Source organism: Desulforamulus profundi (assembly GCF_002607855.1).
In genome coordinates this window covers 1-56,538 of the sequence record NZ_AWQQ01000020.1, presented here as the reverse complement: position 1 = coordinate 56,538, position 56,538 = coordinate 1, and the positions used below count along the sequence as shown (strand labels likewise).

At 47.7% G+C, this 56,538-nt stretch carries 63 protein-coding genes and 6 pseudogenes (1 of these 69 only partly in view); 24 read left to right on the top strand and 45 right to left on the bottom strand.

Annotated features, from left to right (window positions below):
• The 5 genes from nifH to P378_RS20000 form a co-directional block, all read right to left on the bottom strand.
• Positions 1 to 487, bottom strand: the 5' portion of a protein-coding gene (nifH, locus tag P378_RS03000; protein WP_099082225.1) for a nitrogenase iron protein. Its footprint begins 332 nt before the window's first position; only the first 487 of its 819 coding nucleotides appear in the window; the start codon lies at positions 485 to 487; its stop codon lies beyond the left edge, outside the window.
• A 695-nt stretch (positions 488 to 1,182) separates the two neighbouring features.
• Complete coding sequence (locus P378_RS20755; protein WP_238472808.1) at positions 1,183 to 1,506, bottom strand: hypothetical protein; 324 nt, start codon at positions 1,504 to 1,506, stop codon at positions 1,183 to 1,185.
• A gap of 97 nt (positions 1,507 to 1,603) precedes the next feature.
• Positions 1,604 to 1,852: an MFS transporter gene (locus tag P378_RS20750; RefSeq protein WP_238472807.1), complete on the bottom strand. Its 249-nt coding sequence runs from the start codon at positions 1,850 to 1,852 to the stop codon at positions 1,604 to 1,606.
• A gap of 19 nt (positions 1,853 to 1,871) precedes the next feature.
• Positions 1,872 to 2,078: a hypothetical protein gene (locus P378_RS02990; protein WP_099082224.1), complete on the bottom strand. Its 207-nt coding sequence runs from the start codon at positions 2,076 to 2,078 to the stop codon at positions 1,872 to 1,874.
• A 125-nt stretch (positions 2,079 to 2,203) separates the two neighbouring features.
• The gene (locus P378_RS20000) at positions 2,204 to 2,383 is read right to left on the bottom strand and encodes a hypothetical protein (RefSeq protein ID WP_099082223.1); all 180 of its coding nucleotides are present in this window, start codon (positions 2,381 to 2,383) and stop codon (positions 2,204 to 2,206) included.
• A gap of 261 nt (positions 2,384 to 2,644) precedes the next feature.
• Here P378_RS20000 and P378_RS02980 point away from each other — a divergent pair, with 261 nt between their 5' ends.
• Entirely contained in the window at positions 2,645 to 3,100 is a 456-nt protein-coding gene (locus P378_RS02980; protein ID WP_099082222.1) for an RDD family protein, read from the top strand.
• Between the two features lie 14 nt (positions 3,101 to 3,114).
• Here P378_RS02980 and P378_RS02975 read toward each other — a convergent pair whose 3' ends face one another.
• The 5 genes from P378_RS02975 to P378_RS02960 form a co-directional block, all read right to left on the bottom strand.
• Complete coding sequence (locus P378_RS02975; RefSeq protein ID WP_099082221.1) at positions 3,115 to 3,960, bottom strand: aminotransferase class IV; 846 nt, start codon at positions 3,958 to 3,960, stop codon at positions 3,115 to 3,117.
• Positions 3,941 to 5,380: an aminodeoxychorismate synthase component I gene (gene pabB, locus P378_RS02970; RefSeq protein ID WP_099082220.1), complete on the bottom strand. Its 1,440-nt coding sequence runs from the start codon at positions 5,378 to 5,380 to the stop codon at positions 3,941 to 3,943. Before pabB ends, P378_RS02975 begins: the two co-directional genes overlap by 20 nt.
• Entirely contained in the window at positions 5,373 to 5,816 is a 444-nt protein-coding gene (locus P378_RS02965; protein WP_338013810.1) for an anthranilate synthase component II, read from the bottom strand. Before P378_RS02965 ends, pabB begins: the two co-directional genes overlap by 8 nt.
• Positions 5,813 to 5,956 carry a glutamine amidotransferase-related protein gene (locus tag P378_RS24440; RefSeq protein WP_338013809.1) on the bottom strand — a complete coding sequence of 48 codons (144 nt, stop codon included), beginning with the start codon at positions 5,954 to 5,956 and terminating at the stop codon, positions 5,813 to 5,815. Before P378_RS24440 ends, P378_RS02965 begins: the two co-directional genes overlap by 4 nt.
• A gap of 71 nt (positions 5,957 to 6,027) precedes the next feature.
• Positions 6,028 to 6,471, bottom strand: coding sequence for a YaaR family protein (locus tag P378_RS02960; RefSeq protein ID WP_238472806.1), 444 nt, complete (start codon positions 6,469 to 6,471; stop codon positions 6,028 to 6,030).
• A 244-nt stretch (positions 6,472 to 6,715) separates the two neighbouring features.
• On the opposite strand from P378_RS02960, the gene P378_RS02955 reads away from it, so the two are divergent.
• A complete protein-coding gene (locus P378_RS02955; protein ID WP_099082218.1) occupies positions 6,716 to 7,279 on the top strand; it encodes a carbonic anhydrase in 564 nt (187 codons plus the stop codon).
• A 176-nt stretch (positions 7,280 to 7,455) separates the two neighbouring features.
• Positions 7,456 to 7,890: a CBS domain-containing protein gene (locus P378_RS02950; RefSeq protein WP_099082217.1), complete on the top strand. Its 435-nt coding sequence runs from the start codon at positions 7,456 to 7,458 to the stop codon at positions 7,888 to 7,890.
• Positions 7,891 to 7,944: 54 nt separating this feature from the next.
• Here P378_RS02950 and P378_RS02945 read toward each other — a convergent pair whose 3' ends face one another.
• Positions 7,945 to 8,247: a zinc-ribbon domain containing protein gene (locus P378_RS02945; protein ID WP_099082216.1), complete on the bottom strand. Its 303-nt coding sequence runs from the start codon at positions 8,245 to 8,247 to the stop codon at positions 7,945 to 7,947.
• A gap of 190 nt (positions 8,248 to 8,437) precedes the next feature.
• Positions 8,438 to 8,899, bottom strand: a complete 462-nt coding sequence (locus P378_RS02940) for an MgtC/SapB family protein (RefSeq protein ID WP_099082215.1) — start codon at positions 8,897 to 8,899, stop codon at positions 8,438 to 8,440.
• Positions 8,900 to 9,301: 402 nt separating this feature from the next.
• Between P378_RS02940 and P378_RS02935 the strand changes: the two genes are divergently transcribed.
• Entirely contained in the window at positions 9,302 to 9,832 is a 531-nt protein-coding gene (locus tag P378_RS02935) for a phosphatidylserine decarboxylase (RefSeq protein ID WP_238472805.1), read from the top strand.
• 42 nt (positions 9,833 to 9,874) lie between these two features.
• Here P378_RS02935 and P378_RS02930 read toward each other — a convergent pair whose 3' ends face one another.
• The 4 genes from P378_RS02930 to P378_RS02915 form a co-directional block, all read right to left on the bottom strand.
• Positions 9,875 to 10,216, bottom strand: a complete 342-nt coding sequence (locus tag P378_RS02930) for a hypothetical protein (protein WP_099082214.1) — start codon at positions 10,214 to 10,216, stop codon at positions 9,875 to 9,877.
• A 188-nt stretch (positions 10,217 to 10,404) separates the two neighbouring features.
• The gene (locus P378_RS02925; protein WP_099082213.1) at positions 10,405 to 11,817 is read right to left on the bottom strand and encodes a branched-chain amino acid transporter BcaP; all 1,413 of its coding nucleotides are present in this window, start codon (positions 11,815 to 11,817) and stop codon (positions 10,405 to 10,407) included.
• 188 nt (positions 11,818 to 12,005) lie between these two features.
• Positions 12,006 to 12,782, bottom strand: coding sequence for a formate dehydrogenase subunit gamma (locus P378_RS02920; RefSeq protein WP_099082212.1), 777 nt, complete (start codon positions 12,780 to 12,782; stop codon positions 12,006 to 12,008).
• A gap of 15 nt (positions 12,783 to 12,797) precedes the next feature.
• The gene (locus P378_RS02915) at positions 12,798 to 13,802 is read right to left on the bottom strand and encodes a 4Fe-4S dicluster domain-containing protein (RefSeq protein WP_238472804.1); all 1,005 of its coding nucleotides are present in this window, start codon (positions 13,800 to 13,802) and stop codon (positions 12,798 to 12,800) included.
• Between the two features lie 193 nt (positions 13,803 to 13,995).
• On the opposite strand from P378_RS02915, the gene P378_RS02910 reads away from it, so the two are divergent.
• Positions 13,996 to 14,280, top strand: coding sequence for a metal-sensitive transcriptional regulator (locus P378_RS02910; protein WP_099082211.1), 285 nt, complete (start codon positions 13,996 to 13,998; stop codon positions 14,278 to 14,280).
• A gap of 45 nt (positions 14,281 to 14,325) precedes the next feature.
• On the opposite strand, the pseudogene glgP reads toward P378_RS02910, so the two are convergent.
• The 5 genes and pseudogenes from glgP to P378_RS02885 form a co-directional block, all read right to left on the bottom strand.
• Positions 14,326 to 16,868: pseudogene (gene glgP / locus P378_RS02905) on the bottom strand (alpha-glucan family phosphorylase).
• A 104-nt stretch (positions 16,869 to 16,972) separates the two neighbouring features.
• Positions 16,973 to 17,113 carry a hypothetical protein gene (locus P378_RS02900; RefSeq protein WP_207653985.1) on the bottom strand — a complete coding sequence of 47 codons (141 nt, stop codon included), beginning with the start codon at positions 17,111 to 17,113 and terminating at the stop codon, positions 16,973 to 16,975.
• A gap of 286 nt (positions 17,114 to 17,399) precedes the next feature.
• Complete coding sequence (locus P378_RS02895) at positions 17,400 to 17,627, bottom strand: DUF3006 domain-containing protein (RefSeq protein WP_099082210.1); 228 nt, start codon at positions 17,625 to 17,627, stop codon at positions 17,400 to 17,402.
• Positions 17,628 to 17,971: 344 nt separating this feature from the next.
• Complete coding sequence (locus P378_RS02890; RefSeq protein WP_099082209.1) at positions 17,972 to 18,889, bottom strand: DMT family transporter; 918 nt, start codon at positions 18,887 to 18,889, stop codon at positions 17,972 to 17,974.
• Positions 18,890 to 18,919: 30 nt separating this feature from the next.
• Complete coding sequence (locus P378_RS02885) at positions 18,920 to 19,384, bottom strand: YbaK/EbsC family protein (RefSeq protein WP_099082208.1); 465 nt, start codon at positions 19,382 to 19,384, stop codon at positions 18,920 to 18,922.
• A gap of 321 nt (positions 19,385 to 19,705) precedes the next feature.
• On the opposite strand from P378_RS02885, the gene P378_RS02880 reads away from it, so the two are divergent.
• The gene (locus P378_RS02880) at positions 19,706 to 20,194 is read left to right on the top strand and encodes a hypothetical protein (protein WP_099082207.1); all 489 of its coding nucleotides are present in this window, start codon (positions 19,706 to 19,708) and stop codon (positions 20,192 to 20,194) included.
• Positions 20,195 to 20,495: 301 nt separating this feature from the next.
• Positions 20,496 to 23,099 carry a bifunctional acetaldehyde-CoA/alcohol dehydrogenase gene (gene adhE / locus P378_RS02875; protein WP_099082206.1) on the top strand — a complete coding sequence of 868 codons (2,604 nt, stop codon included), beginning with the start codon at positions 20,496 to 20,498 and terminating at the stop codon, positions 23,097 to 23,099.
• Between the two features lie 427 nt (positions 23,100 to 23,526).
• On the opposite strand, the gene P378_RS02870 is transcribed toward adhE, so the two are convergent.
• The 5 genes and pseudogenes from P378_RS02870 to P378_RS02850 form a co-directional block, all read right to left on the bottom strand.
• Complete coding sequence (locus P378_RS02870) at positions 23,527 to 24,840, bottom strand: HAMP domain-containing sensor histidine kinase (protein ID WP_099082205.1); 1,314 nt, start codon at positions 24,838 to 24,840, stop codon at positions 23,527 to 23,529.
• Positions 24,837 to 25,513 (bottom strand): annotated as a pseudogene (locus tag P378_RS02865) (response regulator transcription factor). The gene P378_RS02870 and the pseudogene P378_RS02865 overlap by 4 nt, the downstream one beginning before the upstream one ends.
• A gap of 78 nt (positions 25,514 to 25,591) precedes the next feature.
• Positions 25,592 to 26,290, bottom strand: a complete 699-nt coding sequence (locus P378_RS02860; RefSeq protein WP_238472803.1) for a hypothetical protein — start codon at positions 26,288 to 26,290, stop codon at positions 25,592 to 25,594.
• 180 nt (positions 26,291 to 26,470) lie between these two features.
• A pseudogene (locus P378_RS02855) lies at positions 26,471 to 29,525 on the bottom strand (efflux RND transporter permease subunit).
• A 71-nt stretch (positions 29,526 to 29,596) separates the two neighbouring features.
• Positions 29,597 to 30,730: an efflux RND transporter periplasmic adaptor subunit gene (locus P378_RS02850; protein WP_099082204.1), complete on the bottom strand. Its 1,134-nt coding sequence runs from the start codon at positions 30,728 to 30,730 to the stop codon at positions 29,597 to 29,599.
• A gap of 427 nt (positions 30,731 to 31,157) precedes the next feature.
• Between P378_RS02850 and P378_RS02845 the strand changes: the two genes are divergently transcribed.
• The 4 genes from P378_RS02845 to P378_RS02835 are packed head-to-tail and all read left to right on the top strand — an operon-like array spanning position 31,158 to position 32,271.
• Positions 31,158 to 31,508 (top strand): permease, encoded by a 351-nt coding sequence (locus P378_RS02845; RefSeq protein ID WP_338013808.1) that lies wholly within the window; start codon positions 31,158 to 31,160, stop codon positions 31,506 to 31,508.
• Position 31,509: 1 nt separating this feature from the next.
• Positions 31,510 to 31,698 carry a hypothetical protein gene (locus tag P378_RS02840; protein ID WP_099082203.1) on the top strand — a complete coding sequence of 63 codons (189 nt, stop codon included), beginning with the start codon at positions 31,510 to 31,512 and terminating at the stop codon, positions 31,696 to 31,698.
• A complete protein-coding gene (locus P378_RS19325) occupies positions 31,686 to 31,862 on the top strand; it encodes a hypothetical protein (protein WP_180260951.1) in 177 nt (58 codons plus the stop codon). The genes P378_RS02840 and P378_RS19325 overlap by 13 nt, the downstream gene beginning before the upstream one ends.
• Positions 31,863 to 31,917: 55 nt before the next feature.
• Positions 31,918 to 32,271: a hypothetical protein gene (locus P378_RS02835; RefSeq protein ID WP_099082202.1), complete on the top strand. Its 354-nt coding sequence runs from the start codon at positions 31,918 to 31,920 to the stop codon at positions 32,269 to 32,271.
• An 82-nt stretch (positions 32,272 to 32,353) separates the two neighbouring features.
• Here P378_RS02835 and P378_RS02830 read toward each other — a convergent pair whose 3' ends face one another.
• Together P378_RS02830 and P378_RS02820 are read right to left on the bottom strand one after the other, a co-directional pair.
• The gene (locus tag P378_RS02830) at positions 32,354 to 33,094 is read right to left on the bottom strand and encodes a P-loop NTPase family protein (protein ID WP_143338397.1); all 741 of its coding nucleotides are present in this window, start codon (positions 33,092 to 33,094) and stop codon (positions 32,354 to 32,356) included.
• Between the two features lie 334 nt (positions 33,095 to 33,428).
• Positions 33,429 to 33,791 carry a hypothetical protein gene (locus P378_RS02820; protein WP_099082199.1) on the bottom strand — a complete coding sequence of 121 codons (363 nt, stop codon included), beginning with the start codon at positions 33,789 to 33,791 and terminating at the stop codon, positions 33,429 to 33,431.
• Positions 33,792 to 34,217: 426 nt separating this feature from the next.
• Between P378_RS02820 and P378_RS02815 the strand changes: the two genes are divergently transcribed.
• The gene (locus P378_RS02815; protein WP_099082198.1) at positions 34,218 to 34,934 is read left to right on the top strand and encodes a heparan-alpha-glucosaminide N-acetyltransferase; all 717 of its coding nucleotides are present in this window, start codon (positions 34,218 to 34,220) and stop codon (positions 34,932 to 34,934) included.
• 121 nt (positions 34,935 to 35,055) lie between these two features.
• On the opposite strand, the gene P378_RS02810 is transcribed toward P378_RS02815, so the two are convergent.
• The 4 genes from P378_RS02810 to P378_RS02800 form a co-directional block, all read right to left on the bottom strand.
• Positions 35,056 to 35,439 carry a DUF2325 domain-containing protein gene (locus P378_RS02810; protein ID WP_099082197.1) on the bottom strand — a complete coding sequence of 128 codons (384 nt, stop codon included), beginning with the start codon at positions 35,437 to 35,439 and terminating at the stop codon, positions 35,056 to 35,058.
• 97 nt (positions 35,440 to 35,536) lie between these two features.
• Complete coding sequence (locus tag P378_RS02805; protein ID WP_180260950.1) at positions 35,537 to 35,947, bottom strand: GGDEF domain-containing protein; 411 nt, start codon at positions 35,945 to 35,947, stop codon at positions 35,537 to 35,539.
• Positions 35,913 to 36,158, bottom strand: coding sequence for a hypothetical protein (locus tag P378_RS19320; protein ID WP_180260949.1), 246 nt, complete (start codon positions 36,156 to 36,158; stop codon positions 35,913 to 35,915). Before P378_RS19320 ends, P378_RS02805 begins: the two co-directional genes overlap by 35 nt.
• 50 nt (positions 36,159 to 36,208) lie before the next feature.
• A complete protein-coding gene (locus P378_RS02800) occupies positions 36,209 to 37,417 on the bottom strand; it encodes an HD-GYP domain-containing protein (RefSeq protein ID WP_099082195.1) in 1,209 nt (402 codons plus the stop codon).
• A 248-nt stretch (positions 37,418 to 37,665) separates the two neighbouring features.
• Between P378_RS02800 and P378_RS02795 the strand changes: the two genes are divergently transcribed.
• Both P378_RS02795 and P378_RS02790 read left to right on the top strand, forming a co-directional pair.
• On the top strand, positions 37,666 to 38,265 hold the full coding sequence (locus tag P378_RS02795; protein WP_238472802.1) for a TVP38/TMEM64 family protein: 600 nt from the start codon (positions 37,666 to 37,668) through the stop codon (positions 38,263 to 38,265).
• A 240-nt stretch (positions 38,266 to 38,505) separates the two neighbouring features.
• The gene (locus P378_RS02790) at positions 38,506 to 38,916 is read left to right on the top strand and encodes a putative ABC transporter permease (RefSeq protein WP_099082194.1); all 411 of its coding nucleotides are present in this window, start codon (positions 38,506 to 38,508) and stop codon (positions 38,914 to 38,916) included.
• 72 nt (positions 38,917 to 38,988) lie between these two features.
• Here the strand turns inward: P378_RS02790 and P378_RS02785 are convergent, their stop codons facing one another.
• Positions 38,989 to 39,222: a YkuS family protein gene (locus P378_RS02785; protein WP_099082193.1), complete on the bottom strand. Its 234-nt coding sequence runs from the start codon at positions 39,220 to 39,222 to the stop codon at positions 38,989 to 38,991.
• 87 nt (positions 39,223 to 39,309) lie between these two features.
• Positions 39,310 to 39,453, bottom strand: coding sequence for a hypothetical protein (locus P378_RS19315; protein WP_180260948.1), 144 nt, complete (start codon positions 39,451 to 39,453; stop codon positions 39,310 to 39,312).
• A 72-nt stretch (positions 39,454 to 39,525) separates the two neighbouring features.
• On the opposite strand from P378_RS19315, the gene P378_RS02780 reads away from it, so the two are divergent.
• The 3 genes and pseudogenes from P378_RS02780 (at position 39,526) to P378_RS02770 (ending at position 41,287) form a co-directional block, all read left to right on the top strand.
• On the top strand, positions 39,526 to 39,828 hold the full coding sequence (locus tag P378_RS02780) for a PadR family transcriptional regulator (protein WP_099082192.1): 303 nt from the start codon (positions 39,526 to 39,528) through the stop codon (positions 39,826 to 39,828).
• Positions 39,829 to 39,831: 3 nt separating this feature from the next.
• Positions 39,832 to 40,485 carry an ABC transporter ATP-binding protein gene (locus P378_RS02775; protein WP_099082191.1) on the top strand — a complete coding sequence of 218 codons (654 nt, stop codon included), beginning with the start codon at positions 39,832 to 39,834 and terminating at the stop codon, positions 40,483 to 40,485.
• 2 nt (positions 40,486 to 40,487) lie between these two features.
• A pseudogene (locus P378_RS02770) lies at positions 40,488 to 41,287 on the top strand (ABC transporter permease).
• Between the two features lie 78 nt (positions 41,288 to 41,365).
• On the opposite strand, the gene P378_RS02765 reads toward P378_RS02770, so the two are convergent.
• Together P378_RS02765 and P378_RS19310 are read right to left on the bottom strand one after the other, a co-directional pair.
• On the bottom strand, positions 41,366 to 41,692 hold the full coding sequence (locus P378_RS02765) for an ArsR/SmtB family transcription factor (RefSeq protein WP_099082190.1): 327 nt from the start codon (positions 41,690 to 41,692) through the stop codon (positions 41,366 to 41,368).
• Positions 41,693 to 41,739: 47 nt separating this feature from the next.
• Positions 41,740 to 41,976 (bottom strand): potassium channel family protein, encoded by a 237-nt coding sequence (locus tag P378_RS19310; RefSeq protein WP_180260947.1) that lies wholly within the window; start codon positions 41,974 to 41,976, stop codon positions 41,740 to 41,742.
• Between the two features lie 458 nt (positions 41,977 to 42,434).
• Here P378_RS19310 and P378_RS02755 point away from each other — a divergent pair, with 458 nt between their 5' ends.
• The 4 genes from P378_RS02755 (at position 42,435) to P378_RS02740 (ending at position 45,392) form a co-directional block, all read left to right on the top strand.
• The gene (locus tag P378_RS02755) at positions 42,435 to 43,112 is read left to right on the top strand and encodes a TerC family protein (RefSeq protein ID WP_099082188.1); all 678 of its coding nucleotides are present in this window, start codon (positions 42,435 to 42,437) and stop codon (positions 43,110 to 43,112) included.
• A 283-nt stretch (positions 43,113 to 43,395) separates the two neighbouring features.
• Positions 43,396 to 44,181 (top strand): undecaprenyl-diphosphate phosphatase, encoded by a 786-nt coding sequence (locus tag P378_RS02750; RefSeq protein WP_099082187.1) that lies wholly within the window; start codon positions 43,396 to 43,398, stop codon positions 44,179 to 44,181.
• A gap of 38 nt (positions 44,182 to 44,219) precedes the next feature.
• The gene (locus P378_RS02745; RefSeq protein ID WP_238472801.1) at positions 44,220 to 45,110 is read left to right on the top strand and encodes a L,D-transpeptidase; all 891 of its coding nucleotides are present in this window, start codon (positions 44,220 to 44,222) and stop codon (positions 45,108 to 45,110) included.
• Between the two features lie 69 nt (positions 45,111 to 45,179).
• Positions 45,180 to 45,392: a helix-turn-helix domain-containing protein gene (locus P378_RS02740; protein ID WP_207653984.1), complete on the top strand. Its 213-nt coding sequence runs from the start codon at positions 45,180 to 45,182 to the stop codon at positions 45,390 to 45,392.
• 98 nt (positions 45,393 to 45,490) lie between these two features.
• On the opposite strand, the gene P378_RS02735 is transcribed toward P378_RS02740, so the two are convergent.
• The 5 genes and pseudogenes from P378_RS02735 to P378_RS02720 form a co-directional block, all read right to left on the bottom strand.
• Positions 45,491 to 46,177: a hypothetical protein gene (locus P378_RS02735; RefSeq protein ID WP_338013807.1), complete on the bottom strand. Its 687-nt coding sequence runs from the start codon at positions 46,175 to 46,177 to the stop codon at positions 45,491 to 45,493.
• Positions 46,177 to 47,453 (bottom strand): annotated as a pseudogene (locus P378_RS02730) (sulfite exporter TauE/SafE family protein). Before P378_RS02730 ends, P378_RS02735 begins: the two are co-directional and overlap by 1 nt.
• A gap of 110 nt (positions 47,454 to 47,563) precedes the next feature.
• Positions 47,564 to 48,955, bottom strand: coding sequence for a hypothetical protein (locus P378_RS02725; RefSeq protein WP_099082185.1), 1,392 nt, complete (start codon positions 48,953 to 48,955; stop codon positions 47,564 to 47,566).
• A 352-nt stretch (positions 48,956 to 49,307) separates the two neighbouring features.
• Positions 49,308 to 49,442, bottom strand: a complete 135-nt coding sequence (locus tag P378_RS22720; RefSeq protein ID WP_274378631.1) for a hypothetical protein — start codon at positions 49,440 to 49,442, stop codon at positions 49,308 to 49,310.
• 140 nt (positions 49,443 to 49,582) lie between these two features.
• Positions 49,583 to 51,018: pseudogene (locus P378_RS02720) on the bottom strand (NAD(P)/FAD-dependent oxidoreductase).
• Positions 51,019 to 51,307: 289 nt separating this feature from the next.
• On the opposite strand from P378_RS02720, the gene P378_RS02715 reads away from it, so the two are divergent.
• The 3 genes from P378_RS02715 (at position 51,308) to P378_RS19305 (ending at position 52,837) form a co-directional block, all read left to right on the top strand.
• A complete protein-coding gene (locus P378_RS02715) occupies positions 51,308 to 51,772 on the top strand; it encodes a helix-turn-helix domain-containing protein (RefSeq protein ID WP_099082184.1) in 465 nt (154 codons plus the stop codon).
• Positions 51,773 to 51,972: 200 nt separating this feature from the next.
• Complete coding sequence (locus tag P378_RS02710) at positions 51,973 to 52,668, top strand: ATP-binding protein (RefSeq protein WP_099082183.1); 696 nt, start codon at positions 51,973 to 51,975, stop codon at positions 52,666 to 52,668.
• Positions 52,669 to 52,693: 25 nt separating this feature from the next.
• Complete coding sequence (locus tag P378_RS19305) at positions 52,694 to 52,837, top strand: hypothetical protein (protein WP_180260946.1); 144 nt, start codon at positions 52,694 to 52,696, stop codon at positions 52,835 to 52,837.
• Here the strand turns inward: P378_RS19305 and P378_RS02705 are convergent.
• From P378_RS02705 to P378_RS23955, 4 genes are all read right to left on the bottom strand, one after another.
• The gene (locus P378_RS02705) at positions 52,820 to 53,179 is read right to left on the bottom strand and encodes a Na-translocating system protein MpsC family protein (protein ID WP_099082182.1); all 360 of its coding nucleotides are present in this window, start codon (positions 53,177 to 53,179) and stop codon (positions 52,820 to 52,822) included. The two genes, P378_RS19305 and P378_RS02705, sit on opposite strands and share 18 nt — an antisense overlap.
• A 512-nt stretch (positions 53,180 to 53,691) precedes the next feature.
• Complete coding sequence (locus tag P378_RS19995; RefSeq protein WP_476588309.1) at positions 53,692 to 54,132, bottom strand: alpha-amylase family glycosyl hydrolase; 441 nt, start codon at positions 54,130 to 54,132, stop codon at positions 53,692 to 53,694.
• Positions 54,133 to 54,152: 20 nt separating this feature from the next.
• Entirely contained in the window at positions 54,153 to 55,316 is a 1,164-nt protein-coding gene (locus P378_RS02700) for an alpha-amylase family glycosyl hydrolase (protein ID WP_207653982.1), read from the bottom strand.
• 137 nt (positions 55,317 to 55,453) lie between these two features.
• A complete protein-coding gene (locus tag P378_RS23955; RefSeq protein WP_420795966.1) occupies positions 55,454 to 55,591 on the bottom strand; it encodes a hypothetical protein in 138 nt (45 codons plus the stop codon).
• Between the last annotated feature and the right edge of the window lie 947 nt (positions 55,592 to 56,538).

Here is a 56,538-nt window from a genome sequence, read left to right as displayed (position 1 = left end):
TGGAAATGTTGTTGGCGGCATAAAGGGCCATCATTTCACCGGAGGCCACAATGTAAATTTCCTGTGCTTTGCCTTCCCGGATGGGCATGGCGAAACCACCGCATACAACGTCCCCCAGAACATCGTAAAAGACGTAATCCAGGTCGGGGGTATAGGCCCCCAGGGATTCCAGCAGGTTAATGGAGGTGATGATACCCCGGCCGGCACAGCCGACCCCGGGCTCCGGACCGCCGGATTCCACGCAGCGGCTTCCCCCGAAGCCCTGCAGCAGGATATCCTCCAGTTCGATGTCCTCACCCTCGTCCCGCAGGGTATCCAGAACGGTTTTCTGGTTTAAGCCGTGCAGCAGCAGACGTGTGGAGTCCGCCTTGGGGTCACAGCCCACCACCATAATCTTTTTGCCGGCCTCCGCCAGGGCAGCCACCGTGTTCTGGGTAGTAGTGGACTTGCCGATACCACCTTTTCCGTAAATCGCGATTTGTCTCATGTTCATTCCTCCTGTTCTTACTAATTTTTAAATAAAGAAAAGGCCGCTGGAATCCCGTCAATGGTTTTTCCAGCAGCCTCAACGCCACAAAACAACAATGTATATATAGGGAGGTCGTTAGCATTTTAAAAAAACACAAAGCACCGGTTGTAATAACCGGCGCCCTCGCCCTTTTTGACTTGATACTACGGTGTATCTCTGAAGTTGAGTTGATTATAGCAGATGAATTTCAGCGGTACAATAGGTTCGGCGCATGAATACAGTACACGAAGTATTTTCGCAATATTCGCACCTCTCTAAAACTGTAAAAATTATAGGATGTTCACATTGCAAATAATTAGTGTCCAGTGTAGAACTGTGTGGTAAAATTAAGAAGGGAATACATAATTAAACAAAACGGGCCTCACTCTGCAGAGGATGGATGCCATCCAGGAAAGGAGGGTGAGGTGGCATGATCACTATAAGCGATACCATCCAGATCATTATAGTAATCTTGCCCCTGTTATCCCTCGTGAACCAAATTTACCGAAGTCAGTAGTTAAAAACCCTTAAACTGCGCCAACAGTTTAAGGGTTTAAGATGAAAATCTCGGCAGATCGAGGCGAACGAGCCGTTTTGTTTAGTTACCAGTATTCCCACTTTTATTATGGAATTTTCCAAGGGAATTGTCAAGGCCTGGTTCGCACCACGTCCTTTTACTGCATCATATGAGCGTAGCGGGCTTGTTGTCTTTTTCTTTCCTGTTCTACCCGCTTCTTGCTAAGTAAAAACATCAGGGGCAGCACAAAGGCGATAATCGCCGCGCTGACCACAAAGGTGTCGCTCAGGGCATTCATAAAGGACTGGCGGGCTATCAAACCGGCAATGACGCTATAACTTCCCTGCAAGGCCGCATCGCCGGTGACGCCGCTGCCGGCCAGAAGGCCTTTCATCTGGGTCTGCATCATGGGGACCACCGGAGAGGTTGCGCTGACCCCTTCGTTCAGGATGGCGGTATGATAGGTTTGTCTCTGCAGCATGACGTAGGTTAAATAGCAATGCCCATGGAACCGGATATCTGCCGGACGGTATTGTTGAGAGCCGAGGCCCGGCCCACCAAAAATCTTGGAACGGTATTCATTCCCGCAGTGTCAGGGGCATGGTGGCCAACCCCAGTCCCACGGCCCGGATGGATAAAATGATTTGCAGATGGCGGTAGCTGGTATCCAGGCTCAGGGTGTGCAGGTAATAGGTAACAACCACCACAATGGACATTCCTATGATCCCCAGCCAGAAAGCCCCGAACTTATCAAACAGTTTACCGCTAATGGGCATCATAAACCCGGTGACCAGGGCCATGGGCATCATCATCAGGCCGGTTTCCATGGGGGTATAACCCATTTGGCTATTTATTTAACGGGCACTCCTGCTCTTCCAGGTGCTGCAGCTGCCTGATCTGCCAGTAATGAAGCCTCTGCAGGGTTTTGATACGAATTTTAATGGATTTCCTTTCCAGGGGATCTGTGGTGATTCTGAGTTGGTACATTAACTCAAAAACCTCCAACCTTGTACGAAACATGGCTTCCCTCAGTTCTTCCGATGTTAAGGACATGCTATTCACCTCAAAGGGAATTTGCCGAACACAGTTTATACTATAGTATCCCTCTCTATAATCCGTCAAATGATTATAAAGTAAAGCTCCCAACCATCAGTCAGGAGCTTGTCTGGACAGATTGGTTATTTAAGATCATTGCCAAGATGCCAAACCACGCCTTCCGCCTGGAAACGGGATTGACAGTATTTGTCCTCTTTGCATTCCATCATCCAGTAAGGGCACCGTTCACAGACTTTGTATCTTCCTGCGAAATTTAATTTACCTAAAGCAAATGAAAGAAATCCGCCAAAATCTTGACTCATATTCCTTCCCCCCTTACTTTTGTCACTATTGTATCCCTGATTTCTTACAACAGCCTGACGATAAAGGGAATAAGTTCTTAAAATTTTGTAAAAAATTTTTTTAGCATCTTTCTCTCTAACCAATGACAAAATTTAAATAATCATCCAGAAAAAAATTTGACCGGTGAGAGGGAATTTTTCTTTCAGGGAGTTGCAATCATTAAAACAATTTGTTACTTTTGTAACAACTTTATTCAACTATTTAACTAAGGAGAGAAAGCCATGAGCGAACTTCAATACGCCAGTCCCTTTGAACGCCTGATTGCCCGTATTATTGATAAAGTCGTCATCACTCTGCCCATTTATTTGTGGTTTGGTTTTAATAGCAATCTAAAAACCGTTGACTACATTGCCAACGGTATTTTGCTGGTCGCCATTGTTTTGTTAAATGTGCTGTGGAACGGTCAGACCGTTGGTAAAAAGGTCATGAAAATCCGGATTCAGTCCTACCAGGAGAAAAAATTACACATCGGCCATTACCTGCTGCGGGAATTCGCCTTTACCCTTTACCCCTTTTACCTTTTAACCCAGCCCATTATTAAAACCGGCTGGTTATTCTGGATGCTGTCCACCATTGTCTTAATTCTGATGTACGGCAGAGGGATCCATGATTTTGCCGCCAGGACCGTCGTGGTCAGGACAGAGGCAAAGCCCCTTCCTGAAAGCAAGGAATCCTAAACACCTTTTCCATTCTACAGGTAGCCCCTGGCGGTTAACAGCGCCTTGTAGCGGTCCATGAGGGACCTGGTCAGCGGCCCTGGTTCTCCGTCCCCGATGGTTCGGTCTCCGACACGGGTCACCGGCAGGATGCCAAACAATGAATTGGTTAAAAATACTTCACCGGCCACGGTTAAATCCTTTTCAGGGATCTTTCCCACTCTCACCGGCAGCTTGTTTTTCCTGGCCAGTTTAATAACAATTTCTCTGGTAACCCCCGGCAGCAGACCTTCCCTGATGCCGGGGGTTACGATTGTCTGGTCTTTAACGATAAAAAGATTGCTGACGGTTCCCTCGCATAACCGGCCCTTTGTATTATGAAAGATTCCCTCAAACCAGTTGTTCTGCCAGGCCCGCTCTCTGCCCAACAGGTTTTCCAGATAGTTTACTGTTTTGTGTTTGACCAGGACGGATTTCTCGTTTTTTGTTTGGTTTAATAAACCAATGGCGACCCCAGTTTCATAAAGGGATTCCGGGTACGGCAGTCCGGGTTGAAAAGATAAGACTGTATGGGTGGCAATCTTTTTTTCACCGGGGATTCTTTCCCTGGCCAGCAGGGTGATTTTCAGTTTCCCCGCCGGCACGCTGTTTTCGCGCAGCATGCGCCATGCCCACTCAGTGCAATCATCCTCTTCCGGCATGTCCAATTGCAGGAAGCTCGCCGACAAGCGCATTCTTTCAAGGTGCCTCTCCAGAAACACCGGCCTTTTTCCTAAGACCAGGATGGTTTCAAAAAGACCGTAGCCGTAGGCACAGCCCCAGGTCAGGGGAGAAATGCCGTTCTTGCCCACCGGAACTCCGTCAATCGATATAAGGGCCATGATAGATGCTCCCTTCAAATTGAAGTGCCCTCAGGAGGGCCTTTGCCTTATCCAGGGTTTCATAATACTCCGCCGCAGGGTTTGATTTGGCTGTTATGCCTCCCCCCACCTGGAAGTAATACTTTCCCTTCACTTTCACAATGGTGCGAATGACAATATTAAGGTCCGCCCTGCCGTCAAAACCGATGTATCCCAGGGAACCTGTATAAATTCCCCGGCGGACCGGCTCCAGCCGTTCAATGATTTCCATGGCCTTGATTTTCGGGGCGCCGGTAATGGACCCCCCGGGGAAAGCCGCCTTCAACAGTTCGAAGATCCCCTTGTCCTCCGGCAGTTCACCCACAACGGTGGTGACCAAATGGAATACCGTGGGGAAGGTTTCTATTCTGTAAGGCATCTCAGCCTTCACGGAGCCAATTTTGCAGACTTTGCCCAGGTCGCTTCGTTCCAAGTCCACAATCATGGTTAGTTCCGCCCAATCCTTTTGGCTTTCCAGTAAGGCCCGGTAATTGAGCAAGTCCTCTTCCTTGCCGGTTCCCCTGGGCCTGGTCCCTTTTATGGGACAGGTCTCCACCCTGTTGTTATGATCCAGTTTAAGAAAACGTTCCGGGGAAGAACAGACCACCTCAATTTCCCCAAATTTTAAATAGGCAGACTGGGGGGCGGGGCTGATCTGCTTCAGTTCTTTAAACAAGGGCCAGCTGTCTATGGCAGATTGCACTTCGAAACGCTGGGCAAGGTTCACTTGAAAGATATCCCCGTTTAAGATGTGCTCAACTGCCTGCTTCACATGGTCCTGGTAGGATTGTTTGGTAAAGTTCCCCCGGACGGCGGCCGGCCTCTTTTGAATACCAAGGGCACTGCACTGCCTGTTGCTTTCTAAAAGTTCCTTTAGCCAGCAAGCCCTTTCCCTGGCCCTTTTTTGTGCCTTCCCCTCTTCAGTTTCAGGGTGACCGGTTGATACAATGAATTTTCGTCCAGTAAGGTGATCAACCACCAGTGACACATCATACAAACCAAATAAAAGATCCGGTGTTTGCAAATCGTCAAGGGCGATACCCGGTACTTTCTCCAACTGCCGTCCCAGGTCATACCCCAAAAAACCTACGGCCCCACCTGCAAAAGGAATTTCGGGGATTTTCGCTATCTCCGGGAAACCGGCCAGCCAGCTTTTCATTACATCCAGGGGATTCCCTGTTACAACCTCTTCCAGCTGTTTATCCTTCCTGCGGGCGGTTGTGATGCCGTTTTTGGAACGAATGATCCCGCAGGGATCGGCTCCTAAAATGGAAAACCGTTCTTTCCCTGCCGGCAGGCCGGTATCCAGTAAAAAGCTGTAGGGCAGCGGGTTTATGCAGTCAAACAGTTCATTAACGGTTTTACAGGTTTGAAATTCCAGGATAAGGGGTTCTCTAGCCATGCCACTGCCCGCCCTTTATGTTTAAAAAGTTGGCCAGCAGGCGTTTACCTTCGGGGGTCAGGACAGACTCCGGGTGAAATTGCACGCCTTCCACGGTATAGAACTTGTGCCGCAGCCCCATGATCTCGCCTTGGCGGGTCCAGGCGGAAATTTCCAAAATCCCGGGCAGGCACTGCTCCTCTACGCACAGGGAATGATACCTGCCGGCCCGCAAGGGATTGCTCAAACCTGCATAAACGGTTTTTCCGTCATGCATGACGTGGGAGTCCTGGCCGTGCATGACCCGGGGCGCCCGAACCACCTTGCCGCCAAAGGCCTGCCCGATGGACTGGTGCCCCAGGCAGACCCCCAGCACCGGCACTTTTCCGGCAAAATGCTTTACCACATCTACCGAGATGCCGGCTTCCCCGGGTGAGCAGGGACCGGGGGATATCACAATGTGGGAGGCTGCATGGCTGCCAGTTCACGGCAGGTGACCGCATCGTTGCGAAAAACCAGCACCTCTTCCCCCAGTTCCCGGATGTGCTGGTATAGGTTATAAATAAAAGAATCGTAGTTATCAATAATAATAACCATTTATTCACCGCATTTCTCATTTTACTATAACATTCTACCAGTAAAATAAAAATACCCCGGAAGGGTGTCACTTAATTGTACACATCAATGATCAGGCCGGTAATTCTGTCTACCTCAGCCACAACATCAATATTTCCTTTTTCTTCGGTTAACAACCTGCGGGTTAATTCTTCCGCTTCCTTATTAATAATCTCCACCCGGGTATAAACCGTGCTGTAGTTAATACTCCGGTCGTGTCTAAGTTTATGATAATTTTTTAACACAAACGTCAGGTAATCCTTGATGGAATCTTTATATTGTTTAATATTTTCCTCTGTGGCCGCTGATTTTAGTTTGTTCCCCGCAGCCTTTATTTTTTCTACCATTTCCCAGAGCTGCCTCTCAGCGTGATCCTTTTCTTTATGATCCAGGACGGTTGAAAAGGGCTGGCTGATTTTGACCCCCTCCACACCCCCGGGTGTTAATTTAAGATTGCCGTGGTTTCGTTTATTCCCGGATATTGCAGATATTTTCACTTTATCCCCCACCTTATCCATTATTAAATTCGTTGCAGCGGGTAAAATTCCTTTACGGGTATAAAAAATTCAAGAATTTGAGAAGAATTTTCCGACCTGAGGACTAATTTTTGATTTGTGTCGAAGATAAAACGGCAGAGAAATTCTTTGCAAAAAACCCGTAAATGTAATGACAAAAATGTTGGACATTGATACATTTTTCTGCTAAATTATTAAGAAAGGCTAACAAAGGAGGGGTGACAAAATGGCCCAGATTGTTCCGATTAACACAAGGGAAGATATTTTTCCCCAATACCTGAATACTCCCATCGGCGACCTCATTGAGTATCACAACTTTAACAAGCACTTTTTTGAATCTGACAAGAAGTATGAGCACGCAGAACTCTTAATTGGTATGTGTATGGACAACCGCAAGCGCCTTAACATTCCCGAAAAATTTGCCTACGTGATTAGAACCGGGGCAGGAAATTTACGCACCTCTGAATTCAAAGTCTCCTACGCCATTGCCGTCGGCGGTGTCAGAGCCATCGCTTTAATTGGTCATAACAAATGCGGCATGGCCAACCTGAAGGCCAAAGAGCAGCAATTTATTGACGGGTTAGTTGATATAGGATGGGACAGAAAAACTGCCGAGGATCATTTCAACCATTTTGCTCCTATGTTTGAAATTGGCAATGAGCTGGACTTTGTGCTGGCCGAGGCCAAAAGATTACGCCACAGATACCCCAAAGTTCTGGTTGCCCCTATGATGTACCAGTTGGAAGACAATCGTTTATACTTATTAAAGAGTGACAAGAACGAAAGTTAATTAATTCGTTAAAAAGGACAGGGCTTTCCCCTGTCTTTTGTTTTTTTGCATAGGAAAACCTGCCTTGACGCCTTGTCAAGTTTTTTTGTTTTTACACCTTGCCAGGGGAATGAAACTTGTCAAATATAGAAAACCTATATAGAGACTGTCAATGATTTTAAATTGGGAGGTAAAAAATGAGCCAGAAGCTGCAAGACATTATGACACAAAAGGTTGCCACAGTAAACCCTCAGCAAACTGTGCAGGAAGCCGCACAACTTATGAGTCAACACAATGTTGGATCGATTCCCGTGGTGGAAAACGGTCAATGTGTGGGTATCATAACAGACAGGGACATCGCCCTGCGGGCTGTATCCCAGGGACAGAACCCGGCTACAACCAAAGTACAGTCGGTAATGACCACCGGCATTGTAACCGGTACGCCGCAAATGGATGTGCATGAAGCAGCCAATTTAATGGCCCAGCGTCAGATCCGCCGCCTGCCGGTGGTTGAAAACGGCCGGCTGGCCGGCATTGTGGCCCTGGGGGACCTGGCCACCCAAAACATTTACCAAAATGAGGCCGGACAGGCCCTGACGCAGATTTCCGAGCCCTCTTCTCCTACCATGTAACGTAAAAGGAATAAAAGACTCCTCTGCAAATGTAGAGGAGTCTTCTATTACCTATTAATAACGGCTGTTTCTGCTAAAGCAATCACGGCAGTAGACCGGGCGATCTCCGCTGGGACGGAAAGGTACTTCGGTTTCAACACCGCATGCCGCACAGGTGGCGGGGAACATTTCGCGCTGGGGACGGGAGTTGCGGGCAAAACCGCCGCCGTTGTTTCTTTGTTTGCGGGCTGCTCTGCACTGAGGGCAACGACCGGGGTCGTTGGCAAACCCTTTCTCAGCGTAGAACTCCTGCTCCGAAGCGGTAAAAGCAAAGTCACTACCACAGTCACGACAGGTTAAGGTTTTGTCTTGATACATTGTAAATCCTCCTCAATAAGTTATGGTGCCCGGAATGGTCTTGGGGAAATTCACTTATCTTAGTCCTCCCTTACCATCAGAGCAATTGAGAAGGATAAATGAACCTAGACCTTAGTACCTAGAGCTGATATTATTTTACCCTTTTTCACTGAAAATGTAAAACAATAAATCTCAATTGACACAATATAATCTACTGATTCCGGCGTTTTCTCTCAGTCCTGTCAACGAAGTCATCCAGCCTGCGCCCGGTAAAAATAGCGATAAAGATACAGACCACCACCAGGATGGCCAGGTCATACATGCCTACACCTAGGGCCATGCCCACTGCAGAGGTAACCCATAATTCAGCCGCAGTGGTAACCCCGTGCTTCATGCCGCCGTTTTTGCTGCTCCAAATGACACCGGCCCCCAGAAAACCAATGCCGCTGACGATTTGTGCCGTAATCCGCAAAGGGTCCGAGACACCTGTATAACCCAGCTTTTGGGCTCCGTAAATGGACACCAGCGTAATGAGAGTAGAACCTACACTCACCAGTGCAAAGGTACGGACCCCGGCTGGTTTATTATATAAAGTTCTTTCGATACCAATGAGCAAGCCTGCCACCATGGAAACAAGCACCCTCAAGTAAATTTCAGCATCAAAGCAGAACATGTATATCACCCCCCGGATTTGATATTATAATAATCTAGACCCGATTCGTCAAGAGGTGTTTTATCCCATTATTTCTGTAGAATGGGCGGCGTAAAAAATGCTATAATAAAAGGTAGCTTGCTGCTTTGTATGAATAAAAAATAAAGGACTGTGAGAAGTGAAATTACTAAAAAAAGTAGCCGTACATTCGATATCCAGAAAATCCTTCGTCAAAGTCTTTAACATGGCCTGCCGCAGCCGTTTTAGCAGAGTATTGATAAAACCCTACATCCGACTCTACAAAATAAACCGGGACGAGATCCGGCATCCCAGACATTATAAAAGCCTGACAGACTTTTTTGTGAGGGATATCTGTCCCACCTTGCGTCCTATTGCGCCCGGCGAAGATGTGGCCATCAGCCTGTGGACGGAAAAATTGTCGACCTGGGCTTTGCCAGGGAGAATAAAATCATTCTGGCCAAAAACAACACCTATTCCATCCCCGAACTGCTGTCCCACGAAGGCAGCGATTTTAAGGACGGGTATTATTTAAATATTTATTTAAGCCCCAGGAACTATCACCGCATTCATATGCCTTTTTCAGCCAGGGTCATTCAACACTGCTATGTCCCGGGGAAAGTTTTCCCTGTTAATAAGCTCGGGATTTCCACCATTAAGGACTTGTTTGCCAAAAACAGGCGCACCTGCACCATTTTTGAGACAGCGAAGGGGTATAAATTCGCTTTAGTTAAAGTGGGTGCCCTGGGTGTCGGCAAGATTGTATCCAATTACCAGGTGGGCCAGGAAATAGCCAAGGGGGATGAAATCGGTCGATTTGAGTTTGGTTCCACGGTCATTTTGTTTTTCCAAAAGAATTCTTTTCTGCCAGACAAAGGCCTGACCGCTAACATGGAAATTAAAATGGGGCAGCGAATCGGCACTTTTCAAACTTAAAATGCGGACGGGATGGCAGTAGGCCCATCCCCGTCCTTTTATTTATATCGAATCACTTAGTTCCTTTTCTGCCTGGACAATCTGGTCCTTGGTCAGACCCATTTTCAGTAATCTCAAAGTAATAGCTTCCGCCCACAGGTGGCACTTTTCATAGATTTTTTTGTATTTTTTGGCCAGGGTTTTGTTCCTCTTGGACCGGTCTTCACTGTTTGACATTAAGATGGACAGGATAAATCGACCTTTGATGGCCTCTTCCTGATTGAGGGTCAGATAATCTTTGTTCAAGAAATGGATAACATCCTGGTAATAGGCTTCAAATTCCTCATAGGATATCTCTGTCTCCATGCCCAGGTATTCCTTCATTTTCTCAAAAAACTTTTCCATCGCCATATCCCCTTCTAAAAACAATCTACAGGTAAGCTGCACGCTTTCTATTTTAAACTATCCTTTGCTTTCTGACTACCTCATTTTTAGCAGCGGGCAACAAAATTCCTGCAGGACCCTACCATGCAATATAACCAAAACTCTTGTACGGTATAAAATCAGAAAGGAGGCCGCAGCCTCCTTTTGTCTTAAGCACTGATTTCTGCTTTGTTCCTGGCGCCTCTTGCCAGCAAGCTGTGGCTGCGTCCATAGACAGCGTATACCACGATACCGATGGCCAACCAGGCAACAAACATCTTCCAGGTGATCATTGGCAGGCTGATCATGAGATAGCCGCAGAAGAAGATGGCCAGCATGGGCACCAGCGGAACTGCCGGGCAGGTGAAGGCCCTGGGCACATTGGGGTGGGTCTTCCGCAGGATTAATACAGCGACGGAAACCAGAACAAAGGCGGTTAATGTACCGATGTTTACCAGGTGTGCCAGTGTGCCGAGGGGGACCAGAGCGGAGATGGTGGCACAGGTCAGACCGGTAACCCAGGTGCTGGTATAGGGTGTCTTGTAAGTCGGGTGTACCTTGGCAAACATGCCGGGGATTAACCCGTCGCGGCTCATGGCGAAGAACAAACGGATTTGTCCGTACAGCATCACCAGCAGAACGGTTGTCATACCGCAAATGGCGCCCAGGGAGATCAAACCGGCAAACCAGTTCTGGCCGATAAAGTTCATGGCAAAGGCCACCGGAGCAGCTACGTTCAGCTGGCTGTAGGGAACGATACCGGTAAGGATTGCGGAAACCACAATGTACAAGACTGTACAGACGGCCAGCGAACCGATAATGCCAATAGGCAAGTCCTTTTTGGGGTTCTTTACTTCCTCGGCGGCGGTAGAAACTGCGTCAAAGCCCAGGTAGGCAAAGAAGATGGTTGCCGCACCGGTCATTACACCGCCGAAACCAAAGGGCATAAAGGGAGCCCAGTTGGCAGGCTTCACATACCAAACACCTACGGCAATAAAGACAAGAACCACAGCTACCTTAATAAATACCATGATATTATTTACCCTGGCGCTTTCACGAATGCCTCTGGATAACAGCCAGGTGATAAGAACAATCATCAAAAATGCAGGTAAATTAAAGACGGCACCCGGCGCACTTCCGGGAGCCCCCGACAAAGCAACGGGAAGTTTTAAGCCAAAACCGGCGATCAGGTTCTGGAAATAACCCGACCAGCCAACACCTACTGCCGAAACCGCCAGTCCGTATTCCAGGATTAAATCCCAACCAATCAACCAGGCAACCACTTCACCTAAGGTAAAATAACTGTAGGAATATACACTACCGGCAATGGGAACGGTGGAAGCAAATTCTGCATAACATAAGGCCGCAAAGACGCAGGCTAAACCTGCAACAATAAAAGATAAGACCAGTGCCGGACCTGCGTGTTCCGCCGCAGCAACCCCGGTAAGAACAAAGATGCCTGTATCAATAATGGCACCGATACCCAACAAGGTTAAATCAAGGGGGCCCAGGACTCTGTTCAGTTGTTGTTTTTTGGATGATGCTAGGAGTTCATCCAGTGACTTTTTGCGAAATAGACTCATGACGATCCTCCCTGGAGATTGTTTGACGTGTTTTATTGTACATGTTTCGCCATTACCTGTCAAAATGTTTTTTAATTAATTGGTCATTTTTCACTGTACAGATTTTGGACACATAATTAGTGAATAGACAATTTTCTGAACAATATGTAAAAAAGAGCCAAAAAATTTGGCTCTTTAGTGTTTATTTCTCAACAACTATTGTTTTTTTCACTGCCTGCTGCATGTTGTCGGACGCTTGCGCTATCAAGAGATACTGTTGGTTTTTGTCTGTGCGTTGACGTACTCTGGATGCTTTTCCGGTCCATCCTCTCATACCAGATCCGGTGCCGGTGTTTTGCATACTCCAGGTCAATCTTACCGGTAAACATGCCCGGCAATAAAGCCCTGTTTGCTTTGAATAAAAAGGCCGCCAGGTGACCCAGTATACCAAATACCAGCAGCATACTGGCCAGGGTATGAAGGTCGTTAACCCAGACCAGAAAAACAGCCGTGTAATCGATGCCGGGTAAGTTCTTGAAAACCTTAATGACACCGGTAACAATAATGATCAGCAGATTCATGCCGATGAAAGCGTAGGCCAATCTTTGTTCCGCCAAATACTTGTCACTGGCAGGTTCTTCCCTGTTCAGCAGCATGGCCTTGATAATCAGATAAGACTCCTTAAGATCACCTTTACGGGGAAGGATGTCATATTCTTTGCGCATGACATGATAAACGACATGATAGGTGACGGCTAAAATCAAGACCGCCGCAGCGAGATAATGGATCAGGATGGTGATAGAGTAATCCGCCGTCCAACCCAGACCGGGAAGGTCCGCGATCTTATAACGTTTATACATAGGCATCTGTCCAAAGCCGCTGACAATCAGTAAAAAAGTGGACAGGGCCACCGTCCAGTGAACAAACAGCACCGAAAAACCATGACGTTTAACCTTGTTTTGTTCCTTCAGGATTTTCTCATCCACCCTATTCACCACCTTTCATTTTTTGATAGGCTGTAAATCCCGCCAGCGCAGCACCGGCACCGGCGCCACCAGCATACTCAGCGCCATTCCGTTGGCAGTATCCAGGTAATTGCCCACTTTTACCGGCATTAAGGGAAAACCGGGGGCACTGGGATTGGGTTGTTGATCTCTCTGCTTTTTAAGGGCTTGATCAATTTTTTCGAAGGGCACCGGTGATACATAAAAAGTTGACGTACCCCCGTTTTCTACATCGCCGTAAATAAACCCGTCAATTTCCCGGGCACGCTCTAAAGCCGCTTGCCTCATTGCCGCCTTGCTGCCGAAAAGGATGGCTTGTTTGGGGCAGGCCTCCACACAGGCGGGCTTACCGCCGGCTTTAATCCGGTCGTAGCAGAGGTCGCACTTATACATGACCCCGGCCCCCAGATATTTGGGAGCTATTTTCATATATAAGCCAACCCCCGCCTGGCGGGCGGGTATGCCCCAGGGACAAACATCACGGCATTTGGCACCGCCCAAGCACAGGTCTTTATTAATCAGGGTGATGCCTGCCGGCGTTTTTGCCTGGGCGCCAAAGGGACACAGATTGGCACAGGGCGGGTTTTCACAATGCATGCAGCGCCGGGGAACAGCCACTTCCACCTGTTTTCCCCCGTACTCTACCTTGACCTTCTGTACAAAGGTCCAGTTATAAGGAGTTAGACGGTTGGTTAACGCCTTTTTATCCTGCCAGTCCTCTTTCTTTTTGTTGGGCCAGTAGTAATGAATTTCTTTCGACGGTACCGGGTTGGGGTATTTGGCGCCATTCTCCTGCCTGCAGGCCTGAACACATAACGGCACTTCTACCCCGGCGCAGCCATCACATTTCGATAAATCAATCAATGTCCCCACAGCTGCAGTCCTTTGTTCACCGGCCACGGAAGCAGCAGCGGGCTTCTTAAACCCATAAAGGATGGCACCGCCCGCACCCCCGGCGGCAACTGTACGTTTTATGAATTCACGCCTGGTTATACCTGACATAGTAATCCCTCCCACTCTCAATAGCAAATTCGACCCACGATACCCATACGGTATATGTATTATGCTATAAAAATAACACTTCTTAACCAATTTGTCAATGTCATCTTTATGTCTTTGTTGACTTTTTGCAATTGCAATTATAAACTGATACCATAGGGAGGTACGGTAGTACCCTAGGATGGGAGATGATGAGATGTCGCCGAATTTAGAAAACCAGGCAGAATTGCAGCAGGAACTGCTGACCCGGTTAAGGAAAATTGAGGGGCAGGTTCGCGGGGTGCAAAAGATGATTGCGGAAAATCGTTCCTGCAGCGATATCGTTATTCAGCTGGCAGCCATTAAAGCCGCTGTCAACCGTGTGGGATTTTCTGTGCTGGCCTGCCACCTGGCCAGTTCTATTGAGGAAAATATGAGCCAGGGCAAAGACCTCACCGCCTCGCTGGATGATTTTATGAGTGTGTTCAAGAAATTTTCCTAAAAAGTACAGTCAAGGGGCCTGCAGATTTCTGCAGGCCCCTTGACTTTAAAGATTCTCCGCCCATTTGACCAGCGGCAGTTCAAACTGGTGCACAAAATTTGTATCGTTTGGCCGGACACGCAGTGCGTAACCGGAAGTCCCCCGAATGAGGACGATGTTGGTTTCGTATTGGTAGACGTTGTTTTCCAGTGCCTGCACAAGTCTCATGGGCATCAAGGTTATTTTATCCAGACCGTGATCACTGACTTTGCCGTAGACCACTTCAACCACAATATCCTGGGGTTGAATGGGACCTAAGGATACCTCCGCTTGCACAAAAATCTCTGCGTCTTCCTTTAGCACCGGGGGTTGGTGGACCTGGACCGAACGGAAGGACACATGGTGCCAGTTTTCTGTCAAAAGTTTCTTAAACTCCTGTATCTGACCTGCCAGCCGGCACTGGTCCGCACTGAAGGCTTTCCCTCGCAAGGCCGCCTGGAGATAAAACCGCCGGGTATACTCCTTGACCATTCGCTCGGTGCTGAATTTCCAGGGAATGGTGGCCAAACAATCCTTCATCCGCCGCACCCATTCCCGGGGCATCCCCTCAACCCTCCGGTAATAATAAGGAACGATCACCTGTTCCAACAGGTCGAAGAGGGAGTTGGCATCTTCCCTGTCCTGAACTTCTTCATTTTCGTAGTCCCTCTCGGCCCCAACAGCAAAGCCGTTTTCACCGTTGTAGGCCTCCGGCCACCAGCCGTCCAGGATACTGCAGTTAATCACCCCGTTCACCGCTGCCTTCTGGCCGCTGGTGCCGCTGGCCTCATGGGGCCTGCGGGGAGTGTTCAGCCAAACATCCACTCCCTGCAGCAAGTGACGGGACACATTTATATCATAGTCTTCCACAAAAACAATTTTCCCTCTGAACCGCTCTTCTAAAGAGATATCGTTGACCATCTTAATCAGTTCCTGCCCGGGCAAGTCCGCCGGGTGAGCCTTGCCGGCATAGATAATTTGCACCGGGCGCTCCGGGTGATTGACCAGACGGGCTAAACGTTCCCTGTCTTTTAATAACAGGTAGGCCCTTTTATAGGTGGCAAAGCGCCGGGCAAAGCCAATGGTTAAAACATTTTTGCTTAAATAACCGGCACATTCGCGAATGAGCTCCAGGGGCTGAAAATTCCTGTCCATGCGTCGGTAAATATTGTTTTGCACAAACTTAATCATGCGTCCCTTGAGGATTTGATGTGTTTCCCACAGTTCTTGATCCGGAATGGTATACACCCTTTTCCAACGGCAGGGGTCGGAGATATTGTCGACCCAGTTTGTATCAATATATTTTTCGAACAGACCTCTCATTTCCGGGGCCACCCAGGATTCCGTATGAACCCCGTTGGTTACGGAATGAATGGGGATTTCCTCTAGAGGAATGGACGGGTACAAATGGGAAAACATCTTCTTTGTCACTTCACCATGCAGTTGGCTGACCCCGTTGGTAAAGGCAGCATGATTAAGAGCCAATCTGGTCATGTTAAATCCTTGGCGCCCCTGATCCCAGCCAGGGCCATAAAACCGTCACGGTCTGTTTTTACTTCTTCATACAAGTACCCCAGGTACCGGTCGATCATATCTGCACTGAAAACATCGTGGCCGGCAGGTACCGGCGTGTGGGTGGTAAAAATGGTACTGGCCCGAACCGCTTCCAGGGCGGTGGGTAAGGACAGCCCGCCCTGCACCCATTCCCTGATTCGCTCCAGGATAATAAAGGCGGCATGGCCTTCATTAATGTGCCAGGCCGTAGGGGAGATGCCCAGCTGCCTGAGGGCTTTGACTCCGCCGATGCCTAAAATAATTTCCTGGCAGATGCGGGTGTCCTGATCTCCCCCGTAAAGTTTGGAAGTAAGCAGCCGGTCTTCCCGGCTGTTTTGCGCCAGGTCGGTATCCAGGAAATAAATGACCACCCGGCCCACCTGCAGCTGCCATACCTTTACAAAGACATCCCGGCCCGGCAGGCGGACGGTGATAATGACATGGCCGCCGTCCGGATGAGTGGCAGGAGTTACGGTCATTTCATTAAAGTCCATAAAGGAATAATGGGCTTCCTGCCAGCCTTCCCGGTTAACGCGCTGGCAAAAATAGCCCTGTTTATAAAGAATGCCCACTCCTACAAAGGGCAATCCCAGGTCGCTGGCCGACTTGCAGTGATCCCCGGCTAAAAGCCCCAACCCGCCGCTGTAAACCGGATTGGATTCATGCACCCCAAATTCTGCTGAAAAGTAAGCAACTAACTGGTCAGTTTGTTCGGGATAGGTCCTCTGGTACCAGGTTTGCCCTTGCATGTATGTATCCAAATCCGACATCACCCGGTTATAAGTCTCCAGATACTCCGGATCAACGGCAGCTTTTTGCAGTTTATCGCCCTCTATGTACAATAAAAATTTAACGGGGTTATGATTGACTTCCTCCCACAGAACAGCATCCATTCTGCTAAACAGCAGCTCCGCCTCCGGATGCCAGCTGAACCAGAGATTCCTGGCCAGTTCTTTTAACCGGTGAATGGATTCAGGCAGTTCAGGAATCACTGATATGGTACGATAGGAATACATTTCACACCTCCACTTTTCTTAGCAAAAAATTAACGTACGGTTTATTATTATGAATTTGTCTAAGATTTTAACACATGTAGATTATTTTTAGTATATTTATATTGTTAAAATTTATTAATTAGCCTTTCCACTCCCAGGAAGGTTAAAATGGCCCTCATGTACCGGTCACCGAATTCAAATTCTTTGGCCGGTCCCTGTGAGAATACCCCACCCCGCGCTTGAATATAGACAGCTTTCTTATCCACTCATGATGGCTCCCATAATCCCTCCCACCAGTCCATTTTTAATCGGTGCGGAAATTCTCATTGTAATCCCCCTTATGTTTATTTTATCAATAATTGATATATCAAATATATTGTCAAAAAATTATTGCAGATTGGCCGTCAGTTTATTTAATAGCCTTTTTAATAATGTTACTTCTTCCGGACTGAAACCCATAAGGGCTTCTTCGATAATAATCTTTTAAATTAAAGACCAAAATCCGGGCCGATTTTTCTATTCACAAGATGACTCACGAGGTAAATAAAAGGTCTATTCCTCTACAAAAAGCTTTTTCACCAGGACATCGATCTCCGCCCTGCGCTTTTCCGTTTCATGCCTGTCAATCATCACTTGAAACTTCAATACATCTCCCTCCCGGGCATATTCCGGTAAAAGCTTGCGCGGGAAATTAAAGGTGGTACGGCCTTCAAATTCCACCACAGCCCAATCTCCTTCAAATCGATCAATGATGCAGAGCCTGTCCAATTGATCACCCATATTTCGCACACCTCCCTTTCTTATTTTAACCGCTGCCTTATTATTATTTCATACTTTTACCAATTTTTTTTAAGGAAAGGGTCCTGTGGCATACACGATAAAACCCCGGTTTTTCCGGGGTTTTATTGTTTACAAACTTTTCCCTGTTACTCCTTGATCTCTTTTTTATCGAGGTTTTGGGCATCTGACAGGCACTGGTCCTGATCCGGTTGAATAACCACCACTTTATACTCTTTCATGGTTATCCCTCCCTTTTTTCCATTATATTTCACAGGGGAGGTCAATAATCCTCTGCCCGGGGCATTACGTTTTGGTGACAATTGTCTGACAAAATAGATCGGGTTTTAATAACCCGATCCTTTGGCTTCCGCTTGGTAAGGTTTTTCGTCTTTGCTCTTTTCCCGGGCAGAGACCACCAGCATCGCCCCGGCCAAAACCGCTGCGCCGCCCAGAATTTGCAGCCAGGTGAGCCGTTCCTGGAATAACATGGCGGAAAACCCGATGGTGATCAGGGGTTCAATCATGCTCAAAATGGATGCTCTGGTGGAACCGATGAGTTCCAAGCCCCGGAAAAAGGTAAAGATGGCCAGAACGGTGCAGCACAGCGCCACTCCCGCTACCGCCAGCCAGGCCTGGGTGGTCAGGTCAAACCTCAGGGTGTCGGTGGCAAGGCCAATGATAAGAAGAGATATCGCGGCAAACAGGCAAATGAAAGCACTGGTTACCAGGGCCGGGGATTTTTTCAACACCCTGTTGCCTAGTACGATATAGCAGCAGTAAACCAACCCGGCCCCCAGGGCCAGCAGGACACCGGTTAGGTTGATGTCCCCGAAGGAGGTCCCCAATACCAGGGTCAGACCCGCCAGGGAAAGGGCAATGGAAAAAACAATTTGTTTGGACAGTATTTCTTTGTCAACCAGCGAAGATGCAATGGCCACAAAAACCGGGTAAATGTAAAAAATCAACACGGCCAGGGAAGCCGGTATGAATTTCACCGATGAAAAATACAAGTTGGACTGGAGTGTATAGATCACCCCGCCCATCAGCACAAGGTATTTTATACTGGGCCCATCAACGGAAATTTTTCTCTCTTTCATCAAGATATAAGCAAAGAAACACAGGGCCGCCAGGGTAAACCGGAAAAACAACAGCGTTGTGACCGTTGCCCCTCCTTGATAGGCATATAAAGCAAAGATAGGAATCATGCCAAAACCGGCGGCGGATAAAAAGACCAGCACCACACCCAGATAAAATGGATTCAACTGTTTCACCTGCTTCAGATTTTATTTATCTTATTCGGCTGCCTGAACATTTACCACCGTTCCGCCGGTCACCGCCTGAAGCTGTTCAAAGGTAATGGGCAGGGCCGAACGGGGAGACCCGGCAGCGGCATAAACGATATCAAAACGTTTCATAGACTCGTCCAGGAAGATCGGCAAATCCTGCTTCAGGTCAAAGGGGCAGACACCGCCAACCCGAAACCCGGTGACTTCCTCCACCTCTTCGGGCGTTGCCATCTTGGGTTTGCCCCCCAGCAGGGTTTTGACCTTTTTTAAGTTGACCCGCACATCACCGGCCGTAACAAACAGGCCGAATTGATCCTTGGCACGAAACAAAATGGATTTGGCAATCTGGGCCGGCTCTACTCCTAAAACCTGCGCCGCTTCCTCCACCGTGCTGGTGCTTTCAGCAAATTCAACGGGCTCCAAATGAACATCATACTTTTTCACATACTGCCGTACACGGTTAACAGGCATGTCAAAACACTCCTTCCGTTCTACTTTATGCAGAAAACCGGGGCCTGTATCCCCGGTTGATATTCATTCAAATAAGAATGATATTTTTAGGATTCTACAATGCCGCCATACTTCCTGCTTGATTTTGCTATCTATAAATTTAAAATCTATCCCTCCCCACGTTGTTTTAAACGCTGACAGGGTAATAATTTCCATTTTATTGCCTAAACAGGGACACAATTAAACCTGCAGACATATGTTGGTAAAGAGAACTCTTTAACTCTAAAAAAGCCGGAGGAGGGAGGTTTAAGCAAAGTAAAGTAAAGGAAAGGAAGATGCATAATGTCAGATGTGGGAGCATTAGGACTCCTCTTTGCCATCAGTAGTCTTACTATAATGATAACCTTTATTGCCCTGGGCGGACTTTATCTCCTGTTCAGCTATGGCCTTTACCGGCTGGCTGACAGGGCCGGTGTTCAAAACAGCTGGTTGGCCTTCATTCCTTTTGTTCAGTACTATACAATGGGTAAAGTGATTAAGGAAGTAAGGATCTGCAATTTCGTAATACCGCACCTGGAATGGGTGCTGCTGCTTGCACCCGTTGTTTACGCAATCCTGGCCCAGATTCCCTTTGCCAATATCCTGGCGGGCGTTGCCTGTTTCCTTTTCTATGTTATTGTAACCTATCATCTCTTTAAGAAATACAGTCAAAATGCGGTACTCATGACCGTTATCGGTTTACTTCTCCCCTTTATGTACGCCGTCTTTGTGTTTGCCATCCGCAACAACGCCCCACTAAAAGTTAAAACCCTTAACGGGGTTATGTCATGACCGAACTCCCCTCCGGCCAAAAGAACTCAGGCTCCCAGGGCCTGAGTTTCTTTTTTCCATTAATTAGAATTCATTTGAAAACTGCTGGAGCAAACCCTCCCGTTTTTTCATGTTCATCAGGATTTGTAACCTGGCCACTCTCCAGCAATTGTTTATTTGAAGAAACCATAGTCTTTATACCCATAGCAAGTGTCCCATAACTGCCTTAGTTTGATCAGAAAGCCGCAAGAATTAATACATATTAAATGTTTTTTATACAGAAACTACATAGGAAAACAAAAATGAAGAGGTGGAATAAACATTGCCCGAAAATAAGGTGGATCAAAATATCTCAGCGAAGATTGATGCGTTGGTGGAAAACGCCAGGCAGGCCCAGGAAGAATATCTCCGCCTGGGCCAGGAACAGGTGGATAACATCGTGAAAGCAATGGCACTGGCGGGTCTGAACAAGCATATGGAACTGGCCAGGATGGCAGTGGAGGACACCACACGGGGCGTCTACGAAGATAAAATTACTAAGAACATTTTTGCCTCCGAAGAAGTTTACCACAGCATTAAATACCAGCGAACCGTAGGGATTATAAATGAGAATACCGAAGAGCATTTTCTGGAAGTGGCAGAGCCCATTGGAGTGGTGGCGGCCGTGATTCCGGTAACCAACCCCACTTCCACAACCATGTTTAAAGCCCTGATCTGTGCCAAGACCCGCAACCCGGTTATTTTCAGTTTTCACCCCGGTGCACTAAAATGCAGTATTGCCGCAGCCAAAGTCATGCTGGAAGCAGCTATCGCCGCCGGTGCCCCCAGGCACTGCATCGGCTGGATTGAACAGCCCTCTGTGGAGGCCACCCAACAACTAATGGTCCATCCGGGTGTGTCTCTAATTTTAGCCACCGGTGGTTCCAAATTGGTTTGTGCCGCCTATAGCTCCGGCAAACCGGCCCTGGGTGTAGGCCCGGGTAACGTGCCCTGTTACATAGAAAAAACGGCTAATATTCGCCGGGCGGTGACAGACTTGATTTTAAGTAAAACCTTTGATAACGGCATGATTTGCGCATCGGAACAGGCAGTTATCATTGACCGGGAGATCGCCGAACCAACCATTGCCTATATGAAGGAGAACGGCTGTTACTTTTTATCTCCTTCGGAAATAGAGCAGTTAAACCGGGTGGCCATCGACCACGATGCCGGCTTTATAGACCCCCAGATCGTTGGACAACCGGCTACCCGTATTGCTGAGATGTCAGGCCTTTCAGTACCCGGTGGCACCAAAATCCTGGTGGCGCCCCTGGAGGGAGTGGGGACCAATTATCCCCTGTCCATGGAAAAACTTTCCCCCATCCTGGCCCTTTATATTGTAAACAGTACCGACGAGGGCTTGCAACGCTGCCAGGAAATGTTGGAGTTCGGTGGCTTGGGGCACTCGGCGGTAATCCATTCGGAGGACCAGCAAGTCATTAAGCGATTTTCGCAAGTGATTCGGGCCGGGCGCATTATCGTTAATTCTCCCAGCACCCACGGGGCCATCGGGGATATCTACAATACAAACGTACCTTCCTTGACACTTGGCTGCGGCTCTATGGGACGTAACTCCACCACTGCCAACGTCAGTGTACAAAACCTGATTAACATTAAAAGGGTGGCCCTGCGCAAGGAAAAGTTACAGTGGTTCCGGGTACCTGAACGTATTTACTTTATGCCCGGTTCTATCCAATACCTGACCAAAATGCCTGACATACGGAAGGCTCTGATCGTAACGGACAAGGCCATGAACGATCTGGGATATGTGGAGCGGGTTGTTTATCATCTGCGGAAACGACAAAACAGCGTCCAAATTGAGGTCTTTGACCGGGTGGAACCGGACCCACCCATTGAAATTGTCAACCTGGGCGTTGAACTGATGGAAAAGTTTAATCCGGATACGCTTATCGCCCTGGGAGGCGGGTCTGTCATCGATACTGCCAAAGGCATGTGGTTGTTATACGAGTATCCGGAGATGAAATTTGAGTTTCTCAAGTTAAAGTTTCTGGACATCCGCAAGCGGACCTACAAATATCCTAAACTGGGCCGGCAGGTTAAGATGGTGGCAGTGCCTACCACCAGTGGGAGTGGGTCGGAAATCACCGCCTTTACGGTGATCTCCGATAAACAGAAAAAGATTAAATATCCCCTGGCCGATTACGAACTGACGCCGGATGTAGCCATTATTGACAGTGATTTTGTTATGTCCGTGCCGCCCAAGGTAACTGCGGATACCGGTATCGATGTGCTAACTCACGCCATTGAGGCGTACGTGGCCGTGATGGCTTCAGATTATACCGATGGCCTGGCTTTAAAAGCAATTGAACTGGTCTTTGCATACTTGCCCAGGGCCTACAAGGACGGTCAGGACAAAAAGGCCCGGCTGAAGATGCATAACGCCTCCGCCATCGCCGGCATGGCCTTTACCAATGCCTTCCTGGGGATTAACCATAGTTTGGCCCATATTCTGGGGGCCAAATTTGGGTTGTCTCACGGCCGGGCAAACGGGGTACTGATGCCTTACGTGATTGAATACAATGCCAGCTACCCCAGTAAATTTGCATCCTTCCCTAATTACGAATATTACGTGGCCCCTGAAAAGTACCGGCAAATTGCACAGTACCTGGGGCTTCCCGGCAAGACGGTAGAAGAGGGGGTCCGGAGCCTCGTCTCTGCCATCCGTGATTTAATGAAACAATTGGATATCCCTTTGACCATTGCCGACTGCGGCATACCAAGGGAATCCTTTGAGTCCGCTATTCCGGAGATGGCTGAGCGAGCCTTTGAAGACCAGTGCACCACCTCCAACCCACGAATGCCTTTAATTGAAGAGCTGCAAGAGATCTATCGGCGGGCTTACGGTAAGGAAAAACAGCTGTTCTAATTAAAGAACAGCTACCCCCTGAACAAAACTTTGTCCCGGGTACCAGGGGTAAACCGGGACTGTAGATCCCGAATCAGGTTTCTTTCCAGGTGTCATAAGCGATAATGGTCGTTAAAACATGAAATTTGAGCTACGCGCTTTGTAAGGTCGGCATCAGGGGTACCACACACGAGGGTAACAAAAAACTTTAGGATAGAATAATCACTTCCAGCAGTAAAACCAGTGAGCTTAATAACCCTGATATGCCCCGCCCACCACAGGGAGCCGATAGGCCTCCGGTACCTATCGTTAAACCTGCTTCCCGGACCGCATCTAATATGGTTTGACCGGTTTCTGCCCGAACGCTGCAGCCGCCGGTTTAAAGGGCACAGCCAGAGAAAACACATTATTGGCAGCCTGCTTCTATGCCTAGCGAGAAAGTTTTTTACTATTTAGCGGGAATTCTAACGGTTGTAGACACACCGTTTCCATCATTTTTTAAGGTCACTTGTCCATGATATATTTTTAGTATTCGCTGCACAATGGTCAGTCCCAGGCCAAACTTACCTTCTCGCCCTTTCTGGAAAGGCAGGAATATCTGATTTAAAATATGGGGTTCAATCCGGGAACCGTCATTCCAGAAATTGAGAACCACTTCCGCTTGCTCACTGTTTACCTGAAGGGTAATCGTAAGGATTGACACAGCATAACGCAGGTGATTATCCAATAGGTTTTCAATCATAGCCCGCAGGGTTTCCTCATCACCCTTAATCATTACCGGCTGCAGGTCTAACTGCCAGGTGATTTCAGGACGTTGTAGGTTTAACCTCTGGACAATTTTCTCAATTAACTTGTCTAGATTTACATTCTCATGAACCGGATCTTTGGTTGCCAGGTAATCCAGGCGGGTTAAATAAAGCAGTTGTTTAATCAGCTTTTCCAGGCGTTCCCCTTCCTCGTCGATTACCTGTATGCTGCCGTTCAAATCACCTTTCGGGTAGATCCCGTCGTGCATGGCCTGGGCATAGCTGCGGATAACCATGACCGGGGTTTTCAGTTCATGGGAGATATTTTGCAAAATGGATTGCTGCGTTTCGTCCTGCTGGATTAGCTGCTGGCGCATGGCATCAATAGATGTCGCCAGATTGCCTATTTCGTCACTTCGTTTTATATCGAGGGGTTCATGCCAGTTGCGGTTGGCGATACGCTTTACATGCTGTTCCATTATGGTAAGGGGTCGGGTTAGGTAGCGCACAATTAATAAGGAAACAAACCAGCTAACCACCAAAGCAAGCCCTACATACAACATCATGTTAAACAACAGAGATCTAACAAATAGATCCTCTTCCGGTTTCCTTAAAAACATAACCTGATACAGAGGGCGCCCGTACGCCATGTCTTTTCCTATTACGTAGCGAATATGGACCTGGCTGCTGGTACTTTCATAGAATTGTTTAGGTGACTGTTGGGATTCGGCATTTTTCTTTATTTCATTTAAGAAAGACACGGGAAATGCTTGCTGGGCATTTGATGGCAGGGTTGTTCCGTCTTCCAGCATAATAAAGCTGCGTATATGAAATCCACGGCTATTAAGCGGTTCTACGATTTTATTTTTAGATTGCGCCTCGGGTGGCTCCATTAAGTTATCTCTAAAAAAATTGCGGATTAAGGGGGGCGTCATGAGCAATACAACCAGGTATAATAATAAGCTAACCAGGGAAAGGCCCAGCCAGATTTTCACAGTCAGCGAGAGATTTTTCATCTGGCCGTCATCCTGTATCCATAGCCGTAAATAGTTTCAATGCGTAGATCGGGCAGCTTTTTTCTTAACCGCCGTACCAGGTCATCCACGGACCGGTCAGTACCAACATAGTCCTCTCCCCATACATAGTTGATAATTTGAACCCTGGATAGGGCCTGCCCCTTGTGTTTGGCAAACAATAGAGCCAGATCATATTCCTTTGACGTTAATTCAATCATCTCCCTGTCTTTATGAATTTCACGTTTACCTTCGTCCAGAATGTAGGGGGCTAGATTAACGATAGAGATGAAGTTTTCCGGCTCATTTGACTTGTTGTATACCCGTTCAAGAACCCGGTGCGTGCGAATAACCAGTTCCCTGGGGAGGAATGGTTTTGCCAGGTAGTCATCACTTCCCATTTCCAGGCCCATGACACGATCAATATCAGCATCCCGGGCGGATATAAAGATGACTGGGACGTCCGGTGACTCTTCTTTAATGCGACGAAGAATCTGGTAGCCATCGATATCGGGAAGCATAATATCCAGAATCCAGAGATGCGGTCGCAGTGCAATGGCTAGAAGGCAGATTCCCCGTCAATAAAAGGCCGTACCTCCCAACCTTCTTTTTCCAAATAGGACGTTAATACTTGACTCAGATTTATTTCATCTTCAACCAGGAAAATACGAAACAAGCTCAACCCCCCTTATCCGCCTCTGTGTCAGTATATCAAAAATCCAGACTCCCTCCTAAAAGAGAGTCTGGTTTCTAATTACTTATTCGTTTCTGCTAGTTTATTAGACAGAGCCTGGTTTTTCTCCTTCAGTTGTTCTAACATCTGTGGCAGCAGTTCCTTTATTTTAGTCTCATCGTTTGCTTCTACCGCTTGTCTAAACTGGCCCTTCAGATTATTTTGATCAAAACCTTTTCTACCGTTAAAGCCAAGCTTTTTCATTTCTTCCCTGGCCTGTTCAGGAGTTAGTTTACCGTTTTTTACGTTCTCATGAATCGCTTTAAGTTTCTCTTTTAATTCAGCGGGCAATTCAGGTTTGTCCCGGAATTTTTCAATACCGAAATTCTTTAATTGTTCCCTGGCCTGTTCACGGGTTAGTTTTCCGCTTTTCACATCCTCATAGATGGCTTTTATTTTTTCTTTAGCCTCATTAGACAATTGGGGTCTTTGTTTATCATGCGGGCGCTTTTCCTTCAATTCTTTCATCAATTGTTCGTGTTTAGCAAGGGCATTTTTCCAATCTTCCAGACTTTCCGGGGTATACTTGGTAACGAGATCCAGTAATTTGTTATTTAACTCCTGACGCTTTTCTTCATTAAAGAACCTGTGGTGAGCAAATCCTTTTTTCACCGGCACATCCCCGGCACCAGTGACTGCGTCCGTGGCAAAAGCAGCGGTAGGTACAAGTACGGACAATGCTAAGAGAGCAGATACGGCTTTGGTTTTCCAGTTTTTCACAATTAATTCCTCCTTCAAGAATTTTGAAAGTGACTACGTTTAAAATATAAACGGCAAATGCGGAATAATTATCAAGGAATTGTGGGAAATCATGAAATCGTTAGATATACAAAACCCGGACTCTTATCCGAAAGGAGTCCGGGTTTTACCGCTGGACCGGTTTGGTCTTTCCAGCCAGATTTATTGCATGGTTAACTCGGGAACCGGCAAGGCTTGTAAATCTTTTCTACGACGCCACTTTGTCTTCCAATCATCAATGATCGTATAGACAACCGGGATTACAAACAATGTGAACACTGTTGAACTAATTAACCCGCCAATCAACACCCAGGCCATGCCGGTGCGGTTTTCCGCGCCATCGGTCAGGGACAAGGCCGTAGGCAGCATGCCAATTACCATGGTGAGAGTGGTCATGATAATTGGCTTTAACCTGGTGCTGCCGGCCTCAATCAGGGCTTCCTTCAGGGATCTGCCTGGGCCATCAGGGTGTGGGTATAGTCAATCAGCAAAGTACCGTTTTTGGCCACCAGGCCGTCCAGCATGATGATACCGATAAAAGTAAAAATATTTAAGTTGTTACCGGACCATACCAGGGCCACCAGGGCACCCACTATACCAAGCGGTAAAGAAAGCATTCGAATTAAGGGGGTGGTGAAGGACTCGTAAAGCATTACCAGCACCATATAAACCAGGATGACGGATAAGAGTAAGGCTGATCTCAATTCAGTAAAACTTTCGTTCATGCTGCGGGCCTGGCCGGTATAGTTAACGGTAAAACCCGCCGGAAGATCCAGTTTAGAGATTTCTTTTTTAACATCGGCCATAAAGTCCCCCAGGGGCCTGGAGCGAACATTGGCCGTTACCGTGACAGACCTTTGTTTATTTTCCCGGCGAATATCAGTGGGGCCGCTGCCAAGTCCTACACTTGCCACCTGGCCAAGGGATACCGCACCGCCGCTGCCGGATACCATTAAGTTCTGCAGGTCGTTAATGTCTTGCTTGTTGGCCCCAGCCAACTTGACAAGCATATCGATTTCCTTATCACCTTCCCTGTACACCCCGGCGGATTCACCGTTGACAGCCGCCCGGAGGGTACGGGACACATCGTTCACTGACAGGCCGTAATGGGCTGTCCGCATGTGGTCCACCTTTATCTGAACCTCCGGTTGTCCCAGGGTCCAATCGGTATTGGCGCTGTTGGCACCGGGGGTGCGTGCCACTATATCTCTTACCTGTTCCGACAGTGCCACCAGCTTGTCATGATCTTTGCCTGACACAACAATACGAACGGCGGAGCCACCTGGTCCCCCTCCCACCATGGACTCTGACTCAGAGACACGGATTTTCCCTTGTTTAAAGGTTGTACTCCACTGGCGTATTCCATCGGCTACTTGCCAAACTGATTTTTCTCTTTGATCCTTAGGGAACAGTTTTAGCTGAATTATGCCGCTGTTGGCCCCGTTAGAGGAACCCCCTCCCCCGGACCCTATGGTTGTTTGGTAATATTGCACCTCGGGAATTTCACTTAAATGTTTTTCCATTTGCTTTAAAGCGGCGCTGGTTTCCCCGATTGGTGTTCCCACCGGCATCTCCAGGGTAACGTTAATTTGCCCCTGGTCGGACCTCGGCATGAATTCCATACCCACAAGACCCAGGGGAATTGATGTCAAGCTTAGGACAAAGGCCGCCAGCGAGCCAACCAGTACCTTCTTACGGTTACTCAAGGACCACATGAGCATCCGGTGATAAAGATCCTTTGCCTTTTCGCCAAGGGGGATGGTCTTCTGCCATATGGCCCTGGCGATAGACTGCCTGGTGTCCTCTTTTTCCGACTGCCGGTATAACCTTGAGGCCATCATGGGCGCCAGAGTAAAGGACACAAAGAGCGAAAACAATGTGGCAAACACTACGGTCAGACCGAACTGCCTGAAAAACTGCCCCACCATGCCGCCCATAAAAGCCACCGGCATAAATACCACCACGTCGGACAGGGTAATAGCGATAGCAGCCATACCGATTTCTTTACGACCGTCAATGGCAGCCTGCCAGGGGGTTTTACCCATCTTCATATGGCGGTGAATGTTTTCCAGCACCACAATGGAATCGTCCACCAAGATACCGATACAAAGGGCCAGGCCCATTAAAGACATCATATTAAAAGTAAAACCAGCAAAATACATCATCATGACGGTGGCCAGCAATGAAGTTGGTATGGCCAGCATGACAATTGCTGTGGAGCGCCACTGCCGTAAAAAGATAAACAGAACCAGACCGGTGGTGATAATCCCTTCAAGAATGTTCATCCAGGTACCCTTCAGTGACCTGTGAACAAAATCAGAGGAATCGTTCGTTATTAAAAGCTCACAATCCGTAGGCAGTTCCTTTTTTACCTCTTCCAGCTTCTCCTTTACTGCATCCCCCACCTCGGTTACGCTGGCATCGCTTTGTTTATAAATCTGGATGCCCACCGCCTCTTTGCCGTTGATGCGGCTCACCTGCCGCACCTCTTTGAAACTGTCGTTTACGCTGGCGATGGCTTCCAATGGAACTGCATAACCCGAGGGCGACGGTATTTGGATTTGCTTGATTTCTTGTATACTCTGAAATTGCCCCAGTACCCTGACGTTATATTCACCTTCCGGGCGGTCAAGCCGCCCGGTGGGTTCATTTAGGTTTTCAGCGTCCAGCCGGCTAACCACCTGGTTAAGGGTTAAACCGTAGCCTTCCATCTTGCTCTTATCAACTTCAATTTGGATTTCCCTCTGCATTCCCCCGATAATGCTGATTTCCGATACCCCTTTAACCCTTTGCAGGCGTTCTTTAACGATATCGTTCGCCATATCATAGGTTTCATTCCTGGCGCCGGGTCTTCCCAGGGAGAGGGTCATCACCGGGGAATCATTGATATCCCGCTTGATGACCACAGGATCATCCGCCCCGTCGGGCAGGCGGCGCCGGATATTATCCACGTTTTTTGAACGTCGATGGCTACCTCATCCGCATCCACCGACAGGTCAAACTCCAGTATAACGGTGCCTCTGCCTGTTGTAGCCGTAGACATGATATTCTTTAACTGGCCTAGAGAGGATAGGGAATCCTCCAAAGGTTTTATAATCTGGGTTTCAATTTCTTCAGCCCCGGCTCCGGGATAGGACACCGAAACCGAAACATAGGGTGTGTTGACGGCCGGATATAATTCAACACCAATCTTCCCGAAAGTATACAGCCCCAGCACCACAAAAAGAGAATGACCATGGTCATCATGGCCGGCCGCCGGACAGATAACTCCGTTATATGCATGGACTTTTACCTCCCCTGCCCCTTATCAGATATGCCCTTGGCACCTTCGGACTGACCATTTACCCTTTGACCATCCCTTAAGGAACTTAGGTTATTGATAATTACCTTATCATCTTTTGTTAAACCAGTGAGGACAGAAATATTTTTCCCGTCAGTGGGGCCCGTCTCCACCTGCCGCTCCCTGGCGATGCCATCTATTAACACAAAGACCTTATTCTTACCATCACTTGTTAAAACAGCCTCCCGGGGAATCAGTAAAGACTTCTCCAATTCTTTTTCCAGCAGCACTTCCGCAAACATCCCGGGCTTTAGTTTGTGGTCCTTGTTTTCCAGCTGAATTTTTACCGGAAAGGCCTTTGTTTTGGTATCTGCAGCCAGTGCAATATTGGTAACAACGCCGGTTAACGGGCTTTGGTCCACTGCAGTTACCCGCACGCGAACCTTCTGTCCTTCTGCCAGCTTGTTTACCTGTTGTTCATTTACATTGACACTTACAACAAGGATGTCCAAGTTACTAACGGTGAATAACGGTGTAGAGGTGCCGGCCAGTTCTCCTACATTGATGTTTCTGGCTGTAACAATGCCATTGAAAGGGGATTTGATAACCGTCTCTTTATAACGGGCCTGGCTTTGGGCCAGGGCGGCTTGGAAAGACTTGACCCCGGCTGCCGCTTTTCTTAAAGCACCCTCATAATTTTCTTCAAAGTCCGCCTGGGCAACCGCCCCTGATTGGTACAGCTCTTTTCCTCGCTCGTATTTTTTCAGAGCCAGGTCATATGTAATCCTTGCAGTCTCCAGACTGGCCTCTGCGGATGACACAGCAGCCGCCAGTTCCTCTGCCTCCAGAGACATCAGAACTTGCCCGGCGCTGACGCGACTTCCCACATCCACGCCAATGCCGGCCACTTTGCCGGATGTCTTGGCCACGATGTCGGCAGAATTAAGCGCCTCCAGCGTGCCGCTTAATGTCATCTTTTCACTGATACTTCCTTCACTAACCTTTACAACCTTCACACCCACACCGGCCCGGTTGCCTTTTCCCTGTTCCGGATTTTGTTTGGTTTCTCTGGCGCAGCCGGCCATTAACAGGTTCGTTATAAGCAGTACCCCGGCCATTAAAATGACACTGTATCTCTTCACTTGCCAATCCTCTCCCCTTCAAACTGTAAGTGTACAAAAGGCTTTGTTAATAGTTTACAATATAAAATCTGTATAATTATGAAATAATTATGGGAAATTGTGAAATGTTTTTAGCTGTCAAATTGAGCTGAGTACTTTGTTTATATTGTGCAGTACAAAGTGGTATAAGATTACCAGGGTAGGGCGACAAAAACTGGCCGAGTACCGGGATGATATTGAGAAGAGAAAAGCTAACCTGGATTACTTCTTAAATGTATACAGCAAGCTGATATAGAAGAAATGAAGCGGTGAGGAGGGATAGAGTTGAATGGAGCTGTTTTCTACGGAATTGCCGGGGTGCTGCTTCTGATTTCGTTAGTTAAGGATAAAAATAAGACGAAAATGGATCTCTTAAAGGCCTGGAGTTCGTTTAGGATGCTGCTTCCCCATGTTTACCATCATGTTAATTGTCGGTATCTCCCTAGCGCTCCTTAGTCCGGAGACTATTTCAGAAATTATGGGCGCCAAGTCGGGTTGGGCAGGTATGCCGGCCGGGTTGGCCATAGGCTCGGTTACTCTCATCCCGCCGTTTGTAGCTTTTCCTCTGGCTGCAGCTCTGCTCAAGGCGGGGGCGGGGTATCCACAAATTGCCGCCTTCGTTTCCACCGTGATGGCGGTGGGCGTAGTCACCTTGCCAGCCGAGATCAAATACCTGGATAAGAGAACGGCAATCTTGCGCAACGGGCTTTTTTTCCTGGTGGCCACGCTATTTAGCTTAATAATCGGGCAGGTGATGTAAAATGAATGGTATTAAGGAATATAAATATGCCATCGTGTTGGCACTGTGTATGCTGGGGTTGTATGTTTACCAGCCGCCCACTGGAGCTAAATCTTTTGACATTACAGTAAAAAACATTCAGGAAATGCTGGCCTTCCTACCGCAGCGGGATCTCAAATACGCCAGGAACTGTTCACCGTGGATCCGCTAAGAGAAATCGTGGACCAGGCAGAAAGGGAAGCAATCCGGGAGGCCCTATCCGGCTACAGCACGCACCAGGCCGCCGAGGTCCTGAGCATCAATTATACAACGTTAATGAGAAATATTAACAAGCTGGAAATTCATTACACCCACCCCGCACAGGGTAAAAAATAAGATATTGTTCCATGCCCTGTAAGTGTTATAATGTGGAAAAAGGAGGGTGGTTTTAATGGATCGTGCTGCTTCAGACAGGCTGGAACGGATAGAAAATACAGTGCTTCGTATGGAAAACAATATAAATCAACTGACGGATACTGTGACTCAGTTAGTTGGCATGGTTGGTAAATTAATTTCAGATCATCATGAATTTAACAATAGATTAGGCAACTTAGAAACAAGGTTTGATCGCTTGGAAGCGAAAGTAGATCACTTGAAAGAAAGGTTTGATCGCTTGGAAGCGAAAGTAGATCACTTGGAAGAAAGGTTTGATCGCCTGGAAACTAAAGTAGATAATTTGGAGATTAAATTGGATTCCTTTCAGAAAGGATGTAGATTATATAGAAGATCAGACCCACCAACATGACAAGGATATATACAAACTAAAAAAGTTAATCATTGGCTAAAAAAGAGCGATTTACTCGCTCTTTTTGCATTACCATAGGTTTTTACCCCTCGATATCCTCCGGGAACAATTTATCGGTGTCGCCGCCCGTCATGATTCTGGAAGCAGCCCTTCGATAGGCCCTGTCGATAATGTCCTTAACATACCGTGTGTTGCCCAGTTTGCCAAACTCATTCTGTTTTTCCACAAAAATCCCCCGCAGCTTTTCTGCCGCCTCCGCTGTCAGGACCAATTGATAATCATCGACCAGCCGCTGTGCCACTTCTAACAGTTCGCCGGGCGTATAGTCGGGAAATTCCAGCCGGAAGTTAATTTTGGGAGATATGTCCGGGTCCGCTAAAAGCGCTGCCAACTCCTCACGGGTACCGGACAGGACGATCATGGTTTCTCTGGCATCCAACAGCGCGTGGATGACATCCTTGCCCAGGGCCAGGATATCCGGCACCTTATCAACGTAAAGGATACCGCCCCGGGCCTTTTCCACCACCCTGGCAACCCTTTGTACGTTTTCCCGCGGGGACTCCCCTGCCAGATCAAATTTATGCACGCCAAACAGCTGGCCTTTTTGCAGCACCTGCAACCGGCGCAGCATTTCTCCAACCAGGCGTGCCAGCGCCACCTTGCCGGTACCGGGGTTGCCGATAAAAGCAAAGTTTACCGGTGCCCCCGCGAATTGTCGCGTCTGAGCCAGCATGCCGATTTCTTTGACAGTCCCCTTAAATTTTGCAAGCCCTGTTAATTCCTCCAGGTCCTTCAGGGTTTCTTCGATCACGTGAATCTCCATCTTGCATTCCTCCCCCCGTTTGAAACCCTCCGCCCGAATAAAAAAGGAACATCCATTCTTAAACAATGTCGTTCCCCGGTGTCTTTAAAGTGAGATGATAATACAATTTTTATTCATGTTTCGCCTTAATGTTATGGTTTCCTTTTTTAAAAGACAAAATTATTTTTATTAATCCGCCATGACCAATTCTGAGGCTGTAAGGCCGGAAGTAATCGCACATTCCAAGGACGGCCCCAGCCAGTAATCCCCGCACAGTGCAATCCATGCTCCAGGACCCGCGTGATCCTACCCCTTTGGTCACTCACCAGGGCAATGCCGCCTGTTTGTTGGATCTTCATGCTTTCTCCCCCATATTAACCAATTGGTTGGCAACGGTAATGGCTTCCATGGCATCCTTTGCATAGGCGTCCGCCGCCATACGAATGCCGATTTCATGCAGTTCCCCGGCTACACAGGTGGCCACCATGCGAAGACCGTTTTTCTTCAGCATCCTGATGAACGAGGGGAGCTCTTCCGAAAATTGCGGCAGCTGCTTTAATCCATTCTCTACGTATGAACAGGCAACCTCCGCCATCACGGGAGGCAGCGTTCCCTTTAAAACCTCCATCAGCACATGCAAATTAACCACCAGTTCGCTAAGCGGCACACCGGCCTTGGGCAGGAACGCCTTTAACCATGCGATGTATTCGGAAAACAAAGAAACCTGGGATGCAGCAACGGCCTCGGAAAGGTACGAAAGGTGGTAATTTACATCCTGTACAAATTTCTCATGCTGGTATTGGTCATATTTTTTCTTAGTTCGGGCTGCAGGCTGTACTGCCTCTCAACAATTGCCTGCGCCATTTTTTGCTGGTTTTCTTTTATACACTGACTTGTCTCCTTAAAAACTACCCATAAAAATGAAGGATCTTTTTGCAGCTTTCCGAACCTTTTTCCTGTACAAGTAAAAATGTAACCCTGTTGAAACAGATTTGCAAAGAACGATTGATATACTAAAATGATAGTAAATCACCCATTAGTAGATCGGGCCTTCTTGTTTTGTCTGCAAAGGTTCTAACGGGCAAGCTATCTATATTAACCACTGCTTTTTATGTATATTACCTTAGATTAGGAGATATGGCGGATGATGGACAACCCGTCTGGCACAAGAATTTGGGAACTGGATTTTTTGCGTGGCATCGCCATCCTTATGATGGTTGTTTTTCATATCTTGTATGACTTAAACACATTTTACCAGGTACCAATCCTTTATGAACAAGGCCCTGTCTACTATATTGGCAAGACAGCGGCATCCTTGTTTATTATTGTGGCCGGCATCAGCTGTTCTTTGAGCAGAAACAACGTCAAACGAGGTGCCAAACTGTTCGCGCTTGGTCTGGTAATCACACTCGTTACTTCTCTGACGGTTCCGGGTTCCAACATTTTTTTCGGCATCCTCCATTTTTTAGGTACCGCTATCCTTCTTTATCCCCTTTTTAAACACCTTAAACCCGGCCTTCTTCTTACTCTTGGCACGGGGATCATTTTAACAGGGTTTTATTTAAAAAGGATCGCCATGCCCAATCATTTGCTGGCCCCTCTGGGTCTGATGGGACCGGACTTTTACTCGGCGGATTATTACCCCCTGGTCCCGTGGCTGGGCTTATTCCTCTACGGGGTCGTGCTGGGAAAAATGATTTACAGGGAAAAGAACAGCCTGTTTGCCTCTTTCCCTTTCAGGCAAAACCCTTTAAATACCCTGGGGCGGCACTCTTTAGCCATTTATCTCCTGCACCAGCCTGTGATATTATTGCTCCTTTCCCTTCTTTACCGGTCTTTTCCCTTCAAAATAAATGTTTAAAGGTGCGGTTTTTCCGCACCCTTTTGTTCTTTGTTTTAGGAAATTATGCTTTTTTGAAAAACTGTATATAACTTTCCTTTCCTAAAAAAGCAAATAACTTAATAACTTAAGTACCTGGTACCTAGCCAATCTCCCCGATGGCCAGGGTAACTCCCGATATGCTGGAGGAAGGCAGGATTTTATAGGGTTTTCCTTCCTTTTTACAGAGCTTTTTTACGCTGAGACAGGCGTTGTGGCTGTTGCAGTCAACGGGGCAAAATACCATGTCGCATCTTTTAATCTTATTGATTAACGCCCTTTCTCCACCCTTCATATACCCGTCCAGGTATTCAAAATGACAGCCATGCTGCTCAATGATATTTTTATAAAGGGCCTTGAATTTGGTAATGCCGCCCACCATTAAGATCCGCTTCATGCAGCAATCGCATTGGCCGCACGGGTTGATGCACTGTTTTTGTCTGGCTTGTTTATGTATTTTGTTGTTTTTGGTTCCGGTTGAACTCATTGACTTATCCCTCCCAATCAATGATAATGATAATCTTTATCAATTAACATTATTATACAAGCCCTGGGTAGGTTCTGTCAAACGGAATAAAAATTGATTAGGCCTGGTTTAAACAAGACAGGGCATGGAACGTCAGAACACGGTTTCTTCCCCCGGCTTTCGCCCTGTATAAAGCTTGGTCCGCATGCCTTAACAACTCCGCCGGGTCCTGGCCGTCCCCAGGGAAAGAGGCCACTCCCGCACTGACGGTTACTTTCAGGCTGCCGTTCCAAGTCACATTTTCAACCGCCTGGCGTATCTTTTCAGCCACTTCAAAGGCAGCCTGTTTGTCCGCACCGGGTAATGTAAGCACAAACTCCTCTCCCCCGTAACGGGCTACGCTGTCTCCTTTACGTACAGTTTGCTTCATGACCTCCGCCACCCGGGCCAGGACCTGATCCCCTACCTGGTGGCCAAAGCGATCATTAATTTTTTTAAAAGGTTGAAAGATATTTGCACCCTTTGACACCGGCCGTCCGGTAGTAGTCTTCAATCTTAAAGCTGTACAAAACGGCTGCAGCAGCGATGATTCCCTGCCCCTGTGATATAGAATTGAATTGCACAAGAAGCGCCCCGATGAACAGGCCGGTACAGACCAGCCACTTGCGCAGCCTGGCGATGAAAAGTTCCACTTCCAACAGGTTGATTTCTTGAATGTTGAAGTAATTCCGGGATAACATGATCAAAACCCCTTTGATCGTCAATGGTTGAACATGCATTCAGCAGGTAACTAACCGGAAATCATAACTTCGGGTTTGCTCTTGATAATACCGGTAAAAACATTTACCATCACGGGATCAAACTGACCGCCGGCCCCTTGCTCCAATTCCCGGACAGCGGTTTCCAGTGGCAGTGCCCCGCGGTAAGCTCTTTGCGAGGTCATGGCATCCCAGGCGTCCGCAATGCTGACCAACCGCGCAGTGTAAGGGATGGCCTCCCCCTTCAGTCCCTTGGGATAACCGCTGCCGTCATAGCGTTCATGATGGTAAAGGACCACATTGAGCGCTTCCTTGAGAAAGTCTATGGGAGCCAGGATATGGGCGCCAATGGTGGGATGTTCTTTTATGGTTTGAAATTCATCCGGCGATAAGCGGCCCGGCTTGTTGAGGATGAATTCCGGCACACCGATTTTGCCAATGTCATGCAGAATGGCGCCGAAATGAATATGGGTCAGTTCCTCGGAGGACAGGCCCAGCCCCTCTCCCAGGGCCACTGCATACCTGGCTACATTGCGGGAGTGATTGCGGGTGTATGTATCTTTGGCATCGATGGCCGATGTCAGGGCGGAGATGCTCTTTAGATAAACATCCCTTCTGCCGTACTCTATTTTCATCCGGGTGTTGTCCAGGATGAGCGCCGCTTGACCGGCGAAGGACAAGACCGAGCTCCGGTCGGTGTCGGTGTATTCAATCCGGTGAGTATCCTGACCATGGTGCCGGTGCATCAAGATGAGAACACCGATGACCAGGCTGTTTACCTGTAACGGTACCGCCATCAGGGAGCGCAGGAAGGCGTCCCTTTGGCGCAGCGGTTTAAAGGCAGCATGGTTACTGGTGAATTCCACCACCCGGGAAGAAAAGCACCCCCGCACCAGGCAGGTATTGTTCTGTAAATACTCTTTAACGGCCGGCTCGAACTGCCCTCTGGCTGCAATGACCTCCAATCTGTCGCACACCCGGGGAGCCAATGCAATAAAGCCCGCTTCACTGTTCGTAATTTTCATGGACATGTCCAAGATGGCTTCAACGGTGCCTTCAAAGTCATAGGTTTTGATCAGGTCTGTCAACACCCCGTGTAAGAAACTAATTTCCTTCACTTTCTTACGAAGCATCCTGTTGATGGCAAGGAGTTCTTCGTTCTGCTGTTCCAGCTGTTCAATGCGCAATTGCATGGCCGCCTGTTCAAAGTGCCGGTTCTTTCCCATATATAAAGAAGACATTGGATCACCTCATCCATTTCTGCTTTATCTAATTACTAAAATTTCATCATGAAAATGATTATCATTATCAATATCTTAAATGTTGGCAATCTTTTTGTCAATAAGTAGTTACAGTACCAGGATTCGCTAACCCCAAAAGAAGAAATTTCCTACTTCCGGTTAATCAGGCCAGTAGGGTATAATTAAACAATTCTATTCTTGATGCGGGTATCCGCATCTAAAGAATCAATCATCCCGGAGTTATTTTAATGAAGAAAAAAGTTACCTTTATCTTACTCGTTGTGGTAATCATTCTCCTGATTGTCCTGTGGCGCACAGGAACCTTTGATATCTTGCAATCAATTCCTTTCGGGGACAGCACTGCCACTGCCGGGCTGCTGGCAAAGGCCGGTACTGCCGCCATTGTTATCAGTATCCTCCTGAATGTGCTGATCAGTGTGCTGGGGGTTGTCCCCTCGGTTTTTTTAACAGGGGCCAACATCCTGGTTTTCGGCCTCTGGGGCGGTTTTTTTGTCTCCTGGGCCGGGGAGATTGTCGGGGCGGTTGTGTCCTTTCTGTTGTACAGGTGGGGGGTTCAATCCGTTGCCAAAATCCCCACCGGGCACTGGAAACTTTTCAGGACCGTTAATTCCCTGCCGGGTCTGCGACAGATCTATTTTCTCACGGTTCTCCGGATGGCCCCCTTTATTCCCTCGGGCATTATCAACCTGTTGGGGGCGGTAACATCCGTTTCCCTGTTTCATTTTTTTATCGCTACAGCCCTTGCAAGTTTCCGGCCCTATTGTTGGAAACGGCCTTTAGTTATAATGTCATTACCCTGGGCAAGAATTATATTTATCTTGTCATAAGTATGATTGTTGCCGTACTGCTGTATTGGGGAATAAAAAAAGAGCTGCAAAGGCTCGGACAGCAGCAGTAGCGGACCTCCCGACATTTGCTTTCCTAAAACCATATTATGCCAGGGGTCGTTATGACGTTCTTGGAGGTTCTCTGCGCCTGCCGATTTCCTTCCTTACCTGTCTCAATTGGATCGTCATGCCGGTAAGTTATTCAGGCATATTTTTGTGTTGAATGCAAATAATAGGTGCATGTTCAGACGCTTTCTTATCTACGGACTATTAGGCTGGTTAATGGAGGTTATGTGGACAGGGTTTCTGTCTGCCCTGGACGGGGACTGGCGTTTGACCTCCACCACCTATCTCTGGATGTTCCCCATTTACGGACTGGCAATCCTCTTGGAACCGGTCCATAACGTCATCCGTCCTTGGACCTGGTGGCTGCGGGGGATGGTCTGGGTGGTGGCCATCTGGTTCATAGAAGCCGGCAGCGGCCTGTTGATTAAGGCTGTCACCGGCGCCATTCCCTGGGACTACACCGGGCAGACACCCTTGCAGATTGCCGGGGTGATTCGCCTGGATATGGCTCTCCTGTGGTTTGGGGTGGGCCTCCTCTTTGAGCGGCTGCACGATTACCTGGTGGAAGTGGTCGGCATTCGTTAACAAAAAGTCCTGGTACTTTGCCCGGAGTATAAAAGAAACCCGGATTCCTTCTTCCGGGTTTCCTGCTTTCTTTTAACCTAATTCTTTAATGCGGGATAAAATTTGATCCGGCGTATAACCGGCTGCATCAATAACCGGTGCTTTGGTTGAGATGCCCTGCATGTTCATGGTGTTGTTATCCAAGCCGTTGATAACAACCGCCATTACATTTTCCCCACTGCCGGGTTTAACAACTTTATAGCCCTGGTTCTTTAAAAGTTGGCTTAAATCATCCAGACCAGGTTCGATGGCCACTTTTTTCGCCACTGAAAAACACCTCCTGTCGTCCTTTAGTATGGCCGGGGGAGGCGTTATTTATTAACAGATTGTTCCGTCATGGCCCCTTTACCTTTGTCAACACATGAAAGAACTCCTGATTTTCACACCCCAACCGCCAGAAGGCCAACCTTGCCAATTATATTTCTTCACCAGTTCTGCCTTCAGTGCTGCGCTTTGCGGGTCCTCAAACCAAACCTCATGCTGTTTTTCTTCTTCCAACAGGTCAGGTCTTGCCTGCGGGTGAACCCCCCTGTATAATTATTATCGTATACCGATATCGAGGTGTGATATATGCTGAGAGAACTTTTCCTTGGTTTTATCCGGGTACACATTCTTTATCATGCTTCTTTAAACCCGGTTTACGGGCTGGAACTGATGGAAGAACTGGCCAGGCACGGCTACCCCGTGGGGCCCGGCACCATGTACCCTATTTTGAACAAGCTTGAAGAAAACGGGCTTTTGGTATCGGAAAAAATCAACGTGGAAGGCAAGCTTCGAAAGTACTACAGGATCACGGAAGCCGGCGGTGAGGTGCTGGCGGAGGCCAAAGGAAAAATCCGGGAGCTGGCCCGGGAAGTTTTGGAGGAACGGTAGAAAATGCTCTTTACGTTTCAGAACATCACCTATACCCTAGGCACCGGCCCGGGACGTCAAATTACCGCATCCGGCGCAGTGGCCGAGGGAAGTGTCCTGGTGGTACGGGGGCCCTCCGGGGCCGGTAAATCCACATTGCTCAGGGTTCTGGCCAGACTGCAGTCCTGCAGCGGCGGGGAAGTTTTTTTGCAAGGGGAAAGCTGGCGGCACCTGCCGGCCACAGCCTGGCGAGCCCGTTTGCATTACCTGGCGCAGAAGCCGGCCCTTTTTGACGGGACAGTGGCGGAGAACCTGGCCAAGCCCTTCGAAACACGGCAGGGTAGTAAAAATAAATTTGATCCCGACCGGGCCAAAGCCCTGATGCAGGAACTTCTTCTGGGCGCAAACCTGTGGGAGCAGGATTCCCGGACCCTCTCCGGCGGCGAAGCTGCCCGGATTGCCTTTGTCAGAGGGCTCCTCATCCAGCCGCATGTCATGCTGCTGGATGAACCCACCGCCGCCCTGGATGACCAGGCCAGGGAAGCCTTTTACGGGGTACTGTCCCGCTGGTTGACCGGCCCGGGCCGTGCCGCGCTGCTGGTGTCCCATAACAATGATTATAAAGGATTGGACCGGGTTTCTTTTCTGGACATCGGTCCCGGACAAAGAGGTGAATAACCATGGAAAACGCCACCATTCCCATTTCCAACCTTCATCTGGCTTTTACGGTTGTGCTGGTTTTGATCACCGGAGCCATCTCCTCCCTTCTGAAGCTGGGGCTGCTGAGGTCTTTACTGTGGGGAACTGTCCGCACCTTCGTGCAGCTTACGCTGGTGGGCTATGCCCTGACCTATATCTTTAAAATCAATAACCTCTGGCTTATTATGGCCATCATTACCTTGATGTGTTTTATTGCCTCCAAGACCGCAGTCAAGAGAACGCCAAACGTCCCCAACTACCCGTCCCTGCTGGCCTTTGTATCCCTTTTGGCCAGCACCTACCTGGTAGGTTCCCTTGTCACAGTATTGATTATCTCCCCCGACCCCTGGTATTCCGCCAGAATTGCCATACCCATTTTCGGATGATCCTGGGCAACTCCATGAACGGCATTGCCCTCTCCCTGGACCGTCTTTACAGCGAGGCCAGGTCCCGCTCGGCGGAAATTGAGGCCATGCTGACCTTCGGGGCCACCCCCTGGGAGGCCATCCGTTCCAGCGTCCAGGAAGCCGTCCGGGCCGGTATGACCCCCACCATTAACTCTTTAATGGTGGTGGGCCTGGTCAGTTTACCGGGTATGATGACGGGCCAGATTCTTGGCGGCGCGGACCCCAGCGAAGCCGTCCGGTATCAAATTGTGGTCATGCTGATGATTGCCGCCGCTGTGGCCATCGGCTGCCTGATTTTGGTGGGACTTTCTTATAAAAAACTGTTTAATGAAGACGGGGCTTTGCAGCCTTTTGTTTTACAGAGCAAAAAATAACTTAGGTACCTGGTACCTAAGTTATTAAGTTATTAAAAATGCAAAAAGCACTCCGGGTGCCCGGCGTGCTTTTTAGCGCTATTTTCTTGCTATTTCGCCAAAGGTTTTCATGGTTTCGTTGGCCTGCTGAAGGAGGATTTTGTCTGCGATGCCCAATAAATCGATAATCTCCGGATATTTGATGCTGTAGATGACCCGCAGGCCTTCCTTCCTGCTCTGAAGAACATCCTGCTTTTTTAAAACCGCCAGGTGTTGGGACGTATTGGCCTGCTCAACATTCAGTTCCTCGAAAATATCGCAGACACACAGTTCCCCGTCCTTTAACAACTCCAGGATACGAATTCTGGTAGGGTGTGCAATGGCTTTAAACAGATCTGCTTTTAATTGGGATATTTTTTCCTTCAACAAAATCACCACCCCTTAATTCTAATATAATTATATATCATAACTCTCTATAAAGCCAGAAATTCCATTTTAATACCTTCTCTGCTTCCTTTTCCCCACCACTTCATAAAATACCGCGCTGAGGCGCCCAAAACAATTTCAATTGAAGTGATTACCTTTGCCGTTTTTGTCAGGGGATAGATATCCCCGTAGCCGGTGGTGGTAATGGTGGTAAGGCTGTAGTATAAGAAATCCACCGCATGACTTTGAGAGTTTAGGCCATGAAAGGAACACGGATTTACCAATGTAAGCAGTTTATAAACAATGGCAAAAAGCTGCCGAGAATGACAATGGCGGGAATAACCACCAGAAATCCTAATTTTTCTGTCGCCCTTCTGATCATCCCATATCCTTCCTGTCTTCTTATCTTTTTCATACTTACCAGTATTGTACCGTAGGAACCCTAAAGTGTACAGTAATACGTTATACTCCTTAAAATTCTGCTAAAGTTATTGACAAGAGTAAAGATCTGAATTACCATATAAGTACAATTAGTTTTGCTAAAGGGGAGTAGCTTTTACAACAAGGTCGTCATTACGGGTCATTGGCCCCGGCTTTGTTGGCAACGTTCAAGTTGTTAGCAAGACCTTTACTTTTTCGGGTAAAGGTCTTTTTTATTGCCGCATCCTTTACCTGAATTTGGTAAAGGTTGTTTTGCTTTTTTAGGAAAGACTAGCTTCAGAAAAAAATGGAGGGTTGTAGTATGGAACTGTTTTCCGCGGAATTTTTTTCAGCTTTACTGGCAATTATTGTTATCGATTTGGTTTTGGCCGGTGACAATGCCATTGTTATCGGGCTTGCCGCCAGGAACTTACCCAAGGAACAACAAAGACAGGTCATTATCTGGGGTACGGCAGGTGCCGTCGCCGTTCGCGCCGTGGCAACCGTGGCGGTCGTGTGGTTGCTGAAGATTCCGGGTTTGCTGCTTGTCGGGGGATTACTCCTTATTTGGATTGCCTACAAATTACTCACCGAAGAAAAATGCCACGATGACATGAAGTCATACGATAACCGCTGGGAGGCCATCCGAACCATTATCATTGCCGATGCCGTAATGGGACTGGATAACGTTTTGGCTGTCGCCGGTGCTGCCCATGGAAACTTTTTACTGGTGGTGCTGGGTTTACTGATCAGTGTACCCATTATGGTCTGGGGAAGTACCATCATTATAAAATGGACTGAACGTTACCCGGTCATTATTTATATCGGTGGGGGTGTTATCGCCCTAACGGCTGCCAAGATGATTGTCAATGAACCGTTTTTAAACGCTTTCTTTGTTACCAACCCTGCTCTAAGATATGGTTTAATAATAGTTGTTACGGCGGGTGTTTTAATCGCCGGCAGACAAAAAAGCAAACATAAAAAGGTTGCTTCCCAGTAATCGTACGGCCCTGTGGCACTGACCACAGGGCCGTTTTGTTTTGCTATAAAGGGTTTAGAAAAGGGATTTGTTGCCTTGTTTTCCTTATGATTAACAATCCTAATTCAGGGCATTATATGCCTGGAAATGAGGACATATTTTTTATTCAATGGAAATACATGAGAAAGAAACACCGGCTATTGCCATAGAATATTTAAAGGTCAGTACATTTTTTTGGACCCTTCTCACTGGTTCTTTGTTATAATAGTCATGTTGCTTTAGAAATACTGTAGAGGGGTGACTTATGGAAGAACTATTAAAAGCATTGATTCTTGGCACCGTCCAGGGTCTCACTGAATTTTTACCTGTGAGCAGTACCGGACATTTGCTGTTGGGAAGAAAACTTTTGGGTTTGTCCGAAGCCGGATTATTTCTCGATACAATGCTCCACCTGGGGACTTTGCTGGCGGTGGTTGCGGTTTTCTGGAAAGACATCGTGGATATGATGAAAAGACCCTTTAGCAGGCTCAGTCTTTTGATTATCGTGGGAACCATTCCCACCGCCATCATCGGACTTGCCTTTGAAGACTTCTTTGAGGATATTTCTAAAACCGGTGTCACAGCCGGATGGGAGTTCTTAGCCACGGGCGTCATCCTCTGGGTAGCCGACAATATGAAGAAAAAAGGAACAAAAAATATTGAACAGATTTCTTTTAAAGATGCACTGATTGTAGGCACTTTGCAGGGTGCGGCCATCCTTCCCGCCATTTCCAGGTCCGGCTTAACCATCGCCGGGGCCTTATTCCGGGGCATTGATAAACAAGCCGCTGCCCGCTTTTCCTTCCTGCTTTCATTACCAGCCATCCTGGGGGCGGTGGTGCTGCAAAGCGCCAAGCTTGCCGGCGGCCAGGCTGAGTCCATCGGGGCAATTCCCCTGCTTGTAGGAACGCTGGCAGCCGCCGTTTCCGGTTATGTGGCTGTGAAATGGATGCTGGCAATTCTCCAGCGGGGCTCCCTCAAAATATTCTCTGTTTACGTGTGGATTTTAGGTATCGGTGTACTCACCGCACAGATGCTGGGCAAGTTTTAAATAGCACAAAACCCCGGTCATTTTCTCACCGGGGTTTTGTGCGTTTAATACTGTTTTCGGTGTCTTACGATGTGGAAATTATTTCACCGCATATCTCCTTCGGCAGTGAGAAAAATACAAACTGCAGCAAATTTGATAGGAGATTAAGGTGTTATGAAAAAAATCCTTTGGCAGTACTTTCCATCCTGCTGTCTTTGGGGCTGGTTATTTTCTTTTTGAGTAGTGGATCTCCCCAGCGAAAGCCCTTGCCGGTTCAAAAACTTTTGTACCGGGACAACGATTACTCGCTGTATGTGCAGGACAACCAGGTGGTGGTGAAGGGCAGCGATGGGGAAAGCAGCGGTGTATTGCAGGTGTCGGAGAGCCGCTTCACAGGCGCTTCCCGGATCAAAAACAAACCGAAGGATAAAATCCCCCTGCTGGGAATTTCCCTTGCAGACAGTATTTTTTTACAGGGAGATAAGTATGTTTATGTAATAAACTTACGTCCCGAACCAAGAATTATAATGACTTACCCGAACCCCAAGACCCGAAAACATAAGATTATCGTGCAGAAGGATCAAAACGTCCTATACTTTTACCAGCAGGGAACCCTGGTTAAAAAATATCCCATAGCAACAGGAAAAAAAGATTTTTACACCCCTGAAGGCACCTTTAAAATCGTGAACAAGACTCCTTACCCCCAGGGAAAAGAGCCCGACACACTGCTGGGACCCCGCTGGATGGGCCTGAGTGTGCCTTACCAAAAGGACAAACGGGCAGAGAATGACAGCCGGGCGCCCCGGGGGATGAAATACGGCATCCATGGCACCAATGAACCGGCATCCATCGGCAAACATGCCTCGGGTGGCTGTATCCGGTTGAATAACAAGGATATCGCAGAACTGTACGACAGGGTGTCCCTGGGTACCGAGGTTGAAATACGGTAGGTTAAGGGTGACCGTTCTTTTCATAGATCCTTGCTCATCGGGTACATTAAACGGAGAGGTGATACAGTCATGGTCATGCAGCTGCGTTCATTGTTAAAACATATTGTGGATGACCGGGGATTATCCATTCAACAGGTGGCGAAAGACATCGATTATGACATCAACGCCGTGGAAGAACTGTACTATGATGAGATGGACTGTTACCCCAGGGAATTGGTGGCCAAGTTGTGCACATACCTTGGCATACCGGTTTCTGATTTGTTTGGGTTGGAAGGCGAGTAAAGGCTGGCGGGTTTGTCCCGCCAGCCTTTTAAATTTGCCGTTTTTATTAAACGTGTTTTGGTATACGGCCTATGCCTCGGCCTTCTTAGCCTGCTTGCTCATGGTAATACCCAGGCCTTGGCACAGGTAGTAGATGGCGAAGCATACCAGAGGGTGTAGATCATATAGAAGACCAGCATAAAGGTCATGACACCTTTGTTGTCCTTTACATGCTCGGTTTCCACACCGTAGTAATTATAGGAAGGTTCTATCACCTTTTTCTGCAGTCCCTGGATGGCAGCTGATTGCTTGAAATTTTCCTGCTTGTCCAGGGCTTTGCTTATTTGTTTGGTTGAATTGTACCAGTTATAAACTGTTTCCCTGGGGTCCAGCCCGTATCTCTGTTTTACGATGTCACCCTGATTGTTGTACATGTCCGTGCTGTCTTTGGCAATGGTAGCCATGATTTTCCCCAGGTCCCCTTTTATTTTAAGGGTTTCCTTCTCCGCCGTCACCTGGACGCCGTCAATTTTTTCATACTGGGAGGCCCAGCGGGCAGCCTCTTCCCCGCTTTTCGCTTTTATACTGACATCAATGACGGTCCCCTGCCACTTGTCTGCCTTTTTCGCTTCACCTTGAACGATGGAAAGGGCGGAACCCTTGGAGATGGAATTAAACATGTCATCGGCAAATTCCAGGCCGTTTCTGCCATTGCCAAAGGAAGGACTCATCATATAGGCATAGATCCCCAGAAAAGAAATCATCATGATAATCCCCAGAAAAAACGCTTTGCGATCTCTAATCATTAATGGCTCACTCCTTTCGTGACAGTTGTGGCTGTCTCAGCCCGCAGGGTAGGAATGCCTCTGATGAAGGCTAAAATAATCCAGCCGGCAAAGATGAACACCAATCCGAAGAAGACCCAGGTGCCAATGGTGGCTAAAAGTGTTGTGACGGACGTACTCATGGAGATATACCCCATCTGTACCATCTTTTCAGGCAGGGCGAAGAGCCTGTTTACAAAACCGGCCATAATGGCCACAGCGTAAAAGCCGCGAATATAGATACCGGGAACCACTTTGGTGGTGGCTGCGCCGATTTGAATGCCCAGCAGGGAGCCAACCAGCATGCCCATGGCCAAGGTGTAGAAGATATAGCCGTAAATGGCATACTGGGCGATGGAACTGTAACCGGCGGTAAAGATAATCTGTAAGATATCGGTACCCACGGTGGTAAAGGAGGAAACACCCAGACCGTAAACAAACATCGGGAAGGTCAGGAAGCCGCCGCCGACCCCCATGATGGCGGCGGCAAAGCCTACAACGGCGCCGCAGAAGGCCACAAACCAGCCGGAAATTTTACGACCGCCGGGAGTGACGTCCTCGTCAAATTTAATCATGGGTGCCAGGTTAACCTTTTGCAGTTTCTGCGCCAGGGGAGTTAAACCGGCGGGGCCCCGTGGGCATCCCCTTTGTTGGAACTTCCCCTGGTCTTAATAAAGTCGTACATGGAGTAAAAGCCCAGGAAGCCCAGCATAAAGACATAAACCGCACTGATGACAAAATCACTCAACACCGGGTTGGCATTAAACAACGCCCTGTTCAGGCTGCCGCCGGCGGTTACACCCAGGCCGGAGCCTACCAAAAAGGCCACAGCCAGGGGTACGTTAACGTTGCCAAGCTTTTTGTGAATGACGGTTCCCATAATGGCTTTGGCAAATATGTGAAACTGGTCAGTACCCACTGCCAGGATCCCTTTCACACCAAGGCTCATCAGTGCAGGAGTAATAATAAAACCACCGCCGGCACCGATGCATCCGGTAATCAAACCTGCACATACACCGACGAACATAGAGCCATAAAACATGGTCGGCGTAAAGTGGGACGGACCAAAGGCATTTTTGCCGCCGATAAAACCTGGTAAATCAGCAGCATGTCCAATGGCCGGAATAACTAAAGGAAGCATCATTACGGCAAGAATAAATAAATGTTTTCTATTGCGGACGATGTTGTTGGACATCTCCAGTTCCCATTTAGCGTGCGCCCTGGATGCGCTCATCAGGGCTTCATATATCCCCCTCATTCGGGTGACCCCCTTCTCTAACAGTGTTTAAAAAGGTGCTTCAGGTCAAAATAATTAAGATCTATTCCTATTCTTCTCTTGAAATAAAGGTGCTTGTCATTTGATATCTTTTATATGCACAGCCCCAAGCATTCCCCGCTCTTCACCTCCTGATCAGCAATATTGTTATCCTCTTGCAGCCGGCTTTTGATAACTTCCAGTAAAATATGACCTGAGATGATTTCCGGAGAATAATGGTACTCGGCACAGACGTTTATCAAGGGAATCCGAAGTTGATCGGATATTTCGGTAAATCTGCCCACATGAATACCCACCCACTCCGGCAGGGAACCTTCTTTGGTATTAAATCCTTTCACTCCCCAGGTGGTTATGATTTCCGAGCGGTTTTTCCGGTTTACCATTTCCTCTTTAATTTCATAGGCAAAGGAATTGCTGTCCTGGTCATAGCGATAGGCGACCATGTCCTGGCAGTCATTGTCTTTCAGAACCATCGCTGCCCTTTTTCGGATGGCTGATTCCCTGGATAGTTTACCAAGAAGGATATCCGCCTTAATCATTTCCAACCCGGCAGAGGTCCTGGCCAATTTGGCCTGGAGTTCCTTTGTTTTGTCTTGACCGTGGGATTGAACTTGGACCCCTTGAAAGTAGCTCGTATCCTGCCGGTGCTTCTCATCGTCCGGCATCATTCCGGCTACCAGGTAGTTTTTTGAACCGGCGGACAGGTAGTTTTCGGCATCCAGTACCACTGCCTGAATCCTGGCCTGGTTTTTCATGCGCTGAACAAGCAGTTCGACCTGCTGCGGCAGGTGCTTCAGTCCCTCTGCGTACTCAAATTCTACCGGTGTGCCCTTTTCATCACAGGCAAGTAATAAAATGAGCTTCTTTCGATAATGCTCCGGCAGTAAGAACACCTCCGGAACAAACCCCTCATAAAAGGCCCCTTTGAATACCGCGGGAACAATGTGAATAAATACTGTTTTGGCTGATTTTTTGTCACAGCCGCTGCTCAACAGCCAGTGATGAAACAATGCTTGTCTTACTTCTTCCTGCCCCAGTTTTTTGGTAACATGATAGAACTGGATATTGGTGCCGTCGCAAAGTCCGGTCCTTTTGCAAACGTCCTGAATGGGAAGGTTAACATTTTCCCCGGCTGCAGACTTGATCACCAAAGCCTGGGCCAGGTCAAGCTGCTTGGGGCACCTGATGGCTTTCTCCATGACGTGCCGGATGTCGGACCGGGCCAGTCTGGCTTGAAGACTTTCCATCTGAAGAACCAGGTTATCCACATTGGTTAACTGGTTATCACCGGTCTCTATTTCATTATGCAATTTACTGAGGCTGGCAATTAAAGATTTGATTTTGCCGGGAGTAAGGTTGTCCAGACTGCCAAAGTTGGCCAGCACACGCTGCTTCACTTTGCCTTCCATGCGGTAGCTTTCAATCAGCTTAACATAGACGTATTCTCTGCCGTTCTTTTTGGTCGTCACCTTGCGCAGGAACATATTTTCCACCCCCTATCATAATGTTCTTGTGACCGAGTGCGCAAACTCAGTCGCTTTTTATCGATTACACAGGTAATGTACCAAAGGCCTGTTTTTCTTACAACATTTTTTATATACAAGCCCCCATGAAATAATTGTCTTTCTTGGTTTTATTCGTGAAAGGTGCTAAAATACACGGATTATCAGTAATTTGACAATGTTTTTTGTCACCTGACTTGTCCGCCAATCCAAACCCTTAACACCTTAATTTTTTTCACAATTCTTGTATCGGGCCGAATTTTAAACAAACTATTGACAAAATTCTTTTTACCAGTCTTACCGGGCAGGGTGAGACTCTTTGCCAAACCCATCGTTAATCATAGGGCCAATACCCGGGCGTGTCCGGCTCATGTTTAAGAGCCACCGTAATCTCGACACCGTCAGCGATACGTTCCTCCCAGGACACCGGTACCTCGAGCAGCTTCCTGGAATACCTGGCGGCGGGCATTACCGCCTACTCTGTTCTCACACACCGGGACAATGTTCTCCTTCGGGGTTTTCAGGGTATAATCCCTTTAATCAAAAAAACCCCCATCCTTTGGATGAGAGCTGATTCCTGCCGTTCTTCAACAATTAACCTTCATCAAACTAGTTTTGTAACTTCTCGATGATATCCCGCGCCATCGCTACACCGCAGGCGCCAGCTTGGGCCAGGCCCCGGGTGATCCCTGCACCGTCGCCGCCGGCATATAAGCCGGTTATTTCTGTCTCGAACTTACCCGTTAATTTGGGCCGGGCCGAGTAAAATTTGGCCTCCACCCCGTAGAGCAAGGTGTGTTCCGAGGCAATGCCCGGCGTGACTTTATCCAGGGCTTCGATCATCTCGATGATACTTTTCAGGGTGTTGTAGGGGAGCACCAGGCTCAGATCCCCCGGTTCCGCTTCTTTCAGGGTAGGTTCAACAAAGCCCACCCGGATGCGCTTGTGGGTTGACCGGTATCCCTTCATGAGATCGCCATACCGCTGGACCAGTACACTGCCGTTGGACAAATCGTTGGCCAGTCTGGAGATCGACTTGGCGTATTCAATGGGCTTATTAAAGGGATAGGAGAACTTTTGCGACACCAGCAGGGCAAAATTAGTATTGTTGCTGCCAAGATTTTTGTCCTTATAGGCGTGGCCGTTGGCCAGCATGACGCCGCTGTGATTTTCGATAACCACGTACCGGCCGGGTTGCTGCAGAAGGTCCTTACGGTGGTGCCAACGGATGTCCGGAAGACAAATTTGCCTTCATACAAGTGCTCATTGATCTCTTCCATAATGGCATTCAGTGTCTCCACCCGAACCCCCACATCCACCTGGTTGGAATCCACCTCCAGACTGTGCTTTTTTAACACGCCGGAGAGCCATTCGGAGCCGTCCCGACCGGGAGCAATGACAACTTTTTTGGCGAAAAATTCTTCCCCTGTTCTGGCAACAACACCGTTGATAAGGTGTTTGTCACCTTCTGTGGTGGTGAGCAGATTTTCCACTTCTGTTTCAAAAAGCATATCAACCTGATTTTTCAGGTATTCGTAGATGTTTTTCAGGATTTCCAGGTTTTGTTCGGTTCCCAGGTGCCGCACCTGCGCCCGCAGCAGTTTCAGGCCGGCGCCCAGACCGCGCTTTTCAATGGCTTTAACTGCCGGTGTGGTGGGATCGGTAGCTGCCGAAACGGCCCCGTGCTTAATGTTAATCCCGTCCACATAGTTGATTAACTCCAGCACCTCGGAGTGGGGCAGGTAATCGGTCAGCCAACCCCCGAATTCGGTGGTTATATTAAACTTGCCGTCCGAATAAGCCCCTGCCCCGCCAAAACCGTTGGTAATGGAGCAGGCATGCATGCAGCCGGCATATTCCTTCTTTTGCGTGGGGGGCGGGCATTTGACAATGCTTTTTTGCAAAATGGGGCACACTCGCTTGTAAATATTCCTTCCCTTATCCATAAGTAAAACTTTTAGATAGGGCGCTTTGGTTGCCAGTTCGTAACAGGTAAATATCCCTGCCGGTCCGGCCCCTACCACAACAACATCATAATTTTTCATGCGCTTGCACCTCCTTCTCCGACAATTGTGCAAACAGATTTATTATGAACGATGCAGGCATTTTTTTCAATGGAAAATATATGGAATTGTCCAGGAATCACCCTTTTTTCTTTAAAATTATTATTGTTGTAGTGACAACACCTGTGCTACAATATAGAAAATTATATAATTGCTCTCGGGTTGAAACGATTGCTCGTTGTCAACGGATTTTTGACTATCAGGGGGGTAGTCAGCTTTACAGCTGACTACCCCTCTTTAGTTTTATCCTTATCACAGGGAGGGATGTCCTTTGGGTGTACCAAAAGTACTCAATACCCCGGAAAAGCGCAGGAAGAAAAATCATACTGCTAATTTACGGCTTATTGTGAAAATGCTTAAAAGAGATACCCCACAGGGTGGCGTTACCCTCCGGCAAATGGCAGATGCCTGTGGTGTAAGTGAGCGAAACGTTTACCGTTATCTTCAGGAATTAAAGCAGTTGGGGATTGAAGTCGAGCGTTACAAGTCTTCCCAACCCGGTAAACCCGGCTGCTGCTATTATAAAATTAAGCCGCCGCAGGAAAAGGATTTTACGTCAGAAATGCTGCACCTGGCCTTTTTATCCCAGGCGTTGCAGGATTGCTATAAACTTCAAAAGAACATTTTATCAGTCAAACAGTTTGTCCTGTGCTGCCTGGCCAATCGCTACGGCCTTAATCTGCCTGTAACATGCCTGAGAAGCAGTACTATGAGTCATGCTTCACCTCTCCCATAAAATCCCCCAGGGGGTGGTTTTCTTTTTGTAATATAAGGAATGGCGGTCGGCGTGACCTGAAATAAAATTATTCGATTTATTCTGATGCGATAAAACTCACGGTAAGAGCGTGACATATATTACAGTTAGACTCCTCAAATTTATTTATAATACGAAGTAACAAACAATTGAAACTTGTAAGTTTGAAGGAGGCTAACCTAATGAAACGCAAAGTAATTCAAATAGATCAGGAAAAATGCATTGGCTGCGGCCTATGTGCCAACGCCTGCATGCAGGGAGCCATTCAGGTCATTGACGGTAAAGCCCGGCTGGTTTCCGAGTCCTACTGTGACGGTCTGGGAATGTGCCTGCCCCAGTGCCCCGTGGATGCAATCCAACTGATCGAAAAGGAAGCAGAGTCCTTTAATACGTCAAGGTCCAACATCAAACTGAAAACTGCTGCCCCCAGCGGCCCCTCCTGCGGCTGCCCGTCGGCACAAACAAGGGTAATTGAACAAAAAGACGAAGGACAGGTCCCCTTGGGCAGCCAGCCATCCCACCTGTGCCAGTGGCCTGTTCAACTGCACCTGCTGAATCCCGCCGCACCTTACTTCCGGGATGCCAACCTGCTGCTCTGCGCCGATTGCGTCATGGCAGCATACGGGGACTTCCAGCAGAAATTATTGAAAAACCGTACCATTGCCATTGCCTGCCCCAAGCTGGATAATATTCAGGGGTATGTGGAGAAGTTGGCGCAAATTTTAACACTGAACGATATTAAAACCATTGTCGTAGCCCGCATGGAAGTGCCCTGCTGTGGAGGCATCACCGGCATTTTAAAGCAAGCCCTCCAAATGTCAGGCAAAGAGATCCCCGTTCGGGAAGTGATTATTTCCGCAGACGGTAAGGTAAGGTAAATTTGCAAAAACGAGGCGGGATGATATGGAAATTACTTCTTCAGGAATAAAATTTGGCAGTACAGCGAATCGTACCGTGGCGAAGGTGGAAATGCGGGATTTGGGCTGGCAAAAAGGAGAGGTACACCAGGAAACCGTCAGCATCTTCCAACTAAATATGTTTTTGTAAATTGCGATCCATCACGAAAATAAAGATCCTCTCTCCGGTCTTCGTGCTTATATCAGTGTGTAGGCTCACTACTTTAGCTGAAGTGATTTCCGCAACCACTTTATCCAATTCAGAACGCCCCTGTTCAACCAATTGCTGACGCAACTTTTTAACCAGAGTCATCCCTGCTTTATCCCTTGCCAGGTGCTGCTCGGCTTTAGAAAGTACACCACGCAAGCTTACAATTATCATGTTACGCAGGATATCGGTCTTTGCATCCTCCGGTCCCCGTCCCATGTAATCCTTTTCCCACTGAATGATAGCCTTTGCTATGTCATCTTCTATTTGGCCCTTGGGGTTCAATCTAATTACTCCTCATTCTTTAGAGATAACGTGTATTTTATTGATATATACGCTTGTAATTATACATTTTTACTGTAGAAAAAACAATAGAAGAACATAGACTCGTTACCGGTAACCGTCCGCGGTGTACAAGCGGGTATCGGCGGGATGGTTACCTGCTTTATCCCCTTCTACAAAAAGAGCTAAAGGAAGCCTGCAACTGCCTATATGGCATTTGTGGTCCTTTACCCTAATTCATCTACTTTTTGTACGGCATCTATTGCCTGGTTCAACGGAACATGGGGTTTTAGTTCATGAACTCTGGTCGCTCGGTAACTAACCGTCTGTTCTCTTCCTTCTTCCATCGGTAACATAAAAAGCGGTGGCTAATCGTTCTAGCTGAGCGACCCCTAACCGGACAGTTTTTCAGAGATAAATTCTGTTTGTTGCTGGTATTTTTGATACGTTTTGGGGTAGCGTTCTTGTAAAGCACCTGCGGTTTGTCCCTCGACTGTTATTAGTTTTCCGCATTATCAAACAGAGCCGATAATTAAAACTTCGTAAGGTTGAATATCCAATTTATTCAAAGATACTTCCTCCCCCTCATTTCTATGTGTACCTAAAAGCAATCTTTCTTTACCTTCCTTGTCAATATTGACAGCCTGGTGCCTTTTAGAAAAATTCAAAACCACATTTACCTCTTCATCTCCATATTTTCTTTTATAGATAAGAACCTCACCCGGTTCCTTGTCTATAAACTCAAGATCCCCTATAGAGAGTGCATTACTTCTTTTTCTCAACCATATTAGCGATTTATAAAAAGTAAGCAGGGAGTTTTTGTCTTTACTCTGGGCATTTACATTTTTATGCCTGTAGTCGGAATTTACCGGGAGCCACGGCTTGGCCTTTGAGAATCCTGCATATTGTGAATCATCCCATTGCATTGGGGTTCTTTCAGCATCTCTCCCCCGGATGACAGGCCATCCCTTTTTTCCTAAAGGTCCTGAAGGTCTTTCCTGGCAATTTTTTCACAGGTCATGCCAATTTCCTCACCATAGTAGATAAAGGGTGTTCCCCGCAGTGTCATCAGCAGTGCCGCAGCAACCTTTGCCCTGGCATCGGTGTATTTGCCGTCCCTGTAGCGGTAGTAATGCCTGGGCTGGTCATGGTTGCTCAATGTGAAATTCGGCCATGCATCTGCCGGGAGCAAATTATAATACTCCGTTATGTTTTTATAGAATCCCCTGGCACTCCACCTTTGAAAAAGGAAGCTGAAATTGAATGCCATGTGAAGTTCGTCATTTCCCTTTCCATGATAAGATACCGCTTCTCCGGCATCATTGGTATAGATCTCTCCAACCAGCATCCTGTCTTCATACTGATCCGTTATGACCCTTATTTCCTTGCATATATCATGTGTCTCCGGCCGGTTTCTGTCATACAGATGTTTTTGCACATCAATCGGATTAAAAGACAGCTTCCAGGGATTGTTCCTGTATTGATCGTCTTTGATATACCAATTGACAACGTCCATGCGAAAACCATCCACACCCAGGTCGAGCCAGAAACCTATCATTTCATAGACAGCTTTTCTGAGATCAGGATTTCTCCAGTTTAATTCCGGTTGGTGCCTTGTAAAGGTTCCAAGGTAGTATTCCTTTGTATGATTATCAAACCACCAGGCATTTTTCATTTCAAAGGAACATACCCAGTTATTAGGCTTTTTCCCCCTGTCCTCATGCCATATATACCAGTCCCGCCTGGGGTTGTCTTTGCTTTTCCTTGATTCTATAAACCAGGGATGTTCATCGGAAGTATGGTTTATGACAAGGTCCATGATGATCCTTATATTCCGTTTGTGGGCTTCCTGAAGCAGCAGCTTGAAGTCATCCATGCTTCCAAAGATAGCATCTATATCTCCATAGTCGCTTATATCATAGCCGAAATCCTTCATGGGGGACTTGTAGATCGGTGATATCCATACTGCATCTATACCCAGCGAATTCTCTGTTCCATCATTCAAATAATCCAATTTTGATATGATTCCTTTAATATCCCCTACTCCATCATTATTGCTGTCCATGAAACTTCTTGGATAGATCTGGTAAATAACTCCCTTTTTCCACCAAGGATCCGTGTGCGCTGTACCTTTTATCATTTATAACTCCCTCAGCTCAGGATTAGAAAGCCTCAAATCAGGCTAATAATATTATCTTGTTTTATATCGCTGCCTTATTATTCACAAACCATTGGCCTCATCATAAAATTTCCAAACAATCCAGGCCCAGCATGTCTTCAATGCAATACAGCCACTGGGTCTGCAGGCTGACCCTGATAGCCCACGAGCTTGGAATCGTCTTTGAGTCCGGTGGTTTCTCCATTGCGAAGTGTAACGGATAATTTGCCGTTGACGACGGCATAATCCAGTCGCACCCTCTAAAGAAATACCTGTAACCATATGGAAAATAATTCTGCGAAAACAATTAAAAACAACCCAAGAAGAGTTCTGGAATAACCTATAACCTGTGAATTCAACGGGTTTTTTCTTTTCCCTTAAAATCTTTGCTCCGATAGAACATTTCACCTAACGTTCAAGCATTAGCGACGCCCCCGGGCCTTAAGGCAATGGCCGAGCCTTGTTGATTCGAAGATGCAGTTCAGATCATGCACAAAGCCCCGGAAAGAGATTATTTTCTTCCGAGGCTTCCTGGGTATATGCAATATTATTATATATTCTTACGGCGGTGTTTGTTTCGGTTTTGTCACTACCGCTGGGGCAACGGGCAATCACTCACTCTCCGTTTCTGGAAACGCCGGCCTGCTTGCTTACTTTTAGTAATTCTATGTAATCAATTTTCATAACGGTTTGTGATTGCTAAAACATTGTGGTTAATAAGTTAGGTGCCTGGCAGTGCGGCTGAGCAATGTCGCTGAATGTAGTGGGTGGGAATCCCACCGGGTAGGGTTTAGCCAGCCGCCCGTAGCTAGTCTTGGAACCGATAGGGTAACCTAAAGGTTTAAGCGTAGACAAGCAAGTTAGCGGGCCGAAAGCATAAGCTGAAGGAACTGAGCCCCGAAATACCTATAAAATTGGGAAGGCTGATGCTGTTGCCAGAGCAGAAAGCAACATTTCGGCAATCATTATGGCGAGATTGACGGAACTTCCCGGGGTCGGAGACCTCGGCACGTTAAACACTGACATGCAGCGGTAACTCAGGAGATCCTATCCGCTCTTCGTAAGGAGTATGACCGATCAAGCGATAAAAAAGTGAGGGAGTCAAAAGGCGGATAGGGAGTCGGATCACCGAATAGTACCAATGATGCAGGGTAATGCCTGTGGAGGAAAGGCGGTGACATATCAACGACCTTGTTGGAGACAC

Coding starts and splice junctions, on each gene's coding strand:
- P378_RS02815 (WP_099082198.1), top strand. CDS start 34,218: ATGATGGACAACCCGTCTGGCACAAGAATTTGGGAACTGGATTTTTTG.
- P378_RS24440 (WP_338013809.1), bottom strand. CDS start 5,956: ATGGTTATTATTATTGATAACTACGATTCTTTTATTTATAACCTATAC.
- P378_RS02940 (WP_099082215.1), bottom strand. CDS start 8,899: ATGTTCTGCTTTGATGCTGAAATTTACTTGAGGGTGCTTGTTTCCATG.
- P378_RS20000 (WP_099082223.1), bottom strand. CDS start 2,383: ATGAGTCAAGATTTTGGCGGATTTCTTTCATTTGCTTTAGGTAAATTA.
- P378_RS02950 (WP_099082217.1), top strand. CDS start 7,456: ATGAGCCAGAAGCTGCAAGACATTATGACACAAAAGGTTGCCACAGTA.
- P378_RS02945 (WP_099082216.1), bottom strand. CDS start 8,247: ATGTATCAAGACAAAACCTTAACCTGTCGTGACTGTGGTAGTGACTTT.
- P378_RS02990 (WP_099082224.1), bottom strand. CDS start 2,078: ATGTCCTTAACATCGGAAGAACTGAGGGAAGCCATGTTTCGTACAAGG.
- P378_RS02895 (WP_099082210.1), bottom strand. CDS start 17,627: ATGGGTGATCAATTGGACAGGCTCTGCATCATTGATCGATTTGAAGGA.
- P378_RS20755 (WP_238472808.1), bottom strand. CDS start 1,506: ATGCTGCAGAGACAAACCTATCATACCGCCATCCTGAACGAAGGGGTC.
- P378_RS02915 (WP_238472804.1), bottom strand. CDS start 13,802: ATGTCAGGTATAACCAGGCGTGAATTCATAAAACGTACAGTTGCCGCC.
- P378_RS02755 (WP_099082188.1), top strand. CDS start 42,435: ATGGAACTGTTTTCCGCGGAATTTTTTTCAGCTTTACTGGCAATTATT.
- P378_RS02870 (WP_099082205.1), bottom strand. CDS start 24,840: ATGAAAAATCTCTCGCTGACTGTGAAAATCTGGCTGGGCCTTTCCCTG.
- P378_RS02955 (WP_099082218.1), top strand. CDS start 6,716: ATGGCCCAGATTGTTCCGATTAACACAAGGGAAGATATTTTTCCCCAA.
- P378_RS02735 (WP_338013807.1), bottom strand. CDS start 46,177: ATGATTAGAGATCGCAAAGCGTTTTTTCTGGGGATTATCATGATGATT.
- P378_RS02930 (WP_099082214.1), bottom strand. CDS start 10,216: ATGGAAAAGTTTTTTGAGAAAATGAAGGAATACCTGGGCATGGAGACA.
- pabB (WP_099082220.1), bottom strand. CDS start 5,380: ATGGCTAGAGAACCCCTTATCCTGGAATTTCAAACCTGTAAAACCGTT.
- P378_RS02925 (WP_099082213.1), bottom strand. CDS start 11,817: ATGAGTCTATTTCGCAAAAAGTCACTGGATGAACTCCTAGCATCATCC.
- P378_RS02975 (WP_099082221.1), bottom strand. CDS start 3,960: ATGGCCCTTATATCGATTGACGGAGTTCCGGTGGGCAAGAACGGCATT.
- P378_RS02910 (WP_099082211.1), top strand. CDS start 13,996: ATGTCGCCGAATTTAGAAAACCAGGCAGAATTGCAGCAGGAACTGCTG.
- P378_RS02880 (WP_099082207.1), top strand. CDS start 19,706: ATGTCAGATGTGGGAGCATTAGGACTCCTCTTTGCCATCAGTAGTCTT.
- P378_RS22720 (WP_274378631.1), bottom strand. CDS start 49,442: ATGCCCGCCGCCAGGTATTCCAGGAAGCTGCTCGAGGTACCGGTGTCC.
- P378_RS02790 (WP_099082194.1), top strand. CDS start 38,506: ATGTTCAGACGCTTTCTTATCTACGGACTATTAGGCTGGTTAATGGAG.
- P378_RS19305 (WP_180260946.1), top strand. CDS start 52,694: ATGGAAATTACTTCTTCAGGAATAAAATTTGGCAGTACAGCGAATCGT.
- P378_RS02885 (WP_099082208.1), bottom strand. CDS start 19,384: ATGCCTGTTAACCGTGTACGGCAGTATGTGAAAAAGTATGATGTTCAT.
- P378_RS02840 (WP_099082203.1), top strand. CDS start 31,510: ATGAATGGTATTAAGGAATATAAATATGCCATCGTGTTGGCACTGTGT.
- P378_RS02740 (WP_207653984.1), top strand. CDS start 45,180: ATGGTCATGCAGCTGCGTTCATTGTTAAAACATATTGTGGATGACCGG.
- P378_RS02725 (WP_099082185.1), bottom strand. CDS start 48,955: ATGTTCCTGCGCAAGGTGACGACCAAAAAGAACGGCAGAGAATACGTC.
- P378_RS02710 (WP_099082183.1), top strand. CDS start 51,973: ATGAAACGCAAAGTAATTCAAATAGATCAGGAAAAATGCATTGGCTGC.
- P378_RS02775 (WP_099082191.1), top strand. CDS start 39,832: ATGCTCTTTACGTTTCAGAACATCACCTATACCCTAGGCACCGGCCCG.
- P378_RS02700 (WP_207653982.1), bottom strand. CDS start 55,316: ATGATAAAAGGTACAGCGCACACGGATCCTTGGTGGAAAAAGGGAGTT.
- P378_RS19320 (WP_180260949.1), bottom strand. CDS start 36,158: ATGTTATCCCGGAATTACTTCAACATTCAAGAAATCAACCTGTTGGAA.
- P378_RS02835 (WP_099082202.1), top strand. CDS start 31,918: ATGGATCGTGCTGCTTCAGACAGGCTGGAACGGATAGAAAATACAGTG.
- P378_RS02830 (WP_143338397.1), bottom strand. CDS start 33,094: ATGGAGATTCACGTGATCGAAGAAACCCTGAAGGACCTGGAGGAATTA.
- P378_RS20750 (WP_238472807.1), bottom strand. CDS start 1,852: ATGGAAACCGGCCTGATGATGATGCCCATGGCCCTGGTCACCGGGTTT.
- P378_RS02980 (WP_099082222.1), top strand. CDS start 2,645: ATGAGCGAACTTCAATACGCCAGTCCCTTTGAACGCCTGATTGCCCGT.
- P378_RS02795 (WP_238472802.1), top strand. CDS start 37,666: ATGAAGAAAAAAGTTACCTTTATCTTACTCGTTGTGGTAATCATTCTC.
- P378_RS02780 (WP_099082192.1), top strand. CDS start 39,526: ATGCTGAGAGAACTTTTCCTTGGTTTTATCCGGGTACACATTCTTTAT.
- P378_RS02800 (WP_099082195.1), bottom strand. CDS start 37,417: ATGTCTTCTTTATATATGGGAAAGAACCGGCACTTTGAACAGGCGGCC.
- P378_RS02810 (WP_099082197.1), bottom strand. CDS start 35,439: ATGAGTTCAACCGGAACCAAAAACAACAAAATACATAAACAAGCCAGA.
- P378_RS02750 (WP_099082187.1), top strand. CDS start 43,396: ATGGAAGAACTATTAAAAGCATTGATTCTTGGCACCGTCCAGGGTCTC.
- P378_RS02845 (WP_338013808.1), top strand. CDS start 31,158: ATGTTTACCATCATGTTAATTGTCGGTATCTCCCTAGCGCTCCTTAGT.